The organism is Paraburkholderia sp. BR10882 (genome assembly GCF_040948855.1).
Taxonomy (GTDB): Bacteria; Pseudomonadota; Gammaproteobacteria; order Burkholderiales; family Burkholderiaceae; genus Paraburkholderia; species Paraburkholderia nodosa_A.
Genome location: NZ_JBFPKP010000008.1, coordinates 335,984 through 386,184 on the forward strand (window position 1 = coordinate 335,984; position 50,201 = coordinate 386,184).

51 protein-coding genes and 2 pseudogenes (1 of these 53 cut by a window edge) are annotated in these 50,201 nt (G+C 64.7%); 35 read left to right on the top strand and 18 right to left on the bottom strand.

Features of this window, described 5'->3' with window-relative positions; translation table 11 throughout:
* Positions 1–193: the start of an adenylosuccinate lyase family protein gene (locus tag AB3X99_RS22270; RefSeq protein ID WP_368618145.1), read on the bottom strand. It extends 1,178 nt beyond the left edge of the window; 193 of the gene's 1,371 nt are visible here — the first part of the coding sequence; its start codon is at positions 191–193; its stop codon lies off the left edge, out of view.
* Positions 194–350: 157 nt separating this feature from the next.
* On the opposite strand from AB3X99_RS22270, the gene AB3X99_RS22275 reads away from it, so the two are divergent.
* Both AB3X99_RS22275 and AB3X99_RS22280 read left to right on the top strand, forming a co-directional pair.
* On the top strand, positions 351–1,082 hold the full coding sequence (locus AB3X99_RS22275; protein ID WP_368618146.1) for a GntR family transcriptional regulator: 732 nt from the start codon (positions 351–353) through the stop codon (positions 1,080–1,082).
* A 105-nt stretch (positions 1,083–1,187) separates the two neighbouring features.
* Positions 1,188–2,729 (top strand): methyl-accepting chemotaxis protein, encoded by a 1,542-nt coding sequence (locus AB3X99_RS22280; protein ID WP_368618147.1) that lies wholly within the window; start codon positions 1,188–1,190, stop codon positions 2,727–2,729.
* 668 nt (positions 2,730–3,397) lie between these two features.
* On the opposite strand, the gene phoU is transcribed toward AB3X99_RS22280, so the two are convergent.
* Complete coding sequence (gene phoU / locus AB3X99_RS22285; protein WP_368618148.1) at positions 3,398–4,105, bottom strand: phosphate signaling complex protein PhoU; 708 nt, start codon at positions 4,103–4,105, stop codon at positions 3,398–3,400.
* Positions 4,106–4,214: 109 nt separating this feature from the next.
* Here phoU and AB3X99_RS22290 point away from each other — a divergent pair, with 109 nt between their 5' ends.
* The 5 genes and pseudogenes from AB3X99_RS22290 to AB3X99_RS22310 all read left to right on the top strand — a co-directional run bounded on the left by AB3X99_RS22290 (position 4,215) and on the right by AB3X99_RS22310 (position 7,059).
* Positions 4,215–4,595 (top strand): hypothetical protein, encoded by a 381-nt coding sequence (locus tag AB3X99_RS22290; RefSeq protein WP_368618149.1) that lies wholly within the window; start codon positions 4,215–4,217, stop codon positions 4,593–4,595.
* Between the two features lie 172 nt (positions 4,596–4,767).
* A complete protein-coding gene (locus AB3X99_RS22295; RefSeq protein WP_368618150.1) occupies positions 4,768–5,445 on the top strand; it encodes an MgtC/SapB family protein in 678 nt (225 codons plus the stop codon).
* Between the two features lie 15 nt (positions 5,446–5,460).
* Complete coding sequence (locus tag AB3X99_RS22300) at positions 5,461–5,733, top strand: hypothetical protein (protein ID WP_368618151.1); 273 nt, start codon at positions 5,461–5,463, stop codon at positions 5,731–5,733.
* Between the two features lie 483 nt (positions 5,734–6,216).
* Positions 6,217–6,439 (top strand): annotated as a pseudogene (locus AB3X99_RS22305) (hypothetical protein); the annotation flags it as partial.
* 113 nt (positions 6,440–6,552) lie between these two features.
* Positions 6,553–7,059: a winged helix-turn-helix transcriptional regulator gene (locus AB3X99_RS22310; RefSeq protein ID WP_368618152.1), complete on the top strand. Its 507-nt coding sequence runs from the start codon at positions 6,553–6,555 to the stop codon at positions 7,057–7,059.
* A gap of 331 nt (positions 7,060–7,390) precedes the next feature.
* Here the strand turns inward: AB3X99_RS22310 and AB3X99_RS22315 are convergent, their stop codons facing one another.
* From AB3X99_RS22315 to AB3X99_RS22335, 5 genes are all read right to left on the bottom strand, one after another.
* The gene (locus AB3X99_RS22315; protein WP_368618153.1) at positions 7,391–7,849 is read right to left on the bottom strand and encodes a MarR family winged helix-turn-helix transcriptional regulator; all 459 of its coding nucleotides are present in this window, start codon (positions 7,847–7,849) and stop codon (positions 7,391–7,393) included.
* A gap of 137 nt (positions 7,850–7,986) precedes the next feature.
* On the bottom strand, positions 7,987–8,379 hold the full coding sequence (locus tag AB3X99_RS22320; protein WP_368618154.1) for a VOC family protein: 393 nt from the start codon (positions 8,377–8,379) through the stop codon (positions 7,987–7,989).
* A 106-nt stretch (positions 8,380–8,485) separates the two neighbouring features.
* Positions 8,486–8,758: a hypothetical protein gene (locus tag AB3X99_RS22325; protein WP_368618155.1), complete on the bottom strand. Its 273-nt coding sequence runs from the start codon at positions 8,756–8,758 to the stop codon at positions 8,486–8,488.
* Positions 8,759–8,828: 70 nt separating this feature from the next.
* On the bottom strand, positions 8,829–9,275 hold the full coding sequence (locus AB3X99_RS22330; protein WP_368618156.1) for an Ohr family peroxiredoxin: 447 nt from the start codon (positions 9,273–9,275) through the stop codon (positions 8,829–8,831).
* 74 nt (positions 9,276–9,349) lie between these two features.
* Entirely contained in the window at positions 9,350–9,796 is a 447-nt protein-coding gene (locus AB3X99_RS22335) for an OsmC family protein (RefSeq protein WP_368618157.1), read from the bottom strand.
* A 654-nt stretch (positions 9,797–10,450) separates the two neighbouring features.
* Here AB3X99_RS22335 and AB3X99_RS22340 point away from each other — a divergent pair.
* From AB3X99_RS22340 to AB3X99_RS22370, 7 genes and pseudogenes are all read left to right on the top strand, one after another.
* The gene (locus AB3X99_RS22340; protein ID WP_368618158.1) at positions 10,451–11,155 is read left to right on the top strand and encodes an SDR family oxidoreductase; all 705 of its coding nucleotides are present in this window, start codon (positions 10,451–10,453) and stop codon (positions 11,153–11,155) included.
* Positions 11,156–11,346: 191 nt separating this feature from the next.
* Positions 11,347–12,297 (top strand): annotated as a pseudogene (locus AB3X99_RS22345) (alkene reductase); the annotation flags it as partial.
* A gap of 578 nt (positions 12,298–12,875) precedes the next feature.
* Positions 12,876–13,220, top strand: coding sequence for a hypothetical protein (locus AB3X99_RS22350; RefSeq protein ID WP_368618159.1), 345 nt, complete (start codon positions 12,876–12,878; stop codon positions 13,218–13,220).
* Complete coding sequence (locus AB3X99_RS22355; protein WP_368618160.1) at positions 13,217–13,534, top strand: hypothetical protein; 318 nt, start codon at positions 13,217–13,219, stop codon at positions 13,532–13,534. The genes AB3X99_RS22350 and AB3X99_RS22355 overlap by 4 nt, the downstream gene beginning before the upstream one ends.
* Positions 13,535–13,775: 241 nt before the next feature.
* Positions 13,776–14,126, top strand: a complete 351-nt coding sequence (locus AB3X99_RS22360) for a hypothetical protein (RefSeq protein WP_368618161.1) — start codon at positions 13,776–13,778, stop codon at positions 14,124–14,126.
* The gene (locus AB3X99_RS22365; protein ID WP_368618162.1) at positions 14,123–14,557 is read left to right on the top strand and encodes a CHRD domain-containing protein; all 435 of its coding nucleotides are present in this window, start codon (positions 14,123–14,125) and stop codon (positions 14,555–14,557) included. The genes AB3X99_RS22360 and AB3X99_RS22365 overlap by 4 nt, the downstream gene beginning before the upstream one ends.
* A 143-nt stretch (positions 14,558–14,700) precedes the next feature.
* Positions 14,701–15,669, top strand: coding sequence for an alpha/beta hydrolase (locus tag AB3X99_RS22370; protein ID WP_368618163.1), 969 nt, complete (start codon positions 14,701–14,703; stop codon positions 15,667–15,669).
* Here the strand turns inward: AB3X99_RS22370 and AB3X99_RS22375 are convergent.
* The gene (locus AB3X99_RS22375; RefSeq protein ID WP_342949492.1) at positions 15,639–16,514 is read right to left on the bottom strand and encodes an EcsC family protein; all 876 of its coding nucleotides are present in this window, start codon (positions 16,512–16,514) and stop codon (positions 15,639–15,641) included. The genes AB3X99_RS22370 and AB3X99_RS22375 overlap by 31 nt on opposite strands.
* A gap of 123 nt (positions 16,515–16,637) precedes the next feature.
* Here AB3X99_RS22375 and AB3X99_RS22380 point away from each other — a divergent pair, with 123 nt between their 5' ends.
* Positions 16,638–18,233: an MDR family MFS transporter gene (locus tag AB3X99_RS22380; protein WP_368618164.1), complete on the top strand. Its 1,596-nt coding sequence runs from the start codon at positions 16,638–16,640 to the stop codon at positions 18,231–18,233.
* A gap of 74 nt (positions 18,234–18,307) precedes the next feature.
* Complete coding sequence (locus AB3X99_RS22385) at positions 18,308–18,784, top strand: MarR family winged helix-turn-helix transcriptional regulator (RefSeq protein WP_368618165.1); 477 nt, start codon at positions 18,308–18,310, stop codon at positions 18,782–18,784.
* A 23-nt stretch (positions 18,785–18,807) separates the two neighbouring features.
* On the opposite strand, the gene AB3X99_RS22390 is transcribed toward AB3X99_RS22385, so the two are convergent.
* Positions 18,808–20,088 carry an amino acid deaminase gene (locus AB3X99_RS22390; RefSeq protein WP_368618166.1) on the bottom strand — a complete coding sequence of 427 codons (1,281 nt, stop codon included), beginning with the start codon at positions 20,086–20,088 and terminating at the stop codon, positions 18,808–18,810.
* 127 nt (positions 20,089–20,215) lie between these two features.
* Here AB3X99_RS22390 and AB3X99_RS22395 point away from each other — a divergent pair, with 127 nt between their 5' ends.
* The 14 genes from AB3X99_RS22395 to pyrF all read left to right on the top strand — a co-directional run bounded on the left by AB3X99_RS22395 (position 20,216) and on the right by pyrF (position 35,219).
* Positions 20,216–21,148, top strand: coding sequence for a MurR/RpiR family transcriptional regulator (locus AB3X99_RS22395; RefSeq protein ID WP_368605878.1), 933 nt, complete (start codon positions 20,216–20,218; stop codon positions 21,146–21,148).
* A gap of 34 nt (positions 21,149–21,182) precedes the next feature.
* Entirely contained in the window at positions 21,183–22,664 is a 1,482-nt protein-coding gene (locus AB3X99_RS22400) for an amidohydrolase family protein (protein WP_368618167.1), read from the top strand.
* 84 nt (positions 22,665–22,748) lie between these two features.
* Positions 22,749–23,138, top strand: coding sequence for a RidA family protein (locus AB3X99_RS22405; protein WP_069269146.1), 390 nt, complete (start codon positions 22,749–22,751; stop codon positions 23,136–23,138).
* Positions 23,139–23,639: 501 nt separating this feature from the next.
* Positions 23,640–24,587 carry an IclR family transcriptional regulator gene (locus tag AB3X99_RS22410; protein WP_368605879.1) on the top strand — a complete coding sequence of 316 codons (948 nt, stop codon included), beginning with the start codon at positions 23,640–23,642 and terminating at the stop codon, positions 24,585–24,587.
* On the top strand, positions 24,584–25,609 hold the full coding sequence (locus AB3X99_RS22415; RefSeq protein WP_069269144.1) for a 2-dehydro-3-deoxygalactonokinase: 1,026 nt from the start codon (positions 24,584–24,586) through the stop codon (positions 25,607–25,609). The genes AB3X99_RS22410 and AB3X99_RS22415 overlap by 4 nt, the downstream gene beginning before the upstream one ends.
* Positions 25,610–25,698: 89 nt before the next feature.
* Positions 25,699–26,376, top strand: a complete 678-nt coding sequence (locus AB3X99_RS22420; protein WP_342949487.1) for a 2-dehydro-3-deoxy-6-phosphogalactonate aldolase — start codon at positions 25,699–25,701, stop codon at positions 26,374–26,376.
* Positions 26,373–27,152, top strand: coding sequence for an SDR family oxidoreductase (locus tag AB3X99_RS22425; RefSeq protein WP_368618168.1), 780 nt, complete (start codon positions 26,373–26,375; stop codon positions 27,150–27,152). The genes AB3X99_RS22420 and AB3X99_RS22425 overlap by 4 nt, the downstream gene beginning before the upstream one ends.
* 152 nt (positions 27,153–27,304) lie before the next feature.
* Positions 27,305–28,306 (top strand): arabinose ABC transporter substrate-binding protein, encoded by a 1,002-nt coding sequence (locus AB3X99_RS22430; protein ID WP_069269141.1) that lies wholly within the window; start codon positions 27,305–27,307, stop codon positions 28,304–28,306.
* A 105-nt stretch (positions 28,307–28,411) separates the two neighbouring features.
* Positions 28,412–29,923, top strand: coding sequence for an L-arabinose ABC transporter ATP-binding protein AraG (gene araG, locus AB3X99_RS22435; protein ID WP_069269140.1), 1,512 nt, complete (start codon positions 28,412–28,414; stop codon positions 29,921–29,923).
* A 23-nt stretch (positions 29,924–29,946) separates the two neighbouring features.
* Positions 29,947–30,975, top strand: coding sequence for an L-arabinose ABC transporter permease AraH (gene araH, locus AB3X99_RS22440; protein WP_342949485.1), 1,029 nt, complete (start codon positions 29,947–29,949; stop codon positions 30,973–30,975).
* A gap of 33 nt (positions 30,976–31,008) precedes the next feature.
* The gene (locus tag AB3X99_RS22445; protein ID WP_069269138.1) at positions 31,009–31,821 is read left to right on the top strand and encodes an SDR family NAD(P)-dependent oxidoreductase; all 813 of its coding nucleotides are present in this window, start codon (positions 31,009–31,011) and stop codon (positions 31,819–31,821) included.
* Positions 31,818–32,738 carry an SMP-30/gluconolactonase/LRE family protein gene (locus AB3X99_RS22450; RefSeq protein WP_368618169.1) on the top strand — a complete coding sequence of 307 codons (921 nt, stop codon included), beginning with the start codon at positions 31,818–31,820 and terminating at the stop codon, positions 32,736–32,738. The genes AB3X99_RS22445 and AB3X99_RS22450 overlap by 4 nt, the downstream gene beginning before the upstream one ends.
* A gap of 415 nt (positions 32,739–33,153) precedes the next feature.
* Positions 33,154–34,230 (top strand): aldose 1-epimerase, encoded by a 1,077-nt coding sequence (locus tag AB3X99_RS22455; RefSeq protein WP_256095085.1) that lies wholly within the window; start codon positions 33,154–33,156, stop codon positions 34,228–34,230.
* 173 nt (positions 34,231–34,403) lie between these two features.
* Complete coding sequence (pyrF, locus tag AB3X99_RS22460) at positions 34,404–35,219, top strand: orotidine-5'-phosphate decarboxylase (RefSeq protein ID WP_368618170.1); 816 nt, start codon at positions 34,404–34,406, stop codon at positions 35,217–35,219.
* A gap of 98 nt (positions 35,220–35,317) precedes the next feature.
* Here pyrF and AB3X99_RS22465 read toward each other — a convergent pair whose 3' ends face one another.
* Genes AB3X99_RS22465 through thiL form a run of 6 tightly spaced genes read right to left on the bottom strand, consistent with a single transcriptional unit; the run spans position 35,318 to position 40,483 of the window.
* A complete protein-coding gene (locus tag AB3X99_RS22465; protein ID WP_069269134.1) occupies positions 35,318–36,376 on the bottom strand; it encodes a response regulator in 1,059 nt (352 codons plus the stop codon).
* Positions 36,309–37,751: a hypothetical protein gene (locus AB3X99_RS22470; protein ID WP_368618171.1), complete on the bottom strand. Its 1,443-nt coding sequence runs from the start codon at positions 37,749–37,751 to the stop codon at positions 36,309–36,311. Before AB3X99_RS22470 ends, AB3X99_RS22465 begins: the two co-directional genes overlap by 68 nt.
* Positions 37,752–37,780: 29 nt before the next feature.
* Positions 37,781–38,329 carry a cupin domain-containing protein gene (locus tag AB3X99_RS22475; protein ID WP_368618172.1) on the bottom strand — a complete coding sequence of 183 codons (549 nt, stop codon included), beginning with the start codon at positions 38,327–38,329 and terminating at the stop codon, positions 37,781–37,783.
* 55 nt (positions 38,330–38,384) lie between these two features.
* Positions 38,385–38,885 carry a CinA family protein gene (locus AB3X99_RS22480; RefSeq protein WP_069269131.1) on the bottom strand — a complete coding sequence of 167 codons (501 nt, stop codon included), beginning with the start codon at positions 38,883–38,885 and terminating at the stop codon, positions 38,385–38,387.
* 34 nt (positions 38,886–38,919) lie between these two features.
* Positions 38,920–39,504, bottom strand: coding sequence for a phosphatidylglycerophosphatase A (locus AB3X99_RS22485; protein WP_069269130.1), 585 nt, complete (start codon positions 39,502–39,504; stop codon positions 38,920–38,922).
* Positions 39,494–40,483 carry a thiamine-phosphate kinase gene (gene thiL / locus AB3X99_RS22490; protein ID WP_368618173.1) on the bottom strand — a complete coding sequence of 330 codons (990 nt, stop codon included), beginning with the start codon at positions 40,481–40,483 and terminating at the stop codon, positions 39,494–39,496. The genes AB3X99_RS22485 and thiL overlap by 11 nt, the downstream gene beginning before the upstream one ends.
* Before the next feature lie 189 nt (positions 40,484–40,672).
* Between thiL and AB3X99_RS22495 the strand changes: the two genes are divergently transcribed.
* The 3 genes from AB3X99_RS22495 to AB3X99_RS22505 all read left to right on the top strand — a co-directional run bounded on the left by AB3X99_RS22495 (position 40,673) and on the right by AB3X99_RS22505 (position 44,237).
* Positions 40,673–42,967 (top strand): NADP-dependent malic enzyme, encoded by a 2,295-nt coding sequence (locus tag AB3X99_RS22495; protein WP_368618174.1) that lies wholly within the window; start codon positions 40,673–40,675, stop codon positions 42,965–42,967.
* Between the two features lie 273 nt (positions 42,968–43,240).
* Complete coding sequence (locus tag AB3X99_RS22500) at positions 43,241–43,672, top strand: ribonuclease (RefSeq protein ID WP_368618175.1); 432 nt, start codon at positions 43,241–43,243, stop codon at positions 43,670–43,672.
* A gap of 7 nt (positions 43,673–43,679) precedes the next feature.
* Entirely contained in the window at positions 43,680–44,237 is a 558-nt protein-coding gene (locus tag AB3X99_RS22505; RefSeq protein ID WP_069269127.1) for a barstar family protein, read from the top strand.
* Between the two features lie 86 nt (positions 44,238–44,323).
* Here the strand turns inward: AB3X99_RS22505 and AB3X99_RS22510 are convergent, their stop codons facing one another.
* From AB3X99_RS22510 to speE, 3 genes are all read right to left on the bottom strand, one after another.
* Positions 44,324–45,064 (bottom strand): 16S rRNA (uracil(1498)-N(3))-methyltransferase, encoded by a 741-nt coding sequence (locus tag AB3X99_RS22510; RefSeq protein ID WP_368618176.1) that lies wholly within the window; start codon positions 45,062–45,064, stop codon positions 44,324–44,326.
* 4 nt (positions 45,065–45,068) lie between these two features.
* A complete protein-coding gene (locus AB3X99_RS22515; protein ID WP_069269125.1) occupies positions 45,069–45,497 on the bottom strand; it encodes a glyoxalase/bleomycin resistance/extradiol dioxygenase family protein in 429 nt (142 codons plus the stop codon).
* A gap of 106 nt (positions 45,498–45,603) precedes the next feature.
* Positions 45,604–46,467: a polyamine aminopropyltransferase gene (speE, locus tag AB3X99_RS22520; RefSeq protein ID WP_368618177.1), complete on the bottom strand. Its 864-nt coding sequence runs from the start codon at positions 46,465–46,467 to the stop codon at positions 45,604–45,606.
* A gap of 379 nt (positions 46,468–46,846) precedes the next feature.
* On the opposite strand from speE, the gene tkt reads away from it, so the two are divergent.
* Both tkt and gap read left to right on the top strand, forming a co-directional pair.
* On the top strand, positions 46,847–48,889 hold the full coding sequence (gene tkt / locus AB3X99_RS22525; protein WP_342949476.1) for a transketolase: 2,043 nt from the start codon (positions 46,847–46,849) through the stop codon (positions 48,887–48,889).
* Positions 48,890–49,026: 137 nt separating this feature from the next.
* A complete protein-coding gene (gene gap / locus AB3X99_RS22530; RefSeq protein WP_069269122.1) occupies positions 49,027–50,037 on the top strand; it encodes a type I glyceraldehyde-3-phosphate dehydrogenase in 1,011 nt (336 codons plus the stop codon).
* The last annotated feature ends 164 nt before the right edge of the window (positions 50,038–50,201 follow it).

Here is a 50,201-nt window from a genome sequence, read left to right on the forward strand (position 1 = left end):
TGACTTCCGCTGCTTCAGCCGGAATCACGCCAACACGTGCTTCCGCTTTCGCGAGCGCCACTTCGACGTCGATATAGCGTTGCACCAGCGCGTGATCGGAAAACAGGGCGCGCATTTTGGCGGTACCGAATGCGTCACGGAACAGGATCGAATCGAAGACGGTGCTGGAAAGCGGAGCGGTGCGGGTAGTCATAACGAGGGCTTAAGTCGAGCAAAGACGGTTGTGCAATAAGCGGACACGTCGTGCGATATGTCCGGACATATTAAGGATAATATGTTCGAACATATCGTTCAAGCTATGATTTACCCTGGATGACCACCAATCCCGGTGTCGCCTTTCTTTGCAAAGCATGAACAGACCCCGTTACGCCGACATCGCTCGCGAACTGACTGAAGGCATCGCCAGCGGCCGCTTTCCCGTCGGCTCCTATCTGCCGACCGAACTGGAGTTGCGCGACCAGTACAACACGAGCCGGCATACGATTCGCGCGGCACTGAACGAGCTTCAGCAGCTTGGATTAGTCTCGCGGCGCAAGAACGCCGGCACGCGCGTCGAGTCGGCGCAGCCGAAGAACGATTTCCGTCCTTCACTGGGTTCAGTCGAGGATCTCGTGCAGTTCGGCTCGGAACATCTGCGGGTCATCCAGTCGGTGGAAGAGGTCAACGTGGCCGGCAAGCTCGCCAAGGTTCTGCAATGCGAGGAAGGTGCACACTGGCTGCGCGTGTCGAGCCTGCGTATCGAACGCGACAGTTCGCGTCCGCCTGTCGGCTGGACGGATGTCTACATCGATCCGACCTACACGGAGATTGCCGAGGAAGCGAAGGCAGCGCCTGACACGCTGATCAGTTCGCTGATCGAGGCGCGTTACGGCCGCTGTGTCGTTGAAATCCAGCAAAACGTCCAGGCCGTGAACGTCACGAAAGAGATGGCCGGGCGACTTCAGATGCCCATCGGTTCGGCGGCGCTGGAGATCGTGCGCCGCTATATCGATTCGACGGGCGTGGCGTTCGAAGTGTCGGTGAGTGTGCATCCCGCCGATCGGTTCGCCGTATCGATGAGGCTGAAGCGCTCAGGAATTTAAGGGTTTACCCCTATCCGCATTGAGGAGATGTGACCGATATCCAGTATGTACGGACATATCCGGTTCAATGCCCCCGGGCTCACAACATCCAGCGGACCTTTGCACATGTTTTCGAAAGTCTCAATCAGGGGGCGGATCTCGCTCGCCTTCGGCTTGCTCGTCGCCCTGATGTTGGTCGTCGCCGCGTTCGGTCAGTGGGGAACGCAGGCGGGGAAGTCGGCGCTTCACGAAATCTATGCGGTGCAATTGTCGTCAGCAGTCGCGCTTGGCGACACCAAGTACAACATGGCGATCGCGCGCGTTTCGATGGACCGGGCGCTCCTGCACCCGGAATCGCCGGACGTAAAAGTGCTTCTGCAGAAAGCACGCGCCTATCTGGCGACGTCGCAGAAGGCATACGAACGCTATCTCGCGCTGCCGAAGTCCGCTGAACAGCAAAAGCTGGCAGAGGCCGTCTCGCTGACATTCGACCGGTTGATCAAAGGTGCGATCGAGCCCACGCTGCAGTCGCTCGAAACGGGCGATGCGGTTGCCGCCAACCGGATCACGATGGACGTGATGCCGCCGCTGGCGCTCGCGTTCACCAAAAGCACCGACGCGCTCAACGACTACCTGATGACGAGCGGCGAATCGAGCTACGAGGACTTCCAGTCGACACTCAGCACGGTGAGCGGCGCATCGGTAGGAGCACTATGCGTCGCCATCCTTCTGTCACTGGTGTGCGCGATCGGCCTGCATCGCGCGATCGGCCGTCCTTTGACCCGGGCGCTGGAGGTCTGTTCGGCGATGTCAAACGGAGACCTCTCGAACAAGGTTCAAGTGGAAGGCCGTCATGAGATGAGTGCGCTCATGCAAGGTCTTTCATCGATGCAGGAGGGCCTGAAATCGACGGTCACAACCGTCCTCTCGAGCAGCGAGTCGATGGCGAGCGCCACGAGCGAAATCGCATCGGGTAACTCGGACCTGTCAAGGCGTACCGAGGCGCAGGCGGCCGCGCTGGAACAAACGGCGGCAAGCATGGAAGAACTGACAGCAACCGTTGCACAAAATAACGAGCGTGTCGGATTCGCTACCGAATATGCCAGCAACGCATCGGAAATCGCGAAGACGGGTGGTGTCGTGATGGATCGCGCCGTGCGAACCATGGCCGGCATATCGGATCAGTCGACAAAGATCGCGTCCATCATCGGCACGATCGAAGGGATCGCTTTTCAGACGAACATCCTGGCATTGAATGCCGCCGTCGAAGCGGCCCGCGCGGGCGAGCAGGGTCGTGGATTTGCTGTGGTTGCCGCTGAAGTGCGTACGCTCGCACAGCGCTCCGCCAGCGCGGCAAAGGAAATCAAGGCATTGATCGACGAAGCCGTGACGGGCGTGACTGAGGGATCGGGGCTCATCGATCAGGCAGGCCGCACGATGATGGAGATCGTGCAGTCGATCGAAAAAGTGAGCAACGTGATGCAGGAAGTGGCGGCGGCTTCGAAAGAGCAACGGGATGGCATCGAACAGGTCAACCGCGCTGTCTCACAACTGGATGAAACGACCCAGCAAAATGCGGCGCTGGTGGAAGAGACTACTGCGGCAGCACTGTCGCTTGCCGACCAGGCGCAGACACTCCGGTCGGCGGCGAGTCGCTTTCGAACCTAGAGGCGCTGAGCCGAGGCTCGGTTGCATGACGTTGTTGATGTGAGTGCGGTACCTGCGCGTGGCTGGGGACTTCCGGATTCGGCCATCTTCGGCCGCTCCTCCGGGACGTTGAATGGACATTCGAACGTTGCCTTCACCTTCGGCAAGAGACATTCGAAAGCGGGCGGCGATCGCCTCGGATGTCGGTTGATCCTATGTCGGGAATCCGCACGTCGCCCGAAATCGCGCACCGTCCGGCATCCTTGTCGTGGACAGCACGCTTTCGATTCCGGCTACCTGCTAATGCGCTCACCTCGACGAGCCCTGGCGTGCGCTGCCCGGTTGCCGACCGTGGGACTATCGATGTCTGTGCCTGATTTCCCGGACGGCATAGACAGCCAGAAAGGTGCCGACAAGCATTGCAGCCATTGCGAGCGATTCATCAAAGGAGTCGCCGGGTTTCGATGACTTTACATAGATCCAGATGCCGATCCCGGCCACCATCAGGAACATCCCCAAAAACAGCCCCCAAACCGGCCCGGCCGAATCGGACTGCAATCTGTGAGACATTTTCATAGCACTACCCCCCGACAAACTGGCTGTCCACTGCGCACTTCCTGAGGCTCACAACCGAATACAGCACTTTACGCATGCGACTGTTGGGACCTCGCGCCACAGCTGTACGCTTCTCAATCATCCAGGGCCTCGCGCTCAAGTCGGTCGCGCGAAATGTGACGGACGTCCTTACCCTTGACAACATAGATGACAAGTTCCGCCAGGTTCTTCGCGTGGTCACCGATCCGTTCGATGGCCGACGCGATGGACACGTAGTCGAGCGCGGAAGAGATGACGCGGGGATTCTCCGCCATGAATGTTGGCAGCTTGCGCACGAATGCGCGGTACTGTTCATCGATCGCCTCATCCTCGCGCATGATCCGGGCTGCCTCAACCGTATCGAGCCTCGCGAACGCAGCAAGCGCGTGGTGGAAGATGGTTCCCGCCATCTGGCCGGATAACCGGATTTCCGCGATATTCATGGTCCTGCCCGCAGCGTCATTCGCGATTCTGCGCGTGCGCTTTGCGATCTTGCGCGCTTCATCGCCTGCGCGCTCGAGATTGGTGATCCCCTTGGAGAACGCCAACAGTCGACGCAGATCGGAAGCAATGGGCTGGCGCCGCGCAATGATGTTGCTGCACTCAGCATCGATCTCGACTTCCATCGCATTGAGTCGATGCTCCGCATCAACCACCTTCTCCACCAGACCCATGTCGAAGCGGCTGAGCGCCTGCATCGCATTGGTCAATTGAGACTCAACCAGTCCACCCATCTCGAAAAATCTCGACGACAGGTGTTCCAGGTCGGCATCGAACTGGCTGGAAATGTGCTTGTCTGGCATAGAAACTCCCTCTTGCCAGAAAGACGATAAACTGTTTGTACGGTTTGTCAAACCTGAAAAAATCATGAAGCCAAAGGCTACCAGGAACAAAAGCGGCAAACGAGCGCATGTGTCCTCGGACGACGGTGCCAACAACGGAGTGGCCGGCGGCGAGTCGGTCCAGACTGCGCAACCCCAACATGTGGCGGCCAAGCCACAGGCCGCGGAGGCAATGCCTGTCGAAGCGCATTCCGCGCGCGCTGTCCGGCACCGTAGAGACCATGTCAAACAGGAAAAGGTGGTGCGCGACACCTTCACGATGCCAAGGGAGGACTACGAACAGCTGGCGGTGCTCAAACAGCGGTGCCTCGATGCCGGCCTCGCTGTGAAGAAGAGCGAGCTCGTCCGTGCAGGGCTGCTTCTGCTGGCATCCGAGCCGACGAAGCGTCTTCTTGCGGCTGTCAAGGCGGTCGAACCGGTCAAGACCGGCCGGCCACCGAAATCGAAGTAAGCCGCGCTCGAGGGCCAAACCGGAGGCGCCAGCGAGAACACCAAGGCAGGAGGGCGCAGGGTTCGGCATGGCACTGACTCATGCGCAGGCGCCGCAATTGTCACAAAAATGCCACAATGCCGCCCTTGGCTAATGTCCGCTTCTAACGCGGGCAGCGAATGGGGGCAGAAAGATGATCGGAAATCTCGAACTTCTGTCGCGCTTGCTGATGGCTGCGCTGCTCGGCAGCGTGATCGGCTTCGAGCGCGAGCGACTGAACTGGACGGCCGGTCTGCGAACGCACATGCTGGTTTGCGTGGGGGCTGCGCTGATGATGCTCGTTTCGGCGTTCGGTTTTGCCGACGTGCTGCGCGTGAAGAACGTTGTGCTCGATCCATCCCGGGTCGCCGCCCAGGTGGTTTCCGGTATAGGCTTTCTCGGCGCGGGCTCGATACTGCTTCGTGGCGAAGTGGTGCGCGGTTTGACGACGGCAGCGAGCCTGTGGTTGGTCGCGGGTATCGGCTTGGCAGTGGGTGGTGGCATGTACTCGGCCGCGATCGGCGCGACGGTCATCATCATGATCATCCTGGTAGGTGTGAAGCCGCTGGAGCGGCGCTTTATATCCGTGCGCCAACAGCGCACCATACAACTGCTGGTCGAGCACGGCAGTATCTCGCTGGATACCGTCCATCAGGCGCTTGGCACGGGGAGCGTTCGCGTCAAGCAGTTCATCGTCCAGCAGTCGGCGGATGACGCCGATCTCGACGATGTGCGGCTTGCTTTGTCGCGGGTGAACGCGAGCGAGTTCTCGACGATATGCACGCGGCTCGAAGCCATGTCGGGCGTGCGCGGATGTCGGCGCGAGAAATAAGGCGGCGAGACAGTCATGACCCGAAGCTACGACTATGAAGGCTTCATGCTCGAGATTGCTGTTGAGTCCGACGTCAGCACCGGACCGAACAGGCGCGAGCCAACGCGGCCACGGTACGTTGCTATCGTCAGGATATTTCAGGCAGCGAGCGCCGTAGCCGTGTTTTCGCCCTTGCGCTTTGGCGAAGCGCACGGCCGTCCCTTCGCAACTGAGGCCGACGCGCTCATGGGCGGATACAGCGCCGCATGCAAACTTGTCGATGATCTTTTCCGCCCTGAGCGGGACTGATTTGAACGGTCAGGCCTGACGGTTACCTGATTGATTCCTTCGCAGGCAGGCGGAGACAGGAGAGCCAGCGAGCAGAGGGGCGGAGCGCAGCTTGTCAGCGTCTGTTTTAGCAACGAAACCTGCCCTCGCTGGCCTCGATTGCTGAACGTCGCCAACGGGTCGGCTTTGCCAGTTGCATGACATGCAGGCACGGGGGCGAGCGGCGTGCCCAGTCGTGGGACGCAGTGCGGCCAGTTGCCGCCGTTCGCCGTCGCCGCTACACGGTCATTCGAGCGGCTGCTCCGCCTCAAGCAGCGGACCTTCGCGAGCCGGGAGTGTTGGGCTTGTGATCGACCGGACCCGCTATCTAGGCCGTCACAGAGCTCGCTACTGAGTAGCTACAGGCCGCTTTCCCATAACATGGCCAGTCCACGGTTCGCCGTCGTGCCTCAACGTTTCCTGGAGGAAGGCGATAAAACTCGCCAGCTTTGGTGGCATGCGCAAGAGGTGTCGTACGCATCGATTGACGGTGGCCCCTTCCCTGCAACGTCGGATAGCCGCTTTACTTCTGTTGGCATGAGTGCGATCGAACGCTTCCTGCGGCCTGTCTGCTATCAGGGATTCCCGGACGAGCTACGGCCCGAGGCCTTGCGGCAGCGGGCGTCTGAGCGACGGTGCGATGTCTAAAGCCGAAACCCCGGTCAGCCCGAAAGTAGCGGAGCAGTAGCGCATAATCCGCGCAGGCTGCGAAGTCACGGGTTCGCCGTTGCATGTAATGTGCCGCGAACCCATGCTATAATAACTATGAATATCATACTTATAATCGTTTGCGAGATTCGAATGCCCGCGTTGTCCAAGAGAAGCGAGACGCTGTGCCCGGTCGCGCGGTCTCAGGCTGTCATCGGCGACCGCTGGACTGTCCTGATCGTGCGTGAACTGTTCATGGGCAATCGAAGGTTCGACGGCCTGCTGGCGCAGTCACAGGCAACACCACAGATGCTCTCGTCCCGCCTCAAACGACTCGAAGCAGACGGCATGATTGAGCGCAAGCGCTACATGAAAAAGCCCGCTCGCTACGAATACGAACTCACGGAGATGGGTCGAGCGTTCTATCCGGTCATCCTTGCGCTTCGCGAATGGGGGGAAACATGGCGCAAGTCGCCGGACGAGGACGTCGCGGTCCGCTATATTCACGTCACCTGTGGCCACGATGCCGGGATTGGCACAGTCTGCGAGGCCTGTGGTGAACTGTTGCGGCGCGAAGATCTAAAGGCAGAACTGAGCCCTTCCTACGCGCAGGAGCGCGCGGCGCGACAGGACGCAGTGAAGACCGCCAAGTCTGCTTGATTCGTATCCACCTCTAGTCTGCCAGTCCTGACACCCCCCTCGATTGGCCCCAAATTCGGGCGGCTTAAGTCAGAGAAGTCAAACCCGCGTGTTCAGATCGGGCTGGCTTTCCGGCCAGCTGTTCCTGCATCAGGCAGACTGCGATCAGAAAGGACTGAAGTCGCATCGCCGCGCTCGCGTCGTCGGTCGCGACAGGCATCTCGCAAACGCCGACCAGGTTCGGGCTCTTTCTCCGAACGTATCTCGCCCGATCAGATCGTCCCACATGCGGTGCCAACGGGCCCGTTGAATGTCCGCGAATGGACTCCGCAGCAATACGCCAGGTATGCGCTCATTCGCCGTTCTGGACTGACTTGATAAGATTGTTCCGCAATGCCACGACCGCCGTTTGAATTTCTGCGAATTCATCGGGAGCGAGACCCGTCTCGACGGGTTTCATTTTCAGGGCTTTTTCGCGCAGCCGCCGGCCGCTCTTCGTGAGACTGATTCGCACCTGGCGCTCATCGCCGGGATCGCGCAGCCTTTCCAGATAGCCCATTGCCTCGAGCTTCTTCAGCATCGGCGTAAGCGTGTTGGACTCAAGAAACAGCTTGGCGCCCAGACCGCTAACGGTCTGGTTGTCCTCCTCCCACAACGCAATGATCGCAATGTATTGCGGGTAGGTCAGTCCGAGTTCCTCGAGTATCGGCTTGTACGCCTTGCCAAAAGCCAGGTTCGCGGAGTAGACCGCAAAGCACAAATAGTCCGACAGCGGCACGGCCGCAGCAGGCGCTTGGTTCGTAGTTTTCATCTGTTTCCTCTTTGGCTCAATCGTGATGTTCCAGCAAGACATACAAAGTGCGATATATCGCATGCGATTATATCGCAACCTGTGCCTGCCGCCATGGCCGCCGAAGGTCTAGAGCGCCTTTGTCGCCGTCGTTCGCTTCAGGCTGGCACGCGATACAGGGCTCCAAGCTTGTTGCCATCCGGATCGCGCAGATAGGCGAGATAGAGGCTGCCAAACGCGGCCTCACGCACGCCCGGAGGCGCCTCAGCCGATATTCCACCGTTAGCGACCCCGGCGGCATGCCAGAGATCGACCTGCGTGGTCGACTGACAGGCAAAGCCGATCGTTCCGCCATTGGCCGCGGTCGCCGGCCGACCATCGAGCGGCTGCGTGACAATGAAAAGCCCCGTGTCGCCGCGATAGGCAAAGCGTCGACGCTGATCGTTGTCATCACTGAGACCTTCGCCATAGCCGATCGCGCCTAGCACGGCATCGTAGAATCGTTTTGCTTTTTCCAGGTCATTGGTGCCGACCACTACATGACTGAACATTGTCTCAATCTTCCTTAGTAAATAAACCACGACTCATCCGATGCTGTGGCCGTCGCACATGAAGAGCGACAATGCGGGACGGCCCAGCTGCGGACGGACTCACGACCTAGTGACGGGCGAACAGGTTATCGCGCGGCGTTGCGGCAGCACGGTTGCCCGCCTGGGAGCGTCCGGAGACTGCACCGCCATAGGCCCCTTGCGAGTCCGTTGCGCCCTCGCGTTCGGCGGCGACGGTTCGCAGGCTCTGCCCGCTTTGCGAAGCCGGGGCGCCAACTGAGGGCTGGTAGAAGGGAGCCGGTCCATAACCGCTGGCGAACGCCGGTGCGGTGATGGAAGCGGAAACGGCGACGAGCAGTGCAACGATGAGCTTGGTCTTCATGATGGGAATTTCCTAAAAAGTTGTTCAGTGAGGGGCACGTGTCCCGGCGGGAGGCACGTGCCCTGACGGGTTACTGCGTGACGACGGCCGTGCTGACCTCGATGTTGCCGCGCACGGACTTCGAGTACGGGCAGATCTGATGGGCCAGGTGCGCGAGCTCTTCGACGACTGCCGTTGCCAGACCCGGCACCCGGACGGTGAACTCGGCGCCGAGGAACCATGCGCTACCGGTCTGGCCGACGTTCACCTTGATGTCCACAGCGTAGTCGCGCGGCAGCGTGACCTTCTTCATCTGGGCCACCATCCCGAACACCGTGGTGTAGCAGGCCGACCAGGCGCCCGCAAACAGCTGCTCGGCTCGCGGGTGGGGGTCGATGCCGATGAGCTCGACGGGTTCAAGGCCGGGCGCGGTCAGCGTGAGGTCATAGGCGCCGAACTCGCCGGGCTGGACATTGGGGTCGCGGTTGACCGTCGAGTGAGTGTTGCCCGAAGCGAGGACTTTTTCGATCTTTTCCATGATGGATTCCTGTGTGTATGAGGGTATCAAGCGTATTTGAATCTTTTGCGATTTAATCGTATGCGTGATTTGTATTACACCGTAACGACGTTCAGGCCGACCTCGATGTTGCCGTGCACGGCCTTCGAGTACGGGCAGATCTGGTGAGCGAGGTTCGCGACTGCCTCGACAACTTCCGCTGCCAGACCCGGAGCGCGGATGGTGAACTGGGCACCGAGGCAAAAGCCGTTGCCGACCGTCCCGATGCTGACCTTGATGTCCAGGGAGTAGTCGGTGGGCAGATTGACCTTCTTGATCCCGGCCGCGATCTTGAACGCGCTGATGTAGCAGGCCGACCACGCGCCCGAGAACAACTGCTCGGCTCGCGGGTGCAGCTCGGTTGCAATGAAATCACGGCTGTCACCGTCGGCTGCCGCCAGCTTGAGGTCGAGCACGCCGTGCTCGCCGCGCTGGACGTCGGGGTCGTGATTAACCGTGGCGTGGCTATTGCCCGAAAAGAGGACTTGATCGATCTTGGTCATGATGGGTTCCTGTGTGAGTAAAGGGGGTAAGCTCTTAGATCGCATGCGATGTAATCGCTTGCGTCGAATAATGAAGAAAGACACTTCCGATGTCAATCGCAAAAGATTTAATCGCATACGATTGTTCGATAGCTCGGACGCAGATCTCACTATTGGCCAGTATGGTGGCGCCGATCTATCAACCCGTGGCGCCGGGGTGTGAGCGAACAAGCCACCGCCTGTCCGACCTGGGCGTCCGCGAATGGAGTGAATTGCTACTGAGTCCTGGCGAGAGCAAGCGCGCACCCCCGTCTGGCTCGTGGCGTCCCTTGTCCGGCGGTGACGGCGCGCAGCACATTACGGGGGTGGAAACCGCTGCTACGGGGACGCCAGGACGAACTGCCGACTCCACAGGAAATCGTCGGTAAATTCACGCGACGCTTGACGATATGAATTTCATAGTTATATCCTTCGCCATCGTCGTATGCGATGCGTAAGTGGTCATGTCACGAATCGTTCGACAAAAGCAATCCGGCGTCGGCTGCGCGACGCGATTAGCTGCGCCGGAAGGCACGGCGCAACGTGTCGGCAAGCGAATGCAGCATTGTTTTCACCGGATCTCACGCGCCCGGCGAGCCGACGCGCATGCGATTCCATCATGCGAAAGGAAGGACTATGAAGATCGAAGATGCTGTCGTTTTCGTAACGGGCGCGAACCGCGGGCTTGGCCTCGAGTTCGCGAAACAGGCGCTCAAAAGAGGAGCGTGGAAGGTATATGCGGGTGCACGCGACCCTGCCAGCGTGACGCTGCCGGGAGTCATACCCGTTAAGCTCGACGTGACCGATCCCGCGGCCGTAGCCGCGGCGGCGGACGCGGCGCAAGATGTCACGCTGCTCATCAACAACGCGGGTATCGCGCGGCTCGGTAGCCTGACGGACGACGGCGCAATCGACGCGCTGCGCGATCACTTCGAAACCAATGTGGTCGGCATGCTGGCGATGTCGCAAGCGCTCGCTGGGAGCCTCGCCGGCAACGGCGGCGGTGCAATCCTGAACGTGCTGTCGGTCGCGAGCTGGGTGAACCGGCCGATTCTGTCTGCCTATGGCGTGTCGAAGTCAGCCGCGTGGGCGCTGACTAACGGCTTGCGCCAGTCGCTGCGCGAGCAGGGCACGCAGGTCGTCGGCCTGCATGCAGGATTTATCGATACGGATTTGGTGCGTGAATTCGAAGTTCAGAAGGCGACGCCGGCGGACGTTGTGCGTCAGGCGTACGAAGCCATTGAGGCCGGCGCAGAGGAAGTGTGCACCGACGAACTCACGAGGCAGGTGAAGGCCGGGTTGTCGTCCGGCATCTATCTGAAAGATGCGGCGCAACGATAACAGCGCCAAACTGGTCCCGTGGCATGCATGATACCCGGGACCCTTGCGTCTGGGTTTCGTCGATGCGTGCCGTGCCAATACCTTTCATGGAGATTAGCCTGACATGAGAGCTGGACCTAATTGAGCTCGCGCACCACGCTGGTTTCGTCATCGCGGACTGTATGTCCGTCAGGAAAAGTAAACTCTTTAAGCGCGCCGGTGACGAACGCGTGCCTAACGCGCTGATGGCAAAGTACTACGCCGAGCGCGCCTCCGCCGGACTGATCCTCACAGAAGCCGCCTCCGTGGCGCCGCAAGGTGTCGGTTACGCGGCGACGCCGGGTATCTAGTCGCAGGAACAGGTCTCAGGGTGGAAGCACGTCACCGAAGCCGTGCACGCCGCTGGCGGCAAGATCTTCCTGCAACTTTGGCATGTCGGCCGCATGTCGGACCCAATCTTCCTGAACGGTGATCTGCCGGTTGCACCGGGTGCGATCGCACCACAAAACAACCTAAGCCTCGTGCGTCCACAGCGGCCATATGTAACGCCGCGCGCGCTGTCCGAAATTCTGGGCATCGTCGACGCCTATCGCACGGCTGCCGAAAACGCCCAGGCCGCCGGTTACGACGGCGTCGAAGTGCATGGTGCGAACGGCTATTTGCTCGACCAGTTCCTGCAGGACAGCACAAACCATCGCACTGACGCGTACGGCGGCTCGATCGAAAACCGCGCCCGCCTCCTGCTCGAAGTAACCGATGCGTGTATCGAGGTGTGGGGCGCTAACCGCGTCGGCATGCACCTCGCGCCGCGCGGCGACGTGGGTACGATGGGCGATTCCGACGCGGCGGCTACATTCGGCTATGTCGCTTGCGAGCTGGGCAATCGCACGATCGCGTTTATCGCCGCCCGGGAAGCGCTCGGCGACAGGCGTCTCGGGCCACAACTGAAAGCCGCGTTCGGCGGTCCATTCATCGCGAATGAGAAGTTCACCCGGGAATCGGCACAGCAAGCACTCAATGCAGGCGAAGCGGATGCCGTCGCGTGGGGTCAGTTGTTTATCGCCAACCCGGACTTGCCGCGCCGCTTCGAACTCGACGCACCATTGAACCAGCCCAATCCCTCCACTTACTACGCCAAAGGGGAAACCGGTTACACAGACTAGGCTGCGAGCGAGTGTCTATCTGAATGGAAGAATGGAACGAAGCCTGCTCTAACCATATACCTAACGTCAACGGGCGTCCGAAGCACGTCGGAAGCGGTCATCGACGTATTGTGCTCGCGACGGGCCGTTCAGGGTCGGCTCCGGCCGGCCGCGTAGGCGTCAGTCGGCCAGCTACGGCCAAGCGCTTCCGGCGAAATGCTGCGACTTTGCGCGAATGTAGTTCAGTCGCACCAAATCTGACGCATCCGCGCGCACCTATGGCGCGACTGCGGGTAGTCTTTGAGTTGCCGCGTGCAGCGGTGCAATCGCCTTGGCGCCCTACGGTCTTCCGCCCGGTCTCTGTTGGATTTAGGAGGCCGACTCCCGATACGGCTCATTCTCGGATTTGCGCGCCCAACAAAAAAATGGACATCAGCGGCTCGCGATTAGTCCATTTTTCAAAAATTTTGATGGACACGGTGAATTGAACTAAGTATTTGAATTTACGGAAATATAGCTTGTCCACTTTCCGAATTCTTGGACATGTGCGTCATATGCCGAACGTATCGGGCTGCGATCTCGCCCGGCGCGTACGCCAAATGGAACAGAATGCGCACGGCGCGCGGCGCTTGCCGATACTCGGCATCACGGCCAATACGGCGCCCGAGAACCTGAGTCAATGCAGCGAAGCGGGCATGGACGATTGCCTCGTCAAGCCCACGCGCGTGGCCACGCTGCGCGAGCATCTCGCGCGCTGGTTCGGCGTGGAGGGCATACAGCGCACCGTGCAGGACGAAGTCGTGCGCGAGGCAGGCGCGAACGGACAAGGGGCGGGCAAGCAGCGTCGCGGGCTTCCGGGTCGCCTTCACAGGGACGCGACGGAAAGCTCGCGGAAAAGCCTGCAAACGCGCGGGCGTTCGAGCCGCTGGATCTCGCGCATATGATCCAGGTTTGGGGCGGCGAGGCGACCGTGAAGACGTTGCTCGGCTCGTTCGTTTCGGCGATGCGCGACGACCTGGATGCCTTGCCGCCGCTCCTCGAACAAGCCGATGTCGCGGGCCTGCGCGAATGGCATCACCGGCTTGCCGGTGCGGTGGGCGTGCTGCAGTACCCTGCGCTGCTCGCGGAGCTCGAGACGTTTCGCGGTCATATGAACGGTCACACCGCCGGTCAATTGCGTGAGGAAGGCTATGCGCTCATCCGCACTTGCCAGGCGATGCTGGTCGGAATCGAGCAGCAGGTCGCGCTGCTCGCGTGAATGATGTACATCAGGAAATCGACGGGCGCAGGGCAATAGAGCGAAAAAAACAGGCGAAAAAAAACGCGGCCGAAGCCGCGTTCAAGCTTGGAGACCCTTCGATGAAGAGTCACTTCTCGCACTGGGTAGCTTAGACGCCGTGCGACGAGAAATCGAGACAATTTCGATCAATTAACTATTACAGGAAGTGCAGGTAATCGCGCTTGCTGCCGCGGTGTCATGGCGGCGAAATAGTTCGGCCGTGAAGTCGATGAACGAGCGTGTTTTTGCCGGAACGTGCGCGTTGTCAAATGGTGGTTCGTCAAACGATGGCGCCAATACACTTCGCTATGCAAATCAATTCGGTGTTGCGTCCATGCACCTCGAACGGTTCTTCGCCATCGCTTCCAGGCATTCGGTGGCAATACCCGATGGCAGGAAGGGAGTACCTGGGTTGCAAGGCGTCGCTTGCGGCGCATTTTTTATTGCACGCAGCTTACGTTGGGCCGACATCGGCGCAGCGGACGCGCCCAGCCGATTTGCTCTAGCATGTGAGAGCGCGGTTTTGCGCCTTCTGGCGCAGCGCGCCACAAAAACAGGAGAAATTCCATGAATTTGCTTCGTCCGCTGCAGCTCGCTCTCGCTCTGTGTGTCCTTGCCTCCAGCGCCTCGTATGCCGACACCGTTGCCCTTAAGGCCGATCTCGAACCGTCCAGCGAAGTCCCGCCGCGCGTGAGCCAGGGTCACGGCATGCTCAACGCCACCTTCGACACGTCCACGAAAACGCTGAACTGGACGATCACCTATGAAGGCCTCTCCGGCCCGGCTGCCGCCGCGCACTTCCACGGCCCGGCGCCGGTCGGACAGAACGCCAACGTGCAGGTACCGATTCCGAAGGGCGAACTGGCGAGTCCGATCAAGGGCTCCGCCACGCTCAACGAGCAGCAGGTCACCCAGCTGATGGGCGGACAGTGGTATTTCAACATTCATACGGCGCAGAACCCGTCAGGCGAGATTCGCGGTCAGGTGCTGCCCGCCAATTGACCGGCCCTCGATCGTTCGCCTCACTCGCCGCAACGTGCGCGCCGCGCATTCCCGCGATCGAAGTCTGATTGCGGGACGCCATCGACCGACCGCCGCCGAGTGCTGGTCGAGGCCAGTTTGAGGGCTGCGGAGGGGCTGAGCCGATGAGCTGGCAAAGCAGGCTGATCTGCAGGTTCTTGCGCCGCACCTTCCGGCCGCAAACGCGCAAGTCGATCAACGTCGCGCGCGTGCGCATGCTGACGGCGAGGCGCATCTGGACGCCGGGCGTGCCGAGCGGCTGGCGCCTGCGCGAGCAGTACGACGCCTCCGATGTTCCGATGCGCGGCGAGTGGCTCATCCGCGAGCGCTCGCCCGCGCATCGCACGCTCCTTTATCTGCATGGCGGCGGGTACTACTTCTGCTCGCCGCGTTCGCAGCGCGCGATTTCGTTCGGTCTGGGCAAGCGCGCCGGCGCCGACGTCTTCTCGCTCGACTATCGCCTCGCGCCCGAGCATCCGTTTCCCGCCGCGCTCGAGGACGCATTGGCCGCGTACCGCCATTTGCTGGCGCAAGGAACGCAGCCCGGCTCGATCGTGATTGGCGGCGATTCGGCTGGCGGCGGACTTGCGCTTGCGACGCTCGTCGCCTTGCGCGACGCAGGCGACGCGCTTCCCGCCGGCGCCGTGCTCTTTTCACCGTGGACCGATCTTGCGGCGACGGGCGCTTCGATACGCGAGAACGACGGGCGCGATCCCATGTTCAGCGGCGCGGTATTCGAGCGCATCGCGCCGTTCTACCTCGGCGCGGCCAGTGCGACCGATCCCTACGTGTCGCCGCTGTATGCCGAGTTTCGCGGATTGCCGCCGCTAAGCCTCTTCGTGGGCAGCTCCGAAACGCTGCTCGATGACACGCGCCGCGTCGCCGAGCGCGCGCGCGCCGACGGTGTGTCGGTGGAGTGCGAGATTGCCAGCGGCATGCCGCATATCTGGCCGATCTATGCGCCGTTCATGCCCGAAGCGCGCCGCACGCTCGACGTCGCCGCGCGCTTCGTGCGCCGCGTGACGCCCGTGCCGGCGCGCGGCGACGAAAAACCGCAGCCGCCTCAATCGAGCGAGACATCGATCGCGTCATAGGCCGCGTGCACGGCGGCTTCGCCGTAGCGGCGCTCGAGCCGGCGCACGGTGAAGTGCCCATGCGCCACCTGCTGGAAATGATCGATGAACACGGTGTTGACCATGGCGCCGAGCACCGCGCCGATGGCGGGTATCGATTTCGCTGCGACCTGCTCGCTCACCTGCACGGAAAAGCGCGCGGCCACGGTCTGCATGAGCTTGAGGAGCGCGGTTGAGCCGTGTGCGGCGAAGCCCTTCGTCGCCATTTCCGACGACGCCGCCGATACCGCCTTCGCGAGCGCGCCGCGCGCGATGAAATAGCCGAAGTCGGCCTCGTCGTCGGCGGCCGAGCGGCCGCCCATGCCGAACACGGTCAGACATTGCAGCTGCGTGTCGGTGCTGGCCAGATTCTCGCCTTCGCTACGCGCGATGTCGCAGATCGAGCGAAACATCAGCGTGGTCGTGACGGGCAGCTCGACCGGCAACGCGAAAAGCCCGAACGCACCGCCCGCCGCGCCCGTGGTCGCCACCGCGAACTTGTGCAGCAGGTTGCTCGGCTTCGCGCTCGTGCGCGCTTGGGCCGTGGAGAGGGCGCTTTGCTTGCCGAGCGTCTTCAGCGCGAGCTGCAGACACTTGCGCAGCGCGGCTTGCGTCGCCTCGGTCACCTTGTCGTTCGCGACGCCGGGTAGCCGCGCGATCAGCTTTTCTACCGGCGCACCCACGATCGCTGCGAGCTTCATGCCGAGTGGCGGCGTTTCGAGCTCATGTTTGGCGCGCCGCAGCGCGTCGAGATCGGCCTCTGTGAAGGCCGCGATGGCGCCCGTGCGGGCCGGATCTGCGGCGGTCGGTTCGGTCGTGGGTTCCATGGCGCTCCCGGAATTTTAGCGACGACGGCGAGGGCATCGCCGCCGTTCGATGCCCCAGTGTAGTGGATCGGACCGTGCTATGATGGTGGATCTTTGACGCGTCAACCGTTGCTGGATCAAAAAATGGCCGTTCATACCGCCGCCCACCATTCGAGCGGGCAGGTTCTGCCGTTCCGGGAGTCGCTGCTCGCGATGCTCGGCGTCTCGTTCGTGACGATGCTCGTCGCGCTCGACCAGACCGTCGTCGGCACCGCGCTGCCGACCATCGTCGCCGAATTGCGCGGCTTCGAGCTTTACGCGTGGGTCGCCACGTCCTATCTGCTCACCTCGGTCATCACTGTCCCCATTTTCGGGCGGCTCGGCGACTATTACGGGCGCAAGCCGTTCGTGATCGCGTCGATCGTCGTCTTCACCGCCGCATCCGTGCTGTGTGGCGCGGCCAACAGCATGCTGTTCCTCGTGATCGCGCGCGGGCTGCAAGGCATCGGCGGCGGCATGCTGGTCGGCACGGCGTTCGCCTGCATTCCCGATCTCTTCCCCGACTCGGTCGTGCGCCTGCGCTGGCAGGTCCTCATGAGTTCCGCATTCGGTATCGCCAACGCGGTCGGGCCGTCGCTCGGCGGCTTTCTCACGCAGTACTACGGCTGGCGTTCCGTGTTTTATGTGAATCTGCCCGTCGGCCTGCTTTCGCTGTTTTTCGTCTGGAAGTATCTGCCGCATCTGCGCCACGTCGCGCACGAGGCGCGCATGCGGCTCGACTGGCCAGGTGCGCTCCTCATCGCGGTCGCGCTCGGGAGTCTGCAGCTTTTCGTGGAGCGTCTGCCGGGGCACGGTCTCAGCGCTTCGGCCCTCGGCCTGCTCGCCCTCGCGCTGGCGGCCGGCTGGGCGCTCTGGCAATGGGAGCGGCGCTGCCCGCAAGCCATCCTGCCCGTCGACATGTTCCGCAACGCGAGCCTGAATGCGCTTTTCACGCTCGCCGTGCTGGGCGGTTTCACGATGTTTTCGCTGCTCTTCTACGCGCCGCTCCTCTTCCAGGGCGGCTTCGGCATGACGCCGAAGGAAGCGGGCGTCGTCATCACGCCGCTCGTGGTGTTCATCACGATCGGCAGTATCGCGAACGGGCGCATCGTCTCGCGCATCCGCAATCCGAACCTGATGCTCTACATCGGCTTCGCAATGCTCGCAGTGGCCTGCTTCGCCGTGGCGCTCGCCACCCGCAACACGCCGCGCGGCCTGCTCATGACGTTCATGATCGTGGCTGGCATCGGCTTGGGCTTCGTCATGCCGAACCTCACGGTGTTCGCGCAGCAGACCGCTGGGCGCGAGCATCTGGGCATCGCCACCGCGCTGTTGCAGTCGCTGCGGATGATCGGCGGCATGATCGGCACGGCGCTCACCGGCACGCTGGTCACGCAGCTCTACTCGAGCGGCGTGCAACGCGCGCTGGATGCCGACCACGCCACGCACTGGCTGCCGCAGCTCGCCGACCCGCAGATCCTCATCAACCGCGACGCGCAGGCTTCACTGATCGCCGATCTCGCCAACGCCGGGCATAATGGCGCGCCGCTGCTCGAAGCCGCGCGCGAGGCCCTCGTGGGCGCGATTCACCTGGGCATTGCCGTGGCGGCGGCGATCGCGGTGGTGTCGATCTGGCAAACCCGGCGCGTGCCGCCCGTCAAGCTGCAGCGCAAGTTGGAGCCCGTGATTCACGCGGATTGAGACGTTCCGCCCCTGGCGGGCACCGGCACGGACCCGGCAAACGCGCGGCGATGAAGCCGGCAGGAAAGCAAAGCATGGAAATTCAGGATCGCATCGCCGTCATGCAGCAGTTTGGTCGGACCTACCGGACGTTCATGTCGGCGTTCGAGGCGCAGGTCGGCCATCCGCTGCCGCGCTGGCGCATTCTGCTCGCGCTTTACGAGCAGGACGGCGAGTCGTCGCAAAAGCGGCTCGTCGAGCGGCTGCGTGTCGACCCGGGCGCGCTCACGCGCCAATTGAAAGCGCTGGAGGCGCTCGGCTGGATCGCGCGCCGCGCCGACGAGCGCGACAACCGCATCACCAACGTGACGCTGACCGACGCCGGCCGCGCCGTGACCGAAGAGGGGCTGCCGCGCCGCAACGCGTTCCTGGACGTGACGATGTCGCTGCCCGACGATGCGCTCGCGGCGCTGTCGAGCGCGTTGGGGATGATGGAGGCGCGCATCGGCGAGGCCGCTATGGCGGCGGCCTCGCTCGCGCAGGCTCCGCAGGCCGAGCCCGAAGCGGGCTGAGCCTGCACCGATGCGCGCCGCGCTCAGAAGAACGTTTCGATCACTTCCGTCACGCGATATTTCGCATCGACCATCAGCACCTGGCGCCACTTGTCGAACGTGAGGCAGGGGTGCGAGATATCGAACGCGATCATGTCGCCGACCTTGAGGTCCGCGCCCGCTGGAATCTTCAGGTAGGCGTGCTGATCCATCATCTGGAACACTTCCCAGCCTTCGCTTGCCGCCACTTCGCGCGGCGCGCCGCCGTTCGCGGGGCGATAGTGGCGCGACGGCTCCGGAAAGCCCGCGTCGAACGCGGCGTCGCGCTTTCCGAAGCCGATGATGGCGCGGCCGGGCTCCGGAATCGACTGCACATAGGCCCAGAGCTGTAGCGCGGGCAGCAGCGCCACGCCCATTTCGCGCGCCACGGGGTTGCGCGTGAGGATCTGCGACTGAGCCTGCTTGTAGACACCCACGTCGTGCGTCACGTAGCAGCCGGGGCGCAGCACCACGTCGATCGCGCCCGCCTGCGTGGCGGGCGCGAACTCTTCCGCGACGATGTCGTACCAGGCCGAGCCCGCGCCCGAAAGCAGCGCGGGCGTGCGCGCGAAGCGGCCCGCGGCGGCCAGTTCCTGGGTGACGTTCAGCGCGTCGCGCAGGAAGGTGCGCACTTCGCTTTCTTCCTTGAGGATGCCCTCGTAGATTTCCACCCCCGCCAGCTTGAGCGAGTCGGGATAGCGCGCGATCGCCGCGAGCACGGCGTTGCGCGTGTCGGTGTCGCGCACGCCCGTGCGGCCGCGCGGCACGCCCAGTTCGAGCAGCACCTGCAGCGTGCGGCCCGATGCGCGGAAGAACTCGCCCAGATGCTCCACGCTTTCGACCGAATCGACGAGGCAGAAGAACTCGAAAGTCGCGTCGCTGAGCAGCTCGGCAATGATCGCCATGTTGCGGCGGCCCACGAGCTGGTTCGCCATCAGCACGCGCGAGATGCCGCCGCGGTAGGCGGCGCGCGTCTGGTGCGCCGTGGCGAGCGTGATGCCCCACGCGCCGGTGTCGATCTGGCGGCGAAAGAGCTGCGGCGCCATCGTCGTCTTGCCGTGCGGCGCGAGCTTCACGCCATAGCGCGTGACGAAGTCCTGCATCCACTTGAGGTTGTGCTCGACGCGGTCGGCATACAGCACCGCAGCGGGCAGGCTCACGTCCTCTTCGAGTAAATTCCATTCGAGGCGCCCGGCGTCCCCGAGCGGCACGCTCGCGCCCGGTACGTTGCCAAGGCCCTTGCTGTTCGGGTCGATCGTTGCACTCTGATAGTTTGTAACTTTCATTTCCCTTCGCTCCATATGCTTCATGCGGCTCCGCTACACCGGCATCTTCAGGACCGGCGTTGACTCGGAGATAGTACACAAAGTAACATCGCTTCGTGAATTGTTATTTATTAACAGACTCCCTGCAATGAACACCGCCGCCGATCCGGCCCGCTTCGACATCGTCGCGCGTATCGCGCAATGCGTGCCCGAATTGCGTCCCGCCGAGCGCGACGTGGCTGCGCTCATTCTCGACGATCTTGCCAGCGCCGCGCGGGCGAGCATCGGCGAGCTGGCGCAGCGCGCGGGCGTGAGCATCGCCTCCGTCACGCGCTTTGCGAAGGCGGTGGGCTGCCACGACGTGCGCGAACTCAAGCTGCGGCTCGCCCAGGCGGCCGCCGTGGGCGACCGCTTCCTGCGCGGTGCGGCAACTGGCGCTTCCGAAGGCGCGGGCAAGCCGCGCGCCGCCGACGCGAACGGCGAAGCCGAACCGCTCGCCACGCGCGTCTACGACGAAATTCACACGGCGCTCGCGCGCAACCACGAGCTGCTGTGCCAGGCGCCGTTTGCGCAAGCCGCCGCGGCGCTGGCGCAGGCCCGCATGATCTACGTGTTCGGCATGGGCGGCGGCTCGAGTGCGCTCGCCGACGAAATGCGCTTTCGCCTCGTGCGCCTGGGCCGCCCGGTGGCTTCGTACCAGGACAGCCTGCTGCAGCGCATGGTGGCGAGCACGCTTTCGCCCGAAGACGTCGTCGTCGCGCTTTCCGTAACAGGGCGCGTGCCCGAACTCGTCGACGCGTGCCGCATCGCGCGCGACTACGGCGCGAAGCTCGTCGCGCTCACCGCGCCGGCTTCGCCGCTCGCTGCGCTCGCCGACTGGCTCGTGCCGATCGTCGCGAGCGAGACCGATTTCATCTACAAGCCGTCGTCGTCGCGTTACGCGATGATGATGGCACTCGACGTGCTCGTGACCGAACTGGCGCTCGCGCAACCCGAAGAAAGCCGCGAGTTGCTGCGCCGCATGAAGCACACGCTGGACGCGCATCGCGGCGGCGGCGAACGCCAGCCGCTCGGTGACTGAGCGTCCAACCAAGAGCCATCCTGAGGAGACGCGTATGCATTCGCACCCCGAAGCCGCCGACACGCTGATCGTCGGCGCGATGCTGTATGACGGCACCGGCGCGCCGCCCGTCGAGCGCGACGTGGCGCTGCGCGACGGACGCATCGTCGCGATCGGCAACCTGTCGAACTGGCTCGCGGAAGAGGTGATCGAGGCCAATGGGCGCGCGCTCGCGCCGGGTTTCATCGACGTCCATACGCACGACGACACGCACGTGATCCGCGCGCCGCAAATGCTGCCCAAGATCAGCCAGGGCGTGACGACGGTGGTGGTCGGCAACTGCGGGATCAGCGCCTCGCCGGTGACGTTAAAGGGCGATCCGCCAGACCCGATGAACCTGCTCGGCGAGCGCGACGCGTTCAGCTATCCGACGTTCTCCGCGTACGTCGACGCCGTCAACGCGGCGCGACCCGCCGTGAACGTCGGCGCGTTGATTGGCCATACGGCGCTGCGCAACAATCACATGAACGACCTGAAGCGCGCTGCCACCGGCGACGAGATCGCGGCCATGCGCGCGCAGCTCGAAGACGCGCTCGCGCACGGCGCGCTCGGCCTTTCCACGGGCCTCGCATACGGCTCGGCCTTCGAGGCTTCGACCGAAGAGGTCGCCTCGCTTGCCCAGCCGCTCGCCGCCGCCGGCGCGCTCTACACGACGCACATGCGCACGGAGTTCGACGCGATTCTCGAAGCGATGAACGAGGCGTACCACATCGGCCAGCATGCGCGCGTGCCGGTGGTGATCTCCCATCTGAAATGCGCGGGCCCGTCCAACTGGGGGCGCAGCACGGAGGTGCTCGCGTCGCTCGAAAGCGCGCGCAAGTATCAGCCGGTCGGGTGCGACTGCTATCCGTATAGCCGCAGCTCGTCGACGCTGGATCTCAAGCAGGTGACGGGCGACATCGACATCACCATCACGTGGTCCACGCCGCACCCGGAGCAGGCGGGCAAGCTCATCAAGGACATCGCGGCCGGGTGGGGCGTGTCCCAGCAGGAAGCGGGCAAGCGTTTGCAGCCGGCGGGCGCCGTGTACCACAACATGTCCGAAGACGACGTGCGCCGCATTCTTTCGCATCCGGCCACGATGGTCGGCTCGGATGGACTGCCCAACGATCCGCTGCCGCATCCGCGCCTGTGGGGCGCATTTCCGCGCGTGCTCGGCCACTACGCGCGCGACGCGGCCTTGCTGCCGCTCGAAGAAGCGGTGCGCAAGATGACGGGCCTTTCGGCACGGCGCTTCAGCCTTTCGCAGCGCGGCGAGGTGCATGTGGGCTGGCACGCCGACCTCGTGCTGTTCGACCCGACGCGCGTGCGCGATGCGGCGACGTTCGAGAAGCCGCAGCAGGTGGCCGAGGGCATCGACGCGGTATGGGTGAACGGCGTGCTTTCGTATCGCGACGGGCAACCCACGGGCGAGCGCGCGGGCCACTTCGTCGCGCGCGGCAAACGCGAGGCGCAGGCCGAGGCAATGGCCTTCTAAACCGGCTTTATCTATCGAATTTCGACCCCCGGCGTACGCGGCCCAAAAAGCTGCGCGCGCCGCACGATCTCAAAGGAGCAAACGATGAAACGAATTGGAGCGGAAGGCGGCAAGGGCCAGGGCGGACAGCATCTGCCGTTCGCGCGCGCCGTGGAAGCCGACGGCTGGCTGTACGTCTCGGGCCAGACGCCGATGGAAGGCGGCGAAGTGATCAGCGGCGGGATCGTCGAGCAGTCGCACAAGGCCATCCAGAATCTTTTCGCGATCCTGAAGGAAGCGGGCTATGGCGCGGAGCACGTGGTGCGCTGCGGCGTGTGGCTCGACGACGCGCGTGACTTCACCTCGTTCAACAAGGTGTTCCGCGAGTACTTCGGCGAGCATCCGCCCGCACGCGCCTGTGTGCAGTCGAGCATGGTGGTGGACTGCAAGGTCGAAGTCGACTGCGTGGCTTACAAGGCGCCGGCGGGGAAGTAAGGGCGCGGCTTTTGGCGAGCGATACGCGAAAGCCTCATTGAGTGCCGCACGAAACGGCTGCCGGAATCATCCGGCAGCCGTTTTTTTCTTGCGGGCCATGCCGACGGGCTTTTCCGTGCTGAGTTCTGTCCCTCATTAGGCATTCGGCAGATGGCACTCCCATGTGTCTATTTTCCCAATATATGAGCGACCCAATCACATATTGGAGAACTCGAAAAAACCTGCCTACAATCCGTCCATCCGATAAGCCGCGACTGTCACAGCGCGGCAGACATCGTCGGCAGACCCAGATAAATCCGGCGCACGCGTAACACGCGGAGCGAACCGGACCGCAAAGGAGACGTTCACCATGCTTCAGCCAGCGCTTTGCGCGGCCACGCGCCGCCCGCCGCTACCTGTCCGAGTCCCGGCCGCCCGCGCGGCGGGTCGTCTCCCGAAGCACGGTTCGCGCGCCGCCTGACGGCACGCGCCTTTCGATCGTCTCTTTTCATCGCCCTCGCCATGAACAAAGCGATGTCTTCCACACTCGCCGCGAATCTCCCCGACGAGGCCGCGCCCGCAAAAAACGCCGCGGCAACCTCCGCGCAAGCGCAGCCGAAAGCCCGCCCCGCCGCCGATGAAATCGGCGTCGCGAGCACGTTGCTCGACGGCTCGATGCAGCAGGCCGGCACCCAGACGCTCCTGCGCGGCCTCGCGATCCTCGAAGCGGCCGCCGCCGGCGTACGCGACCTGCGCTCGTTCGGCGCGGTGCTCGGCACGACGCGCAGCACCACGCACCGTCTCGTTTCGAGCCTCGTGCAGGCGCGCTATCTGCGCCAGGTGCAGGGCGGCTACCTGCTCGGGCCGAAGCTCATCGAACTCGGCACCATCGCACTCGAGCAGATGCCGCTCACGGCCGTTGCGCGCCCGCATCTGCAGGCGCTCGCCGACGAAACGCTCGACACCATCCACCTCGGCGTGCGCGACGGCGACGACGTGCTGTACATCGACAAGATTCCCGGCCAGCGGGGCCTCGAAATGCGCTCGCGCGTGGGGCACCGCATGCCGCTCGCGTCGACGGGCATCGGCAAGGCGATGATGCTCGACCTCGCGCCGCAATCGTGGCGCGACCTGTTCGACGCTTCGCGCCGCACGCTCGCCGGCGTGAGCTTCCGTCCCGATCACAGCCTCGAACCCGACACCTTCCTCAAGCGCATGGCGACTTATTCGGCGGGCGGGTACACGTTCGATCTGGAGGAGAACGAAATTTCGATCCGCTGCGTGGCGGCGCCCGTGCGCGACGCTTCCGGCGCGATCGTGGCGGCGCTTTCCGTGGCGAGCACGATTCCCTACATGCCGCTCGAGCGCATGGACGAACTGATTCCCGTCGTGCAGCGCGAGGCACGCGCGATTTCGCAGGAACTGGGCTGGCGCGCGCCGCAGCCCACCACGCGCAGGATTCGTCGATGAAAGCACGCGAGAAGCCTGTAAGCGGCGCGGCGATCGATGCCGGCGACGCCGCGATCGCTCGCGAAGCCGCGCTCATCGCGCTCGACTGGGGCACGACCTCGCTGCGCGCGTATCTGTTCGATGCGGCGGGCCAGGTGATCGCCACACGCGTTTCGACGGCGGGGATCATGAACCTGCCCGTGCCCGCCGAAGAAGGCGGCTTCGACGCCGCCTTCGACGAAGCGTGCGGCGTGTGGCTCGCGCAAGCCCCCTCGCTGCCCGTGCTGGCCGCGGGGATGGTCGGCAGCGCCCAGGGCTGGGTGCAGGCACCGTATGTCGAAACGCCCGCGAGCGCTCAGGCGCTGGTGGCCGGCATCGTGCGCGTGCGCGCCGCATGCGGCGCCGAAGTCGCCGTGGTCCCGGGCGTGCTGGAGCCGGGTGCGCTGCCCAACGTGATGCGCGGCGAGGAAACGCAAATCTTTGGCGCGCTCGGCGCAGCGGGTGACGATGCCGAGCCGCAAACGGCGCTAGTCGGACTGCCCGGCACGCACGCGAAATGGGTGGTGGTGGAGGGCGAGCGCATTGCGCGCTTCTATACCTTCATGACGGGTGAGGTCTACGCGGCGCTGTGCGCGCATACGATCCTCGGCCGCACGATGAAGCATCCCGTCGAGCCCGACACCGCGGCGTTTCTGCGCGGCGTGAGCGTGGCGCGCGAGCAGGGCTGCGTGGGACTGCTGGCCACCGCGTTCAGCACGCGCACGCTCGGCCTCACGGCCCAGCTCGCCGCCGACGAGCAGCCCGACTATCTATCGGGCCTCGTGATCGGCCATGAGCTGGCGGGCCTCGAAGCGGCGCTGGCGCGGCGCGACGTGACGCTCGCCGGCTGCGCGCCGCAGCTGATCGGCGCCGAGGCGCTGTGCGAGCGTTACCGCATGGCGCTTGCCGCATTCGGATGCAGCGGCGCGCATCTCGTGCGCCAGGCGACCGAACACGGACTTTGGCGCATCGCCGTGCAGGCCGGCCTCGTCACGCCGCGCTAAGTGCGCACCGATGGGCCGATGAATCGAACCCGCTGAACCGAACCAGACACGAAGCCAGGCAACAGGAAGCCAGGCAACAGGAAGCCGACATGGAACCCGAACTGAATCTGCCCGCCCCGTACACGCCGCACGCCGGCTTCGTCGCCGCGTTCGGCGCCTGCGGGATGGTCGCAATCGTGCGCGGCATCAAGCCCGCCGAGGCCGCCGAGCATGGCCGCGCGCTCTACGACGCGGGCTTCCGGTTGATCGAGGTGCCGCTCAATTCGCCGCAGCCGCTCGACAGCATCGCGGCGTTGCGCGAGGCGCTGCCCGACGACGCGATGATCGGCGCGGGCACCGTACTCACCACCGAGCGCGTGCGCGACGTGCGGGAAGCGGGCGGCGAACTGATCGTGATGCCACACGCCGACACCGACGTGATCCTCGCCGCCAAGCTCCAGGGCCTCGCGTGCGTGCCCGGCGTCGCCACGCCGACCGAAGCGTTCGCGGCGCTCAAGCACGGTGCCGACGCGCTCAAGATGTTCCCCGCCGAGCAGCTCGGCCCGGCCGTGACGAAGGCATGGCGCGCCGTGATTCCGCCGATCGTGCCGCTGCTGCCGGTGGGCGGTGTGAAGCCGGACAACATGGGCCCGCAGCTGGCCGCGGGCGCGAGCGGCTTCGGCCTTGGGTCCGCGCTCTACAAGCCGGGCCAGGACGCGGCGGCCACGCGTGCGAACGCACTGGCCTTCATCGAAGGCTGGAAGGCTGCGCGAGGAGCGCAAAAGTGAATCGCCTCGCGGGCAAGGTCGCGCTCATCACCGGCGCCGGACGCGGCATCGGCGCGGCGATCGCGCGCGCGTTCGCGGCCGAGGGCGCCGCCGTCGTGCTCGCGGAGCTCGATGGCGCGACGGCCGTTGCAACGGCGCGCGAGATTGCGAACGCATATGAAGGCGCGCGAACGCTCGCCGTGCAAACCGACGTGACGCAGCCCGCCTCGCTGCGCGCCGCCGTGGAAGAAGCGCAACGCGCGTTCGGCCCGGTCGACGTGCTCGTGAACAACGCCGGCATCAACGTGTTCGCCGACCCGCTCACGATGACCGACGACGACTGGCGCCGCTGCTTCGCCGTCGATCTGGACGGCGTGTGGAACGGCTGCCGCGCGGTGCTGCCGGGCATGGTCGAGCGGTGTGCGGGCAGCATCATCAACATCGCCTCGACGCACGCGTTCCAGATCATTCCGGGCTGCTTCCCGTACCCGGTGGCGAAGCACGGCGTCATCGGGCTCACGCGCGCACTCGGCATCGAGTACGCGCCGAAGAACGTGCGCGTGAACGCCATCGCGCCGGGTTACATCGAAACGCAGCTCACGCACGACTGGTGGAACGCGCAGCCCGACCCGGAAGCCGCGCGCAAGGCGACGCTCGAGTTGCCGCCGATGAAACGCATTGGCCGACCGGAGGAAGTCGCGATGACGGCGGTGTTCCTCGCCTCGGACGAAGCGCCGTTCATCAACGCGAGCTGTATCACGATCGATGGCGGCCGCACGGCGCTCCATCACGAATGAGCGCGTTGAAAAAGTAATTCGCAGCACGAAGTAAAACGAGCTTGGAACGAATGTGCAGGAATCCGCCGAGGCGCTGGCCGCGCGCATCGACGGGTAAAAGAAGAGGCGGCCGATACCCTTCCCGTGACTGAAGAAGACAGGAGACTAGCAACATGCAACGACGCATCTTTCTGACGCTGGTGGCTGCAGCCGCCACTGCCATGTTCGCGCAAGCGCCCGTCGCGCAGGCCGCCGACCAGGTGAAGATCGGCTTCCTCGTGAAGCAGCCCGAAGAGCCGTGGTTCCAGGACGAATGGAAGTTCGCGGAAGCGGCCGCGAAGGAGAAGGGCTTCACGCTGGTGAAGATCGGCGCGCCCTCGGGTGAGAAGGTGATGAGCGCGATCGACAACCTGGCCGCACAAAAGGCGCAGGGCTTCATCATCTGCACGCCTGACGTGAAGCTCGGACCGGGCATCGTCGCCAAGGCGAAGGCCGACAAGCTCAAGATGATGACGGTAGACGACCGTCTCGTCGACGGCGCGGGCAAGCCGATCGAGTCGGTGCCGCACATGGGCATCTCGGCGTACAACATCGGCAAGCAGGTGGGCGACGGCATCGCCGCCGAGATCAAGAAGCGCGGCTGGGACATGAAGGACGTCGGCGCCATCGACGTGACCTACGAGCAGTTGCCGACGGCGCATGACCGCACGTCGGGCGCGACCGACGCGCTCGTGGCCGCGGGCTTCCCGAAGGCGAACATCGTCCAGGCGCCGCAAGCGAAGACCGACACGGAAAACGCCTTCAACGCCGCCAACATCGCGCTCACGAAGAACCCGCAGTACAAGCACTGGGTGGCATACGGCCTGAACGACGAAGCCGTGCTCGGCGCCGTGCGCGCAGCGGAAGGCCGCGGCTTCAAGGCCGACAACATGATCGGCATCGGCATCGGCGGTTCGGACTCGGCGCTCAACGAGTTCAAGAAGCCGCAGCCGACGGGCTTCTATGGCACCGTCATCATCAGCCCGAAGCGCCACGGCGAGGAAACCTCGGACCTGATGTACTCGTGGATCACGCAAGGCAAGGAACCGCCGCTGCTCACGCTGACGACCGGCATGCTGGCCACGCGCGACAACGTGGAGAGCGTGCGTCAGCAGATGGGTCTCGCGTCGAAGTAAGCGCTGGATAGTAGTGGTTTAGGGTGTTTCCCGCTGCGGGGCGGCCAGCAGCCCCGAAAGGCATGAAGGCCGCGCCCGCAGCGTATCGAATGAGAGGAAACCGAAGTGTCAGCGACACTGCGTTTTGACAATATCGGCAAGGTGTTCCCAGGCGTGCGCGCGCTCGACGGCGTGTCGTTCGAAGTGAATGCAGGGGAAGTCCATGGCCTGATGGGCGAGAACGGGGCGGGCAAGTCCACGCTTCTCAAGATTCTCGGCGGCGAGTATCAGCCCGATTCCGGCCGCATCCTGATGGACGGCAACGAGGTGCACTTCGCCGATGCGGCGGCCTCGATCGGCGCGGGCATCGCGGTGATTCACCAGGAACTGCAGTACGTGCCGGACCTGACCGTCGCGGAAAACCTGCTGCTCGGCGCGTTGCCCAATGCGCTCGGCTGGGTGAAGCGCGGCGAGGCGCGCAAGTTCGTGCGCGAACGTCTTGCCGCGATGGGCGTCGATCTCGATCCGGCCGCGAAACTGCGCAAGCTCTCGATCGCGCAGCGCCAGATGGTGGAAATCTGCAAGGCGCTCCTGCGCAACGCGCGCGTGATCGCGCTCGACGAGCCGACCAGCTCGCTCTCGCACCGCGAGACCGAAGTGCTGTTCAAGCTCGTGCGCGAGCTACGGGCCGACAATCGCGCGCTCATCTACATCTCGCACCGCATGGACGAGATCTACGAGCTGTGCAATGCCTGCACGATCTTCCGTGACGGCCGCAAGGTCGCCTCGCACGAGAAGCTCGAAGCGGTGAAGCGCGAAACGCTCGTGGCCGAAATGGTGGGCCGCGAGATCAGCGACATCTACAACTATTCGCCGCGCGAGCATGGCAACGTGCGTTTCGCCGTACGCGGCGTGCAAGGGCATCCGCTCAACGAAGCGGCGAGCTTCGAGGTGAAGTCGGGCGAGATCGTCGGCTTTTTCGGGCTCGTGGGCGCGGGGCGCAGCGAGCTGATGCAGCTCATCTACGGCACGCACAAGCGGCGCGCGGGCGAGATCGAGCTGGACGGCAAGACCATTCGCGTGAAAAGCGCGAGCGACGCGATTCGCCACGGCATCGTGCTGTGCCCGGAAGACCGCAAGGAGCAGGGCATCGTTGCGATGGCGACGGTGTCGGAGAACATCAACATCAGCTGCCGTCGCCATTTTTTGCGCGCGGGCATGTTCCTCGACCGCAAGAAGGAAGCGGAAACGGCGGACCGCTTCATCAAGCTGCTGAAGATCAAGACGCCGAGTCGCCGCCAGAAAATCCGCTTCCTCTCGGGCGGCAACCAGCAGAAAGCGATTCTTTCGCGCTGGCTCGCCGAGCCCGACCTGAAGGTCGTGATTCTCGACGAACCGACGCGCGGCATCGACGTCGGCGCGAAGCATGAAATCTACAACGTGATCTACCAGCTCGCCGCGCGCGGCTGTGCGATCGTGATGGTGTCGTCGGAGTTGCCGGAAGTGCTCGGCGTGTCGGATCGCATCGTGGTGATGCGCGAAGGCCGCATTTCGGGCGAGTTGCCGCGCAGCGCGGCGAGCGAACACGCGGTGCTTGACCTCGCGCTGCCCAAGCGCACGCAGGCCAAGGCTGCATGAGTGGATGGGGAGGAGTGACTGAAATGCAAGCAAGAGAAAACCTGGCGGCCGAGTCTGCCAACAGCGCCGCCAAGAGCGTCGCCGACGCGCTGATTCCGAGTCCCACCGACAAGCAGAAGTGGTGGCAGCAGATCACCGAGTACAGCCTGATCGTGATCTTCGCGGTCATGTTCATCGTGATGTCGCTGACCGTCGATCACTTCTTCTCGATCGAGAACATGCTCGGCCTCGCACTGTCGGTCTCGCAGATCGGCATGGTGGCCTGCACGATGATGTTCTGTCTCGCTTCGCGCGACTTCGACCTTTCCGTGGGCTCGATCGTCGCGTTCGCGGGCGTGCTCTGTGCGATGGTGCTCAACGCGACGAACAACACGTTCATCGCCATCGTAGCGGCCGTTGCGGCGGGTGCCGCGATCGGCTTCGTGAATGGCGCGGTGATCGCGTATCTGCGCATCAACGCGCTGATCACCACGCTCGCCACGATGGAAATCGTGCGCGGCCTCGGCTTCATCGCCTCGCACGGCCAGGCCGTGGGCGTGTCGTCGGACACGTTCATCGCCATGGGCACGGCCTCGCTCTTCGGCGTGCAACTGCCGATCTGGGTCACGCTCGTCTGCTTCATCGTGTTCGGCGTGATGCTCAATCAGACGGTGTACGGGCGCAATACGCTCGCCATCGGCGGCAATCCGGAAGCGTCGCGTCTGGCCGGTATCAAGGTCGAGCGCACGCGCGTGTGGATCTTCCTGATCCAGGGCGCGGTCACGGCGCTCGCGGGCGTGATTCTGGCTTCGCGTATCACGTCGGGTCAGCCGAATGCGGCCGAAGGCTTCGAGCTGAACGTGATTTCGGCGTGCGTGCTGGGCGGGGTGTCGCTGCTGGGCGGCCGCGCGACCATCTCGGGCGTGGTGATCGGCGTGCTGATCATGGGTACGGTCGAGAACGTCATGAACCTGCTCAACATCGACGCGTTCTACCAGTACCTCGTGCGCGGCGCGATCCTGCTCGCGGCGGTGCTGCTCGACCAGCTCAAGAATCGCGGCGCTCGCGATTGAGTTCGCTGACAGTTTCATAAGGAAACCAAAACGATGTCGTCCAACGCAAATTCGCCCGCTAACGCGCTCGCGCGCCACGCGCACGAAAACTACGCGCGCTATCCGAGCCTGACCGACCGCGTGGTGCTGATCACGGGCGGCGCGACCGGCATCGGCGCGTCGTTCGTCGAGCACTTCGCCGCGCAGGGCGCACGCGTGGCGTTCTTCGACATCGACGCGAGCGCGGGCCAGGCGCTCGCCGACGAACTCGGCGATTCGCGCCACAAGCCGCTCTTCGCCAACGTCGATCTCACCGATATCTCGGCGTTGCGCGCCGCCATCGCCGATGTGAAGGCGGCGTTCGGGCCGATTCAGGTGCTCGTGAACAACGCGGCCAACGACAAACGCCACACGCTGGCCGAAGTCACGCCGGAGTCGTTCGACGCCGGCGTGGCCGTGAACCTGCGCCATCAGCTATTCGCCGCGCAGGCGGTGGCCCAGGACATGAAGGCCGCACGCGCGGGCTCGATCATCAATCTGGGCTCGATCAGCTGGATGCTCAAGCAGTCGGAAATGCCGGTCTATACGATGAGCAAGTCGGCGGTGCAGGGTCTCACGCGCGGGCTTGCGAGAGACCTCGGCCCGTACGGTATCCGCGTGAATTCGCTCGTGCCGGGGTGGGTGATGACCGAGAAGCAGCGGCGCCTGTGGCTCACCGACGAAGGCCGCGAGTCCATCAAGCGCGGCCAGTGCATCGACGCGGAGCTGCTGCCCGCAGACCTCGCGCGCATGGCGCTCTTCCTCGGCGCCGACGACAGCCGCATGATCACGTCGCAGGACATCGTCGTTGACGGAGGCTGGGCATGAGCGCAAAGGAATGCGCTTCGAACGAAGCGGTGGCCGAACTGCTCGTCCACGCGAAATGCGAGCTGGGCGAAGGCGCGACGTGGTGCGCGCGCAGCGGCCGGCTCTACTGGGTCGATATTTCGGGCAAAAGCCTGCAACGCTACGACGCGAATGCGTCCGGCGCCAAACACGTCACGTGGGAGATGCCCGAGCGCCTCGCGTGCTTCGCGCTGTGCGAAGACGAGCGCACGCTGCTCCTCGGCCTCGCTTCGCAGCTGGCGTTCTTCGACCTGGAGACGGGCGCGATTGAAACCATCGTCGAAGTCGAACCCGGCGTGCCGACGCGCCTGAACGACGGACGCTGCGACCGCCAGGGCCGCTTCGTGTTCGGCACGAAATACGAAGGAACGCCGCGGCAGGCGATCGGCGGTTTCTATCGCCTGAACCACGATCTCACGCTCGAACGTCTGCCGCTGCCCGCGCCCGCGATCTCGAACAGCATCGCGTTCAGCCCGGACGGTTCGACCATGTATTACTGCGACACGCTCACGCGCGAGATTCGCGCGTGCGACTACGGCGCAGACGGAACGATTGCAAACGAGCGTACCTTTGTCACGCTCACCGACGACACCGGCGTGCCGGACGGCTCGACCGTCGACGCGCAGGGCGGCCTCTGGAACGCGCAGTGGGGCGGCGAGCGCGTGGTGCGTTATGGCGCCGATGGCGTCGAAACCGAACGCGTAAAGATTCCCACAGCGCAGCCAAGCTGCGTTACGCTCGGCGGTGCGCTTCTGGACACGCTTTATGTCACGAGCGCGCGCGAGGAAATGGAGGCGGAGGCCCTCGCGCGCGAGCCGCATGCGGGCGGCGTGTTTTCGGTTCGAATTGGCCGCCAGGGCCTTGAAGAACCGCGGTTTCAGGGGCGCAGGCGCGCTTGAGTCCGGGGTATCGGGCGCTTGCACAAAGGCGCGCGTGGATTTTCATCAGACGATACATGCGCACACAGTGCGAAGCGCCGCTGCGGGCAGGCGGCATGAAGAGACGGCCAGTCGTTGTAGTTCGGCAACAGATGCAGTCGATCGATAGTGTGCAGTTGGCTTTGCCAGTACCACTAGAAGGGCGAACACAAGAAGCGGCCACAGGCCCGCGCATAGGCGCGGTGTCGACAGGCCACCGGTGAGCCGCCTTTTGCGGCGGCAATCAAACATGCCTCTCGAGGAGCATCTTATGAGCGTCGCGAATTCCGCTGTGCGTCGACCTACCCGTTCCACCGTTTCCGCAGGCGCCGCTGCTGCAAGCGCGCCGCCCACCGCTACCTCCGCTCCGTCTGTGTCACCGGTTGTGTCACCGGTCGTGTCACCCGCGGCCGCCGCGCGCCGCGCGCGGCTCGAAGCCGCCACGCATCCGGTTTTGCCGGGGCCGAGCACTTCGGCGGTTGCGATCGGCGCGGCGGGCTCGAGCGACGTGGCGTGCGTGACGCTCGCGAATGCGTATCTGAGGCTCGACGTCGCGCCCCAACTGGGCGGCGGAATCACGCGATTCGACTGGCGCAGCGAAGGCGCGTTCGAGCCCGTGTTTCGTCGTTGCGAGCGCGTGAGCGCGCGCATGGACCCGAACGAACTCGCGTGCTACCCGCTGCTGCCGTACTCGAACCGCATCGGCGCAGGGCGTTTTCACTTTGGCGGCCGCGATATCGAAGTGCCGCGCAATCGCGCTAGCGAACCGCTGCCGATCCATGGTGACGGCTGGCTCGCGCCCTGGAGCATCGAAAGCGCCGATCGCGAGAATGTGCGCCTCGTGCTCGATCGCAGCGACGGCGAGCCGTATTCGTACCGCGCGGCGCTCACCTATGCGCTCGACGGCGCGACGCTCGCGATGACGCTGGAAGTGGAGAACACGGGCCGCGAGGCGCTGCCGTTCGGTCTCGGCGTGCATCCGTTTCTTGCGCGCGACACGAGCACCGAGCTGTCGGCCCCGGCGAGCGGCCTGTGGCTCTCGGGCCAGGACTGGCTGCCGGTGCGTCACGTGCCCGCGCCGCCCGCCTGGCAGTTCGGCGTGGCCTATCCGCTGCCTGCGCAACTCGTCAATCATGCGTTCAGCGGCTGGAGCGGACGCGCGGCGGTGGTGTGGGAGCGCCGCAGGCTCTCGCTCTCGATTTGCGCGAATACCGACTACTACGTGCTCTACACGCCTCCCGGCGCAGACTTCTTCTGCTTCGAACCCGTCGATCATCCGATCAACGCCGTGAACCTGACTGGCGGCGGCGATGCGCACGGCATGACCGTGCTCGCGCACGGCGAGCGGCTCGTGCGGCGCTTTTCCTTCACCGTGGAGCGCATGGACATGCGCGCGTCAGCGAGCCCGCATCGCGTCGGCGCGCGCGGCCGCACGGGTGCGAGAGGGGGCAAGGGCGTGCGCGCACGGACCTAAGACGGTCATGAGTTGGGCGTCGCGCGCGTCGAAAACGCGCGCGACGCGCTTGCGGCGATGCATCGTGCGCGAGCTGGGCGCAGGCCGATTCGGGCGCCGTGGCGCGGCCTCATCTTCCGGGGCGGGTAAAATACGCGCCGTTTTCTCCTATTGGCTCGCCGCGAGCAACCACCATGACTTCCTTCATCCAGACCCTCGGCGCCGCGTGGCAGCGCACCGGCTCGCTGTTGTGCGTGGGCCTCGACCCAGAGCCCACGAAGTTTCCCGCCGCGCTGGCCGGCCGCAGCGACGCGATCTTCGAGTTTTGCCGCGAGATCGTCGACGCCACCGCGGCGTACGCGTGCTCGTTCAAGCCGCAGATCGCCTACTTCGCCGCGCACCGCGCCGAAGACCAGCTCGAAGCGCTGATCGCGCACGCCCACGAGAAGCACCCGGGCCTGCCCGTGATCCTCGACGCCAAGCGCGGCGATATCGGCAGTACCGCCGAGCAGTACGCGCGAGAGGCCTTCGAGCGCTTCAAGGCCGATGCAGTCACGGTCAACCCGTATATGGGCTTCGATTCGATCGAGCCGTGGCTCGCGCACAAGGGCAAGGGCGTGATCGTGCTGTGCCGTACGTCGAACCCCGGCGGCTCGGACCTGCAGTTCCTCGAGACCGGCGGCAAGCCGCTGTATCAGGTGGTGGCGGACCTTGCCGCGAACAAATGGAACGCGAGCGGCGAACTCGGCCTCGTTGTGGGCGCGACGTTCCCGAAGGAAATCGAAACCGTGCGCAGCATCGTGGGCGACATGCCGCTGCTGATTCCCGGCATCGGCGCGCAGGGCGGCGACGTCGAGGCGACCGTGAAGGCGGGCCGCACGGCGAACGGCACGGGCATGCTCATCAACTCGTCGCGCGCGATCATCTACGCGAGCAAGGGCGAGGACTACGCGCAGGCGGCTGCAACGGCCGCGAAAGAAACGCGCGACCGGATCAACGCGTATCGTTGAGACGGGTTTCCGCGGTGACAGGTAGACGCTCCTGAGCGCTCGCGCCTTTACCGTCACCGCCTTTGCGAGCGGGCGTCACGTTGACGACGCCCGCGCGGCTAACCCGAATGCGAGCGCCGCGCGAGCGCCCGCAGTGCTTCGAGTTCCGCCGCCACGGCGGCCGCCAGTCCGCCGACCTCCTCAGTCCATCCGCCCGCATCGCGCATCGTCGCGCGTAACTCCATGCAGGCTTCATTGATCCTCGAAGGACCCAGCACCGCCAGCCCGCCGGACACGCGATGCGCCCAGTCGTTCAACCGCGCGAAGTCGCGCTGCGAGGCGATCTGCGCGTAATCGACGATATCGTGATCCACCTGCGCGATGAAAATATCGGCGAGCGCGGCAGGCAGCGGCGGGAAACGGGGCGGCCGGGCTTGTGGATCTGATTCGGAATCCTCTGCGAGTGTCGCGCTCGCCGCGACGCTGATCTGCGCCGACACGACGGCCAGCACGCGGACGAGTTCCGCAAGCGCGACCGGCTTGGTGAGATAGTCGCTAAAGCCCAACGCGCGCCCCTGCGCGATCTGCTCAGGCAGCGCATCCGAACTCACCGCGTAGACCGGTAGATGAGGGCGCTTTGCGCGTACGGCGTCCAGCAGCGCGTAGCCGTTCATGCCCGGCATGTTCAGATCCGTGAGGATGAGGTCCACTGGCCGCTCGTCGAGTCGCGCCAGCGCCTCCTCGCCGTCCTTCGCCTCGATGACGGTGGCGCCGAGTATGCGCAACTGGTCGCGCAGCAGTGCGCGATTGAGCCGGTTGTCCTCGGCGATCAGCGCAGTCAGCGATGCGAAATTCTCATCTGTCGCGGGCTGGTCCGCTGCGGGTTGCTGTGCTTGCGCTGCCGCCGCACGGCTGCGAATCCGCTTCTGCGTCGCGGCGCGTATGCCCGCGAGACTGTACAGGCTCACCACGAGTGCGCCGCCGTCGAGTTCGAGCGGGACGAGTGGTCCGTCCTGTCGCAGCCATATGATTTTCGCTTGATCAGGCCATAGCGAAGCGATGTCTTCGCTGGCGAATTCGTCGGTCACGAGCAGGTAGTCGAGCGTGCCGTCACGCGGTGGCGCTTCGAGGCTCAGGAAGGTCGGCGTGCTGCTCGTGGTGCATCGTGGCCGGCGCATAGGTGATGGCGAGATGGAGCGCTTCCTTGCCGGGCCGCTCCAGCGAATACGGCAACTCATACACCGTGGTCTCGTCATCGTGTTTCGCGGGTCCGGGCCATGGCCCGTGCTGCTCGAACGCGACACACAGTGCGTTCGGCAAGCGCGTGGCGTGCGCGTCTATCCCGAGAACATCGCGCACCATCTGGTTCGCCACGACGATCTCGAAGTTGCTGCGCCGGACGATGCACAGACCCACCGGCGTGGCGTGCACGAGCAGGTGATTGAGCAACTCGCCTTCGAGCGCGCGCGTGGCTTCGTCGTAGGTACGCGTCAGCACCCGGCGATTCCAGTAGCGCGACAGCAGGGTGAGCAAGGCGATGAGGGCGGCCGTCAGGATCAGGACGATGACGACGGGCGTGTGCGTGATCGCGAAGAGTTCGCCCCACGACAGCGCCACCATGAAGTGTCCGAAGCCATGCACGAGCGGCGCTTCGCGCAGCGCGACGCCGAAGCGGGGGAGTACGTGGAAGTTGCCGGGGGCAAGGTTCGCAAGGCGTCGGTCGAGAGACTGCGCGTCAGCAGGCGGCAGCGGGCCGGCAAGCATGATGCCGTCAGCGCCGAACAGCGTGGGGGTGATCGACGGGACGCTGGTGCTGGCGGCGATGAGGAGCGAGTCGAGATCGACGCTCGTGATCGTGAACGCGTAGAGCGTACCGTTCCTGAGCACCGGCAACGCGCCAAGCACGAGATCGGGCGCGAAGCCCAGCGCTTCGGGTGGGCGGAACCAGACGACCTTGATCCCTCTGGCTGCCGCGACCGGATCCAGGCCGCGGGTCGTGATCTGCAGGAGCGCGGCATCGGCCAGCGTGCGCGCGGCTTCGGTCGGCCGCAAATGCGCCCCCTCGAGGGCGACACCACGGCTATAGGCCGCGCTGCCGTCGGCGCGTAGCAACATGATGGGAACATCGGACGAGACGCGCTCGAGTATCCCCGCCATGTGCTCGCACACCGCCCTCAGATCGGGCGACCCGGCCATGCCTTCGAAGATCGTCGCGCAGCGTGAGGTTGGCTCGGCGCTCAACGGTGCCGTCGATGTCGAGGCGGTCTCGAGCACGAGGACGGCGCCTGCACTGCCGAGCAGGGCGTACAGCCGGTCGAGCCGCGCGTTGGCCTTCGCACTGAGGGTGTTCGCTTCCAGCGCCTGTGCGCGCAGCGCGCTGAATCCGGTGCCGCCGAGCGCGGCGGCGGCCATGCACAGCGCTGCAAGGATCAGCAGGCCGGTGAGCAGTGCGAAGACGCGCCGTTCACGCCTGAGGTTGCGCTGGAGCGCCTCGAGCGCGGCGTACGGCGAAGTGGGCGGGGCGCCATGGCGGCGGCCGAAGCTGGGCATCATGCGAATCCGCGTCCCCGGACGCCGCGCCCCTAATCTTTCTTCGCGGCCGCAGCCGCAACGGATGCCGGTTTGCGGAACAATTCGACGATCGATCGATGCAGCGGGTATTTATCGGCGAGCGCGTTCACATCGGCGATCTCGAACTCGCTGAACTCGAACCCCGGCGCCACCGTGCAGCCCACGAGCGCATAGGTCGAAGGATCGCAGCAGCGCGCCGCGAACCAGTGTCCGGCCGGCACCACCGCCTGGAATACGGTGCCCGGATGGTCGAGCGCATGGCCGAGCTTGCGCGTGGAGAGCACGCCGCGTTCGTCGATCGAATGAATCTCGAGGGGGGAGCCCGCGTAGAAGTGCCAGAGCTCGTCGGAGCGGATGCGGTGCCATGCCGAATAGGCGCCTTCCGCCAGCAGGAAGTAGATGGCCGTCGAGGCTGCGCGCGTGCCCTCTGCGGCGGCTGCGCCCTCGCGCCGCACGAGCTTGTCGGCTCGATAGGTTTCGCTGTAGTAGCCGCCTTCGGGATGCGGTTCGAGCCCGAAGCGGCGGATCAATGCTTCGACTGCGGTATTCGCGGCTGCCATGGCATGGGCCTCCTTGGTGGGCCCGGCCGGCGCTCCGGCGAGGCGCGGGCCGGTTTTAGCGTTCCTGTTCGTCGATGAACGCGAGCAGCCCGCGCAACGCGTGCGCGGCGGCCTGCACGCGGATCTGTTCGCGGTCGCCCTTGAAGACCAGCGTCTCCACGCTCGTATGGAGCCGGTTGCTCCAGCCGAACGACACCATGCCGACCGGTTTTTCCGGCGTGCCGCCGCCCGGTCCAGCGACGCCGGTGATGGAGAGCGAAACTTGTGCCCGGCTGTTGCTGAGCGCGCCTTCAGCCATCGCGCGCGCGACCGGCTCGCTCACCGCGCCGTGCTTTTCGATGAGTTCGGGCGGCACGCCGATCATCTCGGTTTTCGCCTGGTTCGAGTAGGTGACGAAACCGCGCTCGAACCAGACGCTGCTGCCGGATATGTCGGTGATGGCGGTGGCGACCATGCCGCCCGTGCAGGATTCGGCGCTCGCGAGCATGAGCCGCCCGTCGCGCAGCTTGTTGCCGACGCGGATGGCGAGTTGGTGGACGACGGAATCGGTAGCCATTGCAGCAATCCGTTGGGTTGGCGGCGAGGTGGCGCTACACCGACATGCGCCAGAGCGCGATGACGAGCAGCGTAAAGAATGCGGCGACGATGTCGTCGAGCATGATGCCGAGGCCGCCCTTGAAGCGCCGGTCGAAATAGCGGATGGGCGGCGGCTTCACCATGTCGAAAAACCGGAAGACGACGAAGGCCCACAGCCGGCCCTCGAAAGCGACGGGCGTGATCATGAGCAGCACGAGCCAGAACGCCACGATCTCGTCCCAGACGATGGCCGAGGGATCGTCCGTGCGCAGCTTCTTCGCCGTGAAGGCCGTGATCCAGATGCCCGCAAAGAAGCCGAAGAAGATCAGCAGTCCCCACTCCGTCACCGTCAGATAGCGGTTGAGCACCTCGAAGGACGCCCAGGCGAACAGCGTGCCGGCCGTGCCGGGCGCGAGGCGCGAGAGTCCCGAGCCGAAGCCGAGCGAAACGATGTGCAGCGGATGGGTGAGCATGAACGGCGCGTCGGCGCGGCGCGGGCGAGTGGCCTGAGCGCCCGTGCCGGGTGCGGCGGCGTTGCTTGCCGAGCCTGCCGGAGGAGCCGGCTGACCGGCGGGCGAGGGCGTGGGATCAGTCTGCATGGAAGTGATCGAAACCTTGCAACGTCAGATTGAGCGGCGTGCCGCCCGCGTCGCGCCAGGCGATCTCGGGGGCGGCTTGCGGCGAAGTGCGGGAAGTCATTGTACCGATGCGCGTGACGCGCACCCCCGCCTGTTGCGCGGCGGCCTCGACCGCGTCGCGCCGCGCGGGCGCCGCCGTGAAACACAGTTCGTAGTCGTCGCCCCCCGCGAGCGCGCATTGCAGCTGCACGTCGCGCGGCAGGCGCGCGAGCGCAGGCGAGAGCGGCAAGGCGTCGACGTCGATCGTCGCGGCGAGGTGCGAGCGTTCCAGGATATGGCGCAGGTCGCCGGCCAGACCGTCCGATACGTCGAGCGCCGCGCGGGCCACGCCGCGCAGCGCGAGGCCCAGCGCCACGCGCGGTTCAGGGTATTCGAGCGCCCGGCGCAACGGCGCGGCGTCCTGCTCGCGCACCGGCCATTCGCCGCGCATCATGCCGAGACCCGCGCGCGCGTCGCCGGGCGTGCCGGAGACCCAGATGTCGTCGCCCGCGTGGGCGGCGTCGCGCCGAAGTGCGGCATCCTGACGCACGGAGCCGAACACTGTCAGGCACAGGTTCAACGGCCCTGCCGTGGTATCGCCGCCGATCAACTCGCAGTCGAAGCGGTCGGCCAGCTCGAAGAGGCCCGCGCTGAAAGCGGCCAGCCAGTCCTCGTCCGCCTTGGGGAGCGCGAACGCCAGCGTGAAGCCGAGCGGCTGCGCACCCATCGCGGCGAGATCGGAGAGATTGACGGCGAGCGCTTTGTGGCCGAGCGCGTGCGGATCGATGTCGGGGAAGAAGTGGCGGCCTTCCACCAGCATGTCGGTCGAGACGGCCAGTATTTCGCCCGCGGCGGGCGCGATGAGCGCGCAGTCATCACCAATGCCCAGCGTGGCGCGTTGCGTGTTCGTGCGCGCTCGACGCGCAAAATATCGGTCGATCAGGGAGAACTCGGAAAGCATGACGAAAGGGTTATGTCAGTTGGGGTATGGCCGTCGCCGCATAGGGCACCCTGGCATGGCTTTTCCCCCCATCGCGGTCGCCGGACTTGCGCCCGAACTGAAAGGAATGCTGCCAGGGATTGGCGCTACAATCGGTCAAACTTAGCATTCGAGTTGTCATTCTAATCCGCACCCACGTCCTGCCTCCCCATGTCGAATCCCGCTACGAACAAGCTTCGCGAAGCCGCCCTCGATTATCACGAGTTCCCTACGCCCGGGAAGATCGCGATCGCGCCGACCAAGCAGATGATCAATCAGCGTGATCTCTCGCTCGCGTACTCGCCGGGCGTCGCGTTCGCGTGCGAGGCGATTGTCGAAAATCCGCTCAACGCCGCGCGCTTCACGGCGCGCAGCAACCTCGTGGGCGTCGTGTCGAACGGCACGGCCGTGCTCGGCCTCGGCAACATCGGACCGCTCGCCTCGAAGCCGGTGATGGAAGGCAAGGCGGTGCTCTTCAAGAAGTTCGCGGGCATCGACGTGTTCGACATCGAACTCAACGAGTCGGATCCGCACAAGCTCGTCGACGTGATCGCCGCGCTCGAACCCACGTTCGGCGGCATCAATCTCGAAGACATCAAGGCGCCCGAGTGCTTCATCGTCGAACGCGAAGCGCGCAAGCGCATGAAGATTCCGGTCTTCCACGACGACCAGCACGGCACGGCCATCGTAGTGGCGGCCGCCTTCACGAACGGCCTGAAGGTCGTGGGCAAGGACATCAAGGACGTGAAGCTGGTCGCCTCGGGCGCGGGCGCCGCCGCACTGGCGTGTCTGGACCTGCTCGTCGACCTCGGCCTGCCGCTCGAAAACATCGTCGTGACCGACCTGGCGGGCGTGGTCTACAAGGGCCGCACCGAGTTGATGGACCCCGACAAGGAGCGATTCGCGCGGGAAACCCACGCGCGCACGCTCGCCGAAGTGATCGAAGGCGCCGACATTTTCCTCGGCCTTTCGGCTGGCGGCGTGCTCAAGCAGGACATGGTCAAGCAGATGGCGGCCAAGCCGCTCATTCTCGCGCTCGCCAATCCGACGCCGGAAATCCTGCCGGAGCTCGCGCTCGAAGTGCGTCCGGACGCCGTGCTCGCCACGGGCCGCACGGATTACCCGAACCAGGTGAACAACGTCCTGTGCTTTCCGTTCATCTTCCGCGGCGCGCTCGACGCGGGCGCGACCACCATCACGCGCGAAATGGAAATCGCCGCGGTGAACGCGATTGCGGAACTGGCGCGCCAGGAGCAAAGCGATGTCGTGGCCACGGCCTACGGCATCCAGGATCTGCAGTTCGGGCCTGAGTATCTGATCCCAAAGCCCTTCGACCCGCGCCTGATCGTCAAGATCGCGCCGGCTGTGGCAAGGGCGGCAATGGACTCGGGCGTCGCGACCCGTCCGATCGAGGACATGGACGCCTACGAGCAGCACCTCCAGCAGTTCGTCTACCACAGCGGCACGACCATGAAGCCGATCTTCCAGCTCGCGCGCGCCGTGGAGCCGGAGAAGAAGCGCATCGTGTTTGCCGAGGGCGAAGAGGAGCGCATCCTGCGCGCGGTGCAGATCGTGGTCGACGAAAAGCTCGCGAAGCCCATCCTGATCGGTCGCCCCTCGGTGATCGAGCAGCGCATCGCACGCTACGGCCTGCGCCTGCACGCCGGCCAGGACTATACGGTCGTGAACACCGACCATGACGAGCGCTACCGCGAGTTCTGGCAGACCTATGCGAAGCTCATGGCGCGCAAGGGCATCACGCAGCAAATGGCGAAACTCGAAATGCGCCGCCGCACCACGCTGATCGGCTCGATGCTCGTGGAAAAGGGCGAAGCCGACGGCATGATCTGCGGCACGGTCAGCACGACGCACCGCCACCTGCACTTCATCGACCAGGTGATCGGCAAGAGGGCCGGCTGCAACGTCTACGCGGCAATGAACGCGCTCGTGCTGCCGAACCGGCAGATTTTCATCGCCGACACGCACGTCAACGTCGACCCGACGCCGGAGCAACTCGCGGAAATCACCATCATGGCGGCCGAGGAAGTGCGCCGCTTCGGCATCGAGCCGAAGATCGCGCTGTGCTCGCACTCGAACTTCGGTTCGAGCAACGCGCCGAGCGCCCAGAAGATGCGCGACCTGCTCGAGATCCTCCAGGAGCGCGCGCCGGACCTGCAGGTGGACGGCGAAATGCACGGCGACGTGGCGATCGACGCGAACCTGCGCAAGGAGATCCTGCCGGAGTCGACGCTCGAAGGCGAAGCGAATCTGCTGATCATGCCGAATATCGACGCGGCGAATATCTCCTACAACCTGCTCAAGACGGCGGCAGGCAACAACATCGCCATCGGGCCGATCCTGCTCGGCGCAGCCAAGCCGGTGCACGTGCTGACGGCTTCCGCCACGGTGCGCCGCATCGTCAACATGACGGCGCTGCTCGTCGCGGACGTGAACGCGGCACGTTGAGCTCAGTCCTGCGAGTCGCCGGCGGCGCCCGGTGACGCGGACCTGAAAATCGGTGTGCTCCTGTGAGCACGCCGATTTTTTTTGAGCGCGAGACTCGGCTCGAGCGAGCAAAATCGCGCGAAATGAGATTGTAAAATTTACCAGTTTGACCCTCGTGGGGAGTCAAGCTGTAGTCGTCCTCGCCTGACTAACGTTGCTTCCAGGCATCATTAGCGATACCCTTACACCTTTCATGGTCGTCGAACACGTAACCAGGGAAGCGGGAACCAGGTGATGGCGCCTCGTCTAACTCATTGTTTCGGCGGCGGTTTGTCTGGCTTGCGGCGCGCCGCAGCGGTGGCGCTGGTCGCAACCGCAGCGTTCGCGGCAGGTGGCGCTCAGGCGCGCACGAGTCAGCCGGAAGAGGCGGGTAATCCGGTCGGCAGCATTTCGGTCAACGAACTTCCGCGTGAGGCGGTAGGCACGTTGAGCCTGATTGCGGCGGGCGGCCCGTTCCCTTTCGAGAAGGACGGCGTCGTTTTCGGGAATTTTGAGCGGATATTGCCACCGCAGCGGCGGGGCTACTATCACGAGTACACGGTCCCGACGCCGGGCGCGCACAACCGCGGTGCCAAGCGCATCGTTTGCGGTGGTCCACGCAAGCGGACCGACAACTGTTACTACTCCGACGACCACTACGCCAGTTTCAGGCGAATTGTTGATTGACACCGGGATGAGCGGCATGAGCGATAACGTTTACGCGCACGACCCCCGGGTCGCGAGCGATCTGTTCGCGTCCGGGGAGGGCAACCTGTTCCAGCGCGTCATGCAGTTGAAGCACGACAGCGAGGCGCGCCAGGATGAGGCGGGGCTTTCATCGAACGAGGGGGCCATGAGCCTGTTTTCGACCGTGCAGCCGAATATTGTCCAGTCGATCCGGGCGTTTCGCATTCAGGATCTCTCGGACGAAGCCCAGCGGCTGCAGCAGCATTTCCTCTATGCGTTCTGCGCGAATGCGCAAACCAGGCAGGAAGTACTCGAGACGATTGCCACCTCGTTTCTGTTTCCGAAGCATTTCGGCAAGAACTACGACGGCCTGTACGACTGCCTGACCGATCTGGTGCAGAAAGCCGGCGAGCAGCCCGGTTTCGTGATCGTGCTGGAAGGACTGCCGATTGCCCAGAAGTTCGACAAGGACGGCCGGGAAACGCTGCTCGACGTCTTTCGCGAGGCTTCGGAATACTGGGCCGAGCGCAAGGTGCCGTTCCGCGTTTTTTATTCGTTCGCCTGACCTTCGGCTCACGTTCCGTCGCGCGCATGCGACAGAAAATCGCAAGCCCGCCTTCCGGCGGGCTTTGTCATTTTTACCCGCTGCGCTTACCAGCCGCCCCAGCGTGCGGCGAGCGCCGCGAGCACGGCGATGCCCGCCGTTTCGGTGCGCAGCACGCGCGGCCCGAGCCCCACGGCGAGGAAGCCGCGGTCGAGCGCCGCCTCCTCTTCCTGCGACGAAAATCCCCCTTCAGGCCCGATCAGCACCGTCACTTCGCCCGAAGGCGGCTCGACCGGCAAGGTCGAGAACGCGACGTTGGCGCGCGGCGAGAGCAGCAGGCGCAGTTCGCCTTCGCCGGGGCGCCCGGGTAAGGAGTCGAGCCATGTGGCGATGTCACGCGCGGGCGCGACGTCGGGCAGGCGGTTGCGTCCGCATTGTTCGCACGAGGCCTGCACAATGCGCTGCCAGTGCGCCTGGCGGCGCACGGCGCGCTCGCCGGAAAGCCGCACGACGCTGCGCGCTGCGGTGAGCGGCACGAAGTTCGTCGCGCCCAATTCGACGGCCTTTTCGATCAGCCAGTCCATCTTGTCGTTGCCGGCAATGCCCTGAGCGAGCGTGACGCGGTAAGGCGGCTCGGCTTCAAAGTCGCGGCGAGGGCCGATGCGCACCTGCGTGTCGCGGCGCTCCATGCCGACAATCTCGGCGCTGTACTCGCCGCCAAGACCGTTGAACAGCACGATGGTGTCGCCGGGCTGCAGGCGCAGCACCTGGACATGACGCGTGACCTCGTCGGGAAGGGTGACAACCTCGTCGGATTGCAGGGCGCTGCCGACGAAAAAGCGGGGCATAGAACTATTTTTCATTGAATCGGGACAAGTGCCGAGCAAGCGCCCAGCGGTAACCGTCGAGGTCTTCGACCTGCGCGAAACGGTCCCCCCAGAACTGGTCCTGCGGCTCGCTCAGCGATTTCGCGCCGGCTTCGAGCGCCCGCGCATAAACCGCGTCGACATCGTCGACATACAGATAAAAAGATTGCGGCGCGACAGTCTGTGCGCTTTTGGGCGTGCGCGCGGTCGAGCCGAACGCGCCCTCCGGCGCGAACATGACGATCAACTGATCGTGGTAAGTCATTTCCACGTGCATGATCGCGCCGTCGTCCTCCACGCTGTCGCGTACCGCAAAACCGAGTGCTGCCCGATAGAAGTCCATCGACGCGCGCGCGTCGCGTACCGTCAGATACGGGGTCAGCCATGGCACGCCGGCAGGACGGGGTGCGGTCATCGAGTCTCTCCAGATTCACGGTTCGGATGATGCGCCGTGCCGCTCCGGGCGAGGGCGCGCAGGACAAAAGCGCTATGGGACCAGCCGTTCTCCACGGGCAGGAGCCCTAGAGCGGCAGGAATTTGCCTAGTTTATCGCGGGCCGTGCATGAACCCTTTAACAGCGTCACGTGCAGTCGCGGGTCGTAGTAGCGCAAGCCTTCGAGTTGCCGCCCGGCGGCGCGCGCCTGCAACGTGGTCTCGTCGACGCCGGCGGGGTCGAGCGTGTCGCTCGCGATCGCCATGAGCCACAGTGAACCGTAGAGCGGCACGTAGGCGGCAAGCGGTCGCACGACGGCGAAGGCCGCGCGCAGTCCGCCGAGCAGCGTGCCCACGCGCTGCGCATGATGGAACGGCGAGCCCAGATGGAGCGAGACGAGCGCGTCGGCGCTCATCACGCGCTTGAGCGCCGCGTAGAACGTCGGGGTATAGAGGCCCGCAGCCGGCGAGTCAGGCGGAGTCAGATCGAATACGACGAGGTCGAAGCGCGCCTGCGCGGAGGCGACAAACGCGGCCGCGTCGCCGATCACGAGTTCCACCCGCGGATCTTCGAAGGCGTCGCCGCGCACCTCGGGCAGATAGTCGCCCGTCAGGCGCACGACGTCCGGGTCCAGTTCGGCCACGACGATGCGCTCGATGTCCGGGTGGCGCAACAACTGGCGCGCCGCGCCGCCGTCGCCGCCGCCCAGCACGAGCGCCGCGCGCGGCGCGGGATGCGTGAGCGCGGCCGGGTGCGTCATGCATTCGTGATAGATGAACTCGTCGCCGGCGGAGGTCATCGGGCGGCCGTCCAGCGTGAACAGGCAGCCCAGTTGCGGCGTGTCCCAGACCTCGATGCGCTGCCACGGCGTATCGGCCGCGGCGAGGCGGCGCGCGCCAGGAAAACCGTAGAGCGCGTCTGCCGCAGGATGGAAGAGGAGGGAGTCGGTCACGGAAGTCGAGGTGTGTTGCCGTTGCGCCTGAGCACGCGAAAATCCCGCAGTAAATAGGGCCAACAGAGCCACTATAGGGGTGTGAACCGGACCTGGGCCGCGCCAGAGGCCAACGCGAGGACGACTGCGCGTGCGGCGCATACCGCGCGCCTTACGGCCAGGGTTCATCCCCATGATCTGCTAGAATATTCCGCTTTGCAGCCCTCTCCGTTTGCTCCGGCCGTTTCGCGTCTCCTGGCGCCGCATGTGCGCCTGAGCGGGCGATTTGCCGAGCTTCCGGACTCCCGCGCTGCTGTGTGCGCCGCAGTTTGCCCTCGCAATTTGCGCTGTTCGCGACCTGCGCCGCCCACGCCGCTTTTTGCACACTTCCGGACTCGACATGACGACCTCGTCCTCCGCCTCCCCCGCTACCACCCAGTTGATGGCCAACGCCATTCGTGCGCTGTCCATGGACGCCGTTCAGCAAGCGAACTCCGGTCACCCCGGCATGCCCATGGGCATGGCCGAGATCGCCGTTGCACTGTGGTCGCGCCATCTGCGCCATAACCCGACGAACCCGCTCTGGAGTGACCGCGATCGCTTCGTGCTGTCGAACGGCCACGGCTCGATGCTGTTGTACTCGCTGCTGCACCTGACGGGCTACGACCTGCCGATGGCGGAACTGAAGAACTTCCGTCAGCTGCACTCGAAGACGCCGGGTCATCCCGAGTTCGGCATCACGCCGGGTGTCGAGACGACCACGGGCCCGCTCGGCCAGGGGCTGGCGAACTCGGTCGGCATGGCGCTGGCCGAAGCGCTGCTCGCTGCGGAATTCAACAAGGCCGACGCGAAGATCGTCGATCACCACACGTATGTGTTCCTCGGCGACGGCTGCCTGATGGAAGGCATCTCGCACGAAGCCTGCTCGCTCGCCGGCACGCTCAAGCTGAACAAGCTGATCGCGCTGTACGACGACAACGGCATTTCGATCGACGGCGACGTCGTCAACTGGTTCCACGACAACACGCCGGAGCGCTTCGAAGCCTACGGCTGGAACGTGATCCCGCACGTGGACGGCCATGACGTGGACGCGGTCGACGCGGCTATCCAGAAGGCCAAGGCCTCGGACAAGCCCACGCTGATCTGCTGCAAGACCATCATCGGCAAGGGTGCGCCCACCAAGCAGGGCGGCCACGACGTGCACGGCGCGGCGCTCGGCGCCGAAGAAATCGCCAAGTGGCGCGAAGCGGCGGGCTGGAAGTGGGAGCCGTTCACGCTGCCGCAGGAAGTCTACGCAGACTGGGACGCGAAGGACGCCGGTGCGAAGTTCGAAGCGGCATGGAACGAGCAGTTCGCCGCGTACAAGTCGAAGTACCCGACCGAAGCCGCCGAGTTCGAGCGCCGCATGGCGCACAAGCTGCCCGCGGACTGGGCGCAGAAGGCCGCCGCGATCGTCGCCGGCGCGGATTCGCGCAAGGAAACGGTCGCCACGCGCAAGGCTTCGCAGCAGGCCATCGAAGGCCTCGCCGCCGCACTGCCCGAACTGCTGGGCGGCTCGGCCGACCTGACCGGCTCGAACCTCACCAACTGGAAGGCTTCGAAGCCCGTGCGCGCAGCGAAGGAAGGCGAGACCGGCATCCAGTGGGGCAACCACATCAACTACGGCGTGCGCGAGTTCGGCATGAGTGCGGCGCTCAACGGCCTTAACCTGCACGGCGGCTACAAGGCGTTCGGCGGCACGTTCCTCACGTTCTCGGATTACAGCCGCAACGCGCTGCGCGTGGCCGCGCTGATGAAATGCCCGTCGATCTTCGTATTCACGCACGACTCGATCGGTCTCGGCGAAGACGGCCCGACGCACCAGTCGATCGAACAGGTCGCAAGCCTGCGCCTGATCCCGAACATGACGCTCTGGCGTCCGGCCGACACCGTGGAAACCGCGGTGGCCTGGACCGAGTCGATCTCGCATCACGGTCCTTCGTCGCTGATCTTCAGCCGTCAGAACCTGCAGTTCAACGAGCGCACGGACGCGCAAATCGCGAACATCGCCAAGGGCGGCTACGTCCTCAAGGACTGGAACGACGACATCCCGAGCCGCAAGATCATCCTGATCGCCACGGGCTCGGAAGTCGAACTGGCGATGAAGGCCGTCGAAGCGCTGCAGCGCGAAGGTATCGGCGCCCGCGTGGTGTCCATGCCGTCGACCAATGTGTTCGACAAGCAGGACGCCGACTACCGTGAGCGCGTGCTGCCCAAGGGCGTGCGCCGCGTCGCGATCGAAGCCGGTGTGACCGACTTCTGGCGCAAGTACGTGGGCCTTGAAGGCGGCGTGGTCGGCATCGACACGTTCGGCGAATCGGCCCCGGCTGGCGTGCTGTTCAAGCACTTCGGCTTCACGGTCGATCATGTCGTCGCGACGGCCAAGGCCGCGCTCGACAACTAAGCATGCGTAACGGGCCCGCCTGATCGGCAAGATCTGGCGGGCCCGCTGCCTTGAGCGTCCCGCCGGGCCGCCGCAGCCCGGAGTCGGCGCCAGCGCAGCACTGGTTTCAGAATTTTTCAGCCCTTAGGAGATAAACCATGACCATTCGCGTCGCTATCAATGGCTACGGCCGCATCGGCCGTAACACGCTTCGCGCGTTCTACGAGAACGGCAAGAAGCACGACATCCAGATCGTTGCGATCAACGACCTGGGTGACGCGAAGACCAATGCGCATCTGACGCAGTACGACACGGCACACGGCAAGTTCCCGGGTGAAGTGAAGGTCGACGGCGACTACCTCGTCGTCAACGGCGACCGTATCCGCGTGCTGGCCAACCGCAACCCGGCCGAACTGCCGTGGGGCGAGCTGGGCGTCGACGTCGTGATGGAGTGCACGGGCTTCTTCACGACCAAGGAAAAGGCCAGCGCGCACCTGAAGGGCGGCGCGAAGAAGGTGATCATCTCGGCGCCGGGCGGTAAGGACGTCGACGCGACCATCGTCTACGGCGTGAACCACAACGTGCTGAAGGCCGAACACACGGTCATCTCGAACGCATCGTGCACGACCAACTGCCTGGCACCGCTCGTCAAGCCGCTGAACGACAAGATCGGCCTCGAAACCGGCCTGATGACGACGATCCACGCGTACACGAACGACCAGGTTCTGACCGACGTGTACCACGAAGACCTGCGCCGCGCGCGCTCGGCCACGCACAGCCAGATCCCGACGAAGACGGGCGCGGCTTCGGCTGTCGGCCTCGTGCTGCCGGAACTGAACGGCAAGCTGGACGGCTACGCGATCCGCGTCCCGACCATCAACGTGTCGATCGTCGACCTGTCGTTCATCGCCAAGCGCGACACGACGGTCGAAGAAGTCAACGCCATCATGAAGGAAGCGTCGGAAGGCGCGCTCAAGGGCATCCTGGGCTACAACGACGCACCGCTGGTGTCGATCGACTTCAACCACAACCCGGCGTCGTCGACGTTCGACGCCACGCTCACGAAGGTCTCGGGCCGTCTCGTGAAGGTGTCGAGCTGGTACGACAACGAGTGGGGCTTCTCGAACCGCATGCTGGACACGGCTGTGGCACTCGCGAACGCGAAGTAAGCACGCTCGACGCTGCATGAAAAGACCGCCCCTCGGGGCGGTAATGAGATGGTCACCCCCACCCTACACGCGGGTTACGCTGTAGGGTGTTTTCTTTTCTGGAGAGGCCATCATGCAGGATGTGACGCTGGTTGGAATCGATCTGGGCAAGCACTCCTTTCACC

Bases quoted from the DNA above. Each gene is read 5' to 3' on its own strand.
- AB3X99_RS22275 (WP_368618146.1), top strand. From the start codon at position 351: ATGAACAGACCCCGTTACGCCGACATCGCTCGCGAACTGACTGAAGGC.
- AB3X99_RS22280 (WP_368618147.1), top strand. From the start codon at position 1,188: ATGTTTTCGAAAGTCTCAATCAGGGGGCGGATCTCGCTCGCCTTCGGC.
- phoU (WP_368618148.1), bottom strand. From the start codon at position 4,105: ATGCCAGACAAGCACATTTCCAGCCAGTTCGATGCCGACCTGGAACAC.
- AB3X99_RS22295 (WP_368618150.1), top strand. From the start codon at position 4,768: ATGATCGGAAATCTCGAACTTCTGTCGCGCTTGCTGATGGCTGCGCTG.
- AB3X99_RS22300 (WP_368618151.1), top strand. From the start codon at position 5,461: ATGACCCGAAGCTACGACTATGAAGGCTTCATGCTCGAGATTGCTGTT.
- AB3X99_RS22310 (WP_368618152.1), top strand. From the start codon at position 6,553: ATGCCCGCGTTGTCCAAGAGAAGCGAGACGCTGTGCCCGGTCGCGCGG.
- AB3X99_RS22315 (WP_368618153.1), bottom strand. From the start codon at position 7,849: ATGAAAACTACGAACCAAGCGCCTGCTGCGGCCGTGCCGCTGTCGGAC.
- AB3X99_RS22320 (WP_368618154.1), bottom strand. From the start codon at position 8,379: ATGTTCAGTCATGTAGTGGTCGGCACCAATGACCTGGAAAAAGCAAAA.
- AB3X99_RS22325 (WP_368618155.1), bottom strand. From the start codon at position 8,758: ATGAAGACCAAGCTCATCGTTGCACTGCTCGTCGCCGTTTCCGCTTCC.
- AB3X99_RS22330 (WP_368618156.1), bottom strand. From the start codon at position 9,275: ATGGAAAAGATCGAAAAAGTCCTCGCTTCGGGCAACACTCACTCGACG.
- AB3X99_RS22335 (WP_368618157.1), bottom strand. From the start codon at position 9,796: ATGACCAAGATCGATCAAGTCCTCTTTTCGGGCAATAGCCACGCCACG.
- AB3X99_RS22340 (WP_368618158.1), top strand. From the start codon at position 10,451: ATGAAGATCGAAGATGCTGTCGTTTTCGTAACGGGCGCGAACCGCGGG.
- AB3X99_RS22350 (WP_368618159.1), top strand. From the start codon at position 12,876: ATGGAACAGAATGCGCACGGCGCGCGGCGCTTGCCGATACTCGGCATC.
- AB3X99_RS22355 (WP_368618160.1), top strand. From the start codon at position 13,217: ATGATCCAGGTTTGGGGCGGCGAGGCGACCGTGAAGACGTTGCTCGGC.
- AB3X99_RS22365 (WP_368618162.1), top strand. From the start codon at position 14,123: ATGAATTTGCTTCGTCCGCTGCAGCTCGCTCTCGCTCTGTGTGTCCTT.
- AB3X99_RS22370 (WP_368618163.1), top strand. From the start codon at position 14,701: ATGAGCTGGCAAAGCAGGCTGATCTGCAGGTTCTTGCGCCGCACCTTC.
- AB3X99_RS22375 (WP_342949492.1), bottom strand. From the start codon at position 16,514: ATGGAACCCACGACCGAACCGACCGCCGCAGATCCGGCCCGCACGGGC.
- AB3X99_RS22380 (WP_368618164.1), top strand. From the start codon at position 16,638: ATGGCCGTTCATACCGCCGCCCACCATTCGAGCGGGCAGGTTCTGCCG.
- AB3X99_RS22385 (WP_368618165.1), top strand. From the start codon at position 18,308: ATGGAAATTCAGGATCGCATCGCCGTCATGCAGCAGTTTGGTCGGACC.
- AB3X99_RS22390 (WP_368618166.1), bottom strand. From the start codon at position 20,088: ATGAAAGTTACAAACTATCAGAGTGCAACGATCGACCCGAACAGCAAG.
- AB3X99_RS22395 (WP_368605878.1), top strand. From the start codon at position 20,216: ATGAACACCGCCGCCGATCCGGCCCGCTTCGACATCGTCGCGCGTATC.
- AB3X99_RS22400 (WP_368618167.1), top strand. From the start codon at position 21,183: ATGCATTCGCACCCCGAAGCCGCCGACACGCTGATCGTCGGCGCGATG.
- AB3X99_RS22405 (WP_069269146.1), top strand. From the start codon at position 22,749: ATGAAACGAATTGGAGCGGAAGGCGGCAAGGGCCAGGGCGGACAGCAT.
- AB3X99_RS22410 (WP_368605879.1), top strand. From the start codon at position 23,640: ATGAACAAAGCGATGTCTTCCACACTCGCCGCGAATCTCCCCGACGAG.
- AB3X99_RS22415 (WP_069269144.1), top strand. From the start codon at position 24,584: ATGAAAGCACGCGAGAAGCCTGTAAGCGGCGCGGCGATCGATGCCGGC.
- AB3X99_RS22420 (WP_342949487.1), top strand. From the start codon at position 25,699: ATGGAACCCGAACTGAATCTGCCCGCCCCGTACACGCCGCACGCCGGC.
- AB3X99_RS22430 (WP_069269141.1), top strand. From the start codon at position 27,305: ATGCAACGACGCATCTTTCTGACGCTGGTGGCTGCAGCCGCCACTGCC.
- araH (WP_342949485.1), top strand. From the start codon at position 29,947: ATGCAAGCAAGAGAAAACCTGGCGGCCGAGTCTGCCAACAGCGCCGCC.
- AB3X99_RS22445 (WP_069269138.1), top strand. From the start codon at position 31,009: ATGTCGTCCAACGCAAATTCGCCCGCTAACGCGCTCGCGCGCCACGCG.
- AB3X99_RS22450 (WP_368618169.1), top strand. From the start codon at position 31,818: ATGAGCGCAAAGGAATGCGCTTCGAACGAAGCGGTGGCCGAACTGCTC.
- pyrF (WP_368618170.1), top strand. From the start codon at position 34,404: ATGACTTCCTTCATCCAGACCCTCGGCGCCGCGTGGCAGCGCACCGGC.
- AB3X99_RS22465 (WP_069269134.1), bottom strand. From the start codon at position 36,376: ATGCGCCGGCCACGATGCACCACGAGCAGCACGCCGACCTTCCTGAGC.
- AB3X99_RS22470 (WP_368618171.1), bottom strand. From the start codon at position 37,751: ATGATGCCCAGCTTCGGCCGCCGCCATGGCGCCCCGCCCACTTCGCCG.
- AB3X99_RS22475 (WP_368618172.1), bottom strand. From the start codon at position 38,329: ATGGCAGCCGCGAATACCGCAGTCGAAGCATTGATCCGCCGCTTCGGG.
- AB3X99_RS22480 (WP_069269131.1), bottom strand. From the start codon at position 38,885: ATGGCTACCGATTCCGTCGTCCACCAACTCGCCATCCGCGTCGGCAAC.
- AB3X99_RS22485 (WP_069269130.1), bottom strand. From the start codon at position 39,504: ATGCAGACTGATCCCACGCCCTCGCCCGCCGGTCAGCCGGCTCCTCCG.
- thiL (WP_368618173.1), bottom strand. From the start codon at position 40,483: ATGCTTTCCGAGTTCTCCCTGATCGACCGATATTTTGCGCGTCGAGCG.
- AB3X99_RS22495 (WP_368618174.1), top strand. From the start codon at position 40,673: ATGTCGAATCCCGCTACGAACAAGCTTCGCGAAGCCGCCCTCGATTAT.
- AB3X99_RS22500 (WP_368618175.1), top strand. From the start codon at position 43,241: ATGGCGCCTCGTCTAACTCATTGTTTCGGCGGCGGTTTGTCTGGCTTG.
- AB3X99_RS22505 (WP_069269127.1), top strand. From the start codon at position 43,680: ATGAGCGGCATGAGCGATAACGTTTACGCGCACGACCCCCGGGTCGCG.
- AB3X99_RS22510 (WP_368618176.1), bottom strand. From the start codon at position 45,064: ATGCCCCGCTTTTTCGTCGGCAGCGCCCTGCAATCCGACGAGGTTGTC.
- AB3X99_RS22515 (WP_069269125.1), bottom strand. From the start codon at position 45,497: ATGACCGCACCCCGTCCTGCCGGCGTGCCATGGCTGACCCCGTATCTG.
- tkt (WP_342949476.1), top strand. From the start codon at position 46,847: ATGACGACCTCGTCCTCCGCCTCCCCCGCTACCACCCAGTTGATGGCC.
- gap (WP_069269122.1), top strand. From the start codon at position 49,027: ATGACCATTCGCGTCGCTATCAATGGCTACGGCCGCATCGGCCGTAAC.